Consider the following 42,962-nt stretch of genomic DNA (forward strand, 5'->3'; position numbering starts at 1 on the left):
CGCGCCGCCCCCCCCCCCCCCCGCCCGCTCCCGGGGGGGGGCCCCCGCCCCCACCCGCGGGTGGGGGGCTTATCTCCCCCCCCCCCGCCGGCGTTTGAGGCGATCTTTCAGCCCCGACGGCTACGCGGGCAGGTGGGCGCGGACCTGCGCCGCGGCCGGCTCGCCATAGGCCTTCGTGAAGCGCTCCATGAAGTGCGCACGGGCCAGGGTGTACTCCTGCGTGCCCAGCGTCTCGATGACCAGCGTCGCCAGCATGCAGCCGACCTGCGCCGCCCGCTCCAGGCCGACGCCCCAACCCAGACCCGTCAGGAAACCGGCGCGGAACGCGTCGCCGACGCCCGTCGGGTCCACCTTCGCGGTCTCCTCCGGGCAGCCGACGATGATCGGCTCGTGGCCGACCCGGTCGATGCGGACGCCGTTCGAGCCCAGCGTGGTGACGCGCGTGCCGACCTTCGCCAGGATCTCCGCGTCGGTCCAGCCGGACTTCGACTCGATGAGGCCCTTCTCGTACTCGTTCGAGAAGAGGTACGTCGCGCCCTCCATCAGGGTGCGGATGTTCTCGCCGTCCATACGGGCGATCTGCTGCGAGAAGTCCGCCGCGAAGGGGATCTCCCGCGTCCGGCACTCCTCCGTGTGGCGGAGCATCGCCTCGGGGTCGTCCGCGCCGATCAGGACGAGGTCGAGGCCGCCGACGCGGTCCGCGACCGCCTTCAGCTCGATCAGGCGGGCCTCGCTCATCGCGCCCGTGTAGAAGGAGCCGATCTGGTTGTGGTCGGCGTCCGTGGTGCAGACGAAGCGCGCGGTGTGCAGCACCTCGGAGATGCGCACGGAGTCGGTGTCGACTCCGTGCCGCTCCAGCCAGGAGCGGTACTCGTCGAAGTCGTAGCCGGCCGCGCCGACGAGGATCGGGCGGGAGCCGAGCTGGCCCATGCCGAAGCAGATGTTCGGGCCGACGCCTCCCCGGCGGACGTCGAGGTTGTCGACGAGGAAGGAGAGGGAGACCGTGTGCAGCTGATCCGCGACCAACTGGTCGGCGAAGCGGCCGGGGAAGGTCATGAGGTGGTCGGTGGCGATGGAGCCGGTGACTGCGATGCGCACGGGGTGAATGCTCCTGCTCGGGAGGGCAAGGGTGACAGTCAAAACTACCCGGTCGGCAGCGGTTGACCGACCGGCTGAAACTACCCCGTAGTAGGGCTTTCTTCACCCGCGGTGACCTGTCTACGGTGCCCACATGACCTATACCGATGGCTTCGGGTACTCCGAGACGGCTCAGAACACCGCCGACGCCCGTCCCGGTTTCGCACGGCTGCTGGGCGATTGCGCGCGGATGGCCCCGCACTGGACGGTCCCCGCGGACCCCCGTCCGGACCGGGTGGCGCCCTCCCAGATCCACGGGATCCGCGTCCCGGCGGCCTCGGCCCGGCTGATCGCCTCCACCGCCGTCTACGGGGACTGAGAGACGGGCAGGGCCCGGGGGAACCGGATCCGCGTCTGTTCCGTCACATCCGCATCACCACCGGCGGGACGGGCGAAGGAGCGATGCGGTGACCAGCGAACAACCGGGCACATCCGATACACCACAGGCCACGCGGCGGCGGCCGGCCTGGGCCGTCGGCGCGATCGCGGCCGCGGTCCTCGTCACGGGCGGCGGCACCGCGTACTGGGCCTCGACCGCTCACGGTGAGGGCCGTACGGGTTCCACCGCGGCCTCCGCGCCCCGCGCGGCTTCCGATCGGGCCGCACCCACTCCGCCCGGTCCCGGCATCGCGGTCGGCGAGCCCGATCCCTCCGGCGGCGGGGTCACCTACGCGGCGGACGTCAAGCTCCCCGACGGCCCGGCCACCGCGCCCGCCTTCGCCGCGAGCGGCGAGGTGGCCTCCGCCGACGTGGCCCGCCTGGCGGCGGCCCTCGGCCTCTCCGGCGCGCCGCGCCGGATCGGGGAGCTCTGGCAGGTCGGGGAGACCGCCGACGGTTCCGGGCCCCGGCTCACGGTGAACAGCAAGGCCCCCGGCACCTGGACCTTCTCCCGCTTCCAGGTGGGCGGCGCCGGGGACGACTGCGTGCGCGGCAAGGACACCTGCGGCCCGGCCACCCTCCCCGAGGACCCGGGCAAGGATCAGGGCAAGGACCAGGTAGCCGGGAAGCCCCTCTCCGAGGAGGCAGCCAAGGCCGCCGCGGCGCCCGTACTGGCGGCCGTCGGCCAGAGCGGCGCCAAGCTGGACGCCCGGCTCGTCCAGGGCTCGGTGCGCGTGGTGAGCGCCGACCCGGTGGTGGGCGGGCTCCCCACGCAGGGCTGGTCCACCAAGGTCGGCGTCGGGGCGGACTCCCGGGTGGTGTCGGGCAGCGGCGAGCTGACGGCCCCCGTACGGGCCGCCGAGCAGCCGGTGATCGGCGCCGTGGAGGCGCTGGCCCGGCTGAACAAGAGGTCCGCGGGCGCTTCGGACGGCACGGGCCCCGGCCCCAGCGGCTGCGCCACGAGCGTCCCGCTGGCTCCGGACACCGCGGTCGGCGCGACGGACACGCCGCCGTGCAACCCGGAGCCCCGCCCGATGAAGCCTCCGCGCACGGAGTCGGTACGGGGCGCCGTGCTCGGGCTGGTTCCGGGGACGGTCGACGGGGGCCGGGGCCTGGTTCCGGCCTGGCTGTTCGAGGTGGCGGGCAAGGCCGGTGGTCCGGGCCGCACGGTGGCCCAGCCGGCGGCCCTGGCCGAGGACACCGGGCCGGGCACGGCGACTCCCGCGCCTCCGGCCGGGAAGACGCTCACGGTGCCCGGGTTCTCGTACTCCGAGGCCGACCGGACCCTGACCGTGAACTTCTGGGGCGGGGTGTGCAGCACGTACGCCCTGGAGGTCCGGGAGCAGCCCGAGTCGGTCATGGTGAAGATCACCGACACGCCGAACAAGCCGGGTCAGGCCTGCATCATGCTCGCGCAGGAGATGACGCTGACGGCCAGGCTCCAGCAGCCGCTCGGCGACCGGAAGGTGATCGACGCCACGACGGGCAAGCCGATCCCCCGCGCGTAGGAGGCGGCAGCGCATGCGAGAGGGGCCCGGCGGTCGTATCCGACCCGCCGGGCCCCTCTCGTCGTCCTACAGGCTTAGCTGAAGGAGTCGCCGCAGGCGCAGGAGCCCGTGGCGTTGGGGTTGTCGATCGTGAAGCCCTGCTTCTCGATGGTGTCGACGAAGTCGATGGACGCGCCGTGGAGGTACGGGGAGCTCATCCGGTCGGTGACGACCTTGACGCCGTCGAAGTCCTTCACGACGTCGCCGTCGAGGGAGCGCTCGTCGAAGAAGAGCTGGTAGCGCAGGCCCGAGCAGCCGCCGGGCTGAACGGCGACGCGCAGCGCCAGGTCCTCGCGGCCTTCCTGCTCAAGCAGGGTCCTGACCTTCTCGGCGGCGGCGTCGGACAGGAGGATGCCGTCGCTCACAGTGGTCTTTTCGTCCTGTACGGACATCTGCATTCACTCCCGAAGTGGGCGGCTCCCCACTCCAAGGCGGGGAAACGTCGGACTCTTGCCGTCGGTGGCAACGAGCGGGACCGCGGTTTCATTCCGGGACCCGACGCTTGTTTCAGAAATTCCATGCTCGCACACCGCGCGAGGAGGCGAGCCGTACCGGGGCAGGCCGGGGGCGGGCGAATGCGTCACATCGACACTATCGGCATCGTCAAAGTGACGTGAAGCAGCTATGATAGATAGCGTCAAATAGACGAGAAGTCGAAGCCGATGGCTTCAGAAGTCCCTTGTCGCAGAACAGAAAGGGTGCGTGTCGTGACCACCGCCCAGCCTTTGGACAACCAGCCTTTGGACGTCCAGCCGACGCCCCTCGCCCTGCTGCTGCTCGGCCGCGAAGCCGACCCCAAGAGCGAACGCGGGGTGGAGTGCCCCGGCGACCTGCCGTCGCCGTCGGACCCGGACCTGGTGGCGCGCGCCCGCGCGGCCAAGGAGAAGCTCGGGGACAAGGTCTTCATCCTCGGCCACCACTACCAGCGCGACGAGGTCATCGAGTTCGCCGACGTCACCGGCGACTCGTTCAAGCTCGCCAAGGACGCGGCCGCCAAGCCGGAGGCCGAGTACATCGTCTTCTGCGGCGTCCACTTCATGGCGGAGTCCGCGGACATCCTCACCTCGGACGACCAGAAGGTCGTCCTGCCCGACCTCGCCGCGGGCTGCTCGATGGCCGACATGGCCACCGCCGAGCAGGTCGCGGAGTGCTGGGACGTGCTGACCGAGGCCGGTATCGCCGGCACCACGGTGCCCGTCTCGTACATGAACTCCTCGGCCGACATCAAGGCCTTCACCGGCAAGCACGGCGGCACGATCTGTACGTCGTCCAACGCCAAGAAGGCCCTGGAGTGGGCGTTCGAGCAGGGCGAGAAGGTGCTCTTCCTGCCGGACCAACACCTGGGCCGCAACACGGCCGTCCGCGACATGGGCATGTCCCTGGACGACTGCGTGCTCTACAACCCGCACAAGCCGAACGGCGGCCTGACCGTCGAGCAGCTCCGGAACGCCAAGATGATCCTGTGGCGCGGTCACTGCTCCGTACACGGCCGCTTCTCGGTGGACTCCGTCAACGACGTGCGCGCCCGCATCCCCGGCGTCAACGTCCTGGTCCACCCCGAGTGCAAGCACGAGGTGGTGGCGGCCGCGGACTACGTCGGCTCCACGGAGTACATCATCAAGGCGCTGGAGGCGGCCCCGGCCGGCTCCAAGTGGGCCATCGGCACCGAGCTGAACCTCGTACAGCGCCTGGCCAACCGTTTCGCCGCGGAGGACAAGGAGGTCGTCTTCCTCGACAAGACGGTCTGCTTCTGCTCGACGATGAACCGCATCGACCTCCCCCACCTGGTGTGGACCCTGGAGTCCCTGGCCGAGGGCAACCTCGTGAACCAGATCCAGGTCGACAAGGAGACCGAGAGCTTCGCCAAGCTGGCCCTGGAGCGCATGCTCGCGCTGTAGCGGGCTGTCGCGGCTGGAGCGGCTGGAGCGGCTGGAGCCTCTCGGGCCGCGCGAAGCCCCGTACACGCCCGAAGGGCCGCCCCTCCAGACGGAGGAGCGGCCCTTCGGCGTTGGACGGGGCCCTACCGGGGTCAGACCTTGACCGGGGTCTCGTCCGTCGAGTCCGCCGGGGTGGACGGGGACGGGACCACGGTCAGGCGGGCCGTCTTCTTCACGCGGCGGCGCTCCTTGAAGAGCTCGAACATCGTGTAGAGCGTCGGCACCAGGAGCAGCGTCAGCAGGGTGGAGCTGATCAGGCCGCCGATGACGACCACCGCGAGCGGCTGCGAGATGAAGCCGCCCTCGCCCGTGACGCCCAGCGCCATCGGGAGCAGCGCGAAGATCGTCGCCAGTGCCGTCATCAGGATCGGGCGCAGCCGGTGGCGGCCGCCCTCGATGACCGCCTCGACCACGCCGAGGCCCTGGGCGCGGTACTGGTTGACCAGGTCGATCAGGACGATCGCGTTGGTCACGACGATGCCGATGAGCATCAGCATGCCGATCATCGCCGGAACGCCCAGCGGGGTGCCGGTGACCAGGAGCAGGCCGAGGGCGCCGGTGGCCGCGAAGGGGATGGAGACCAGCAGGATCAACGGCTGGACGAGCGAGCGGAACGTCGCCACCAGCAGCATGAAGACGATCGCGATGGCCGCCAGCATGGCCAGGCCCAGGTCTCCGAAGGCCTTGCTCTGGTCCTGTCCGACGCCGCCGATGGTGGCGGTGGCGCCCGCGGGCAGGTCCAGGGCCTTGATCTTCGTCTGGAGCGCGCTGCTCACCGCGCCGGTGTTGTCGCCGACCGGCTTCGCGGTGATGGTGGCGGCGCGGGCGCCGTCGATCCGGGTCATCGCGACCGGGCCGGCGACCTCCTTGACCTCGGCGATGTCGCCGAGCTTGACCGGACCGACCGGCAGCGCCTGCAGCTGGGCCAGGGTGGTGGCCGGCTGCGCGGACTTGATGACGATGTCCCGCTCGGTGTCGTCCAGTACGGCCTTGCCCGCCGGGTTGCCCCGTACGGCCTGGGCGACGATCCCGCCGAGCGCGGCCTGGCTGATGCCGAGTTCCGCGGCCTTGGGGGTGGCGGTGACCGAGATCCGGGGCACGGACTGGGACAGGTCGCTCTGGACGTCGGTGACGTCCTTGAGGGTGGCCACCTCGCCGCGGACCTGCTCGGCGGCCTTGGCCAGGACGCCCGCGTCACCGGCCTTGACCACGACGCTGAGGTTCTGGCTGCCGAAGCCGCCGCCCGCCGAGATGCTGGTGTCGCCGATGCCGTCGAGGCCCTTGAGGGTGCTCTGGATGCGCTTCTTGACCGCGTCGGAATCCTTCGAGTTCTTCAGGGTGACCTGGTACGAGGCCTGGTTGGAGCCCGTACCACCGCCGAAGGCGGCCATGAACCCGGAGGAGCCGACGGTGACCTGGTAGTCCTTGGCCCCCTCGGTCTGCGCCAGGGCCTTCTCCACCTTGTGGCTCGCCTCGTCGGCGGCGGCCAGCGAGGTGCCGGGGGCCAGCTGCTGCTTGACGGTCAGGACTTCCTGGGCGCCCTGGTCGAAGAAGTTCGTCTTGAGCAGCGGGGTCATGCCCAGCGTCGCGACGAGCACCACCACGGCCACGACCAGGGTGGTGATCCTGCGGCGGGTGACCAGGCCCAGCGCCCGTACGTAGAACCGCTGGAGCTTGCTGCGCGACTCCTTCTCCTCGGCCTCGCGGCGCGCCTTCTCGGCGCTCGCCGCGTCCCCGGCGCTCACGCCCTTGGGGGCGCGCAGGAACCAGTACGAGAGCACCGGCACCACGGTCAGGGAGACGATCAGCGAGGCCAGCAGGGACGCGGCGACGGTGATGGAGAACGGACCGAAGAACTCGCCGACCATGCCGCCGACGAAGGCGATCGGCAGGAAGACGGCGACGGTGGTGAGGGTGGAGGAGGTGACCGCGCCGGCCACCTCCTTGACCGCGGTGATGATCGCGGTCTCGCGCTCCTCGCCGTAGCCGAGGTGGCGCTTGATGTTCTCCAGGACCACGATCGAGTCGTCGACGACCCGGCCGATGGCGATGGTGAGCGCGCCCAGCGTCAGCATGTTGAGGGAGAGGTCGCGGGTCCACAGCACGATCAGCGCGAGGACCACGGACAGCGGGATGGAGACCGCGGTGACCAGCGTCGAGCGCAGCGAGCCGAGGAAGACCAGGATCACGATCACCGCGAAGACCAGGCCGAGCAGGCCCTCGGTGGTCAGGCCCGAGATGGACTTGGCGACGGCCGGGCCCTGGTCGCTGACCACGGTCAGCGCGGCGCCGGAGCCGAGGGTGGAACGCAGCTCGGGCAGCTTGTCCTTGACGGCGTCCGAGATGGCGACGGCGCTGCCGTCCTTGTCCATGGTCAGGACGAGGGAGAGGCTGGGCTTGCCGTTGGTGCGGGTGATGGAGACGGCCTTGGCGGGCTCCTGCTTCACGCTCGCCACGTCACCGAGGCGGACGGCCGGCTTGCCGGGTCCGGCGGTGAGGCGCAGGTCTTCGAGCTGGGCGAGCGAGGTGTAGCCCGAACCGACGCGTACGGTGCGGTTCTTGCCCGCCTCGTCGAAGGAGCCGGCGGGGACGGTGGCGCCGCCCGCCTGGAGGCCCTGGGCGAGGGCCTGTCCGTCGATGCCGGCGGCGGCGAGCTTGCCTGCGTCCGGGGTGACCGTGACCTGGAGGTCCTGGACTCCGTTGACGGTGACCTGGCGGACGCCCGCGATGTCCTGGAGGACGGGGACGACCGACTTGTTCAGCTGGTCGGCGAGGGCCTGCTGGTCCTTGTCGGAGGTGACGGCGAGGACCACGGTCGGCATGTCGTCGGTGGAGCCGGCGACCACCTGCGGGTCCACCTCGGAGGGCAGCCGGACGCGGGCCCGGTTGACGGCCTGCTGGACGTCGGCGACGAGCTGCTTGGTGCCGGTGTCGCCGTAGTCGAAGGTCGCCATGATGAGGGCGTTGCCCTCGCTGGCGGTGGAGGTGATGCCGGTGATTCCGTCGACGCCCTTGAGGGTGGCCTCGATCGGTTCGACGACCTGCTTCTCCACCACGTCGGGCGAGGCGCCCTGGTACGGCGCGAGCACCGACACCATCGGCAGGTCGATGGAGGGCAGCAGCTGCTGCTTGAGCTGCGGGATGGCTATGGCACCGAAGAGGAGCGCGACGAGCGACACGAGGCCGATCAGCGCCCTTTGGGCCAGGCTGAAGCGGGACAGCCGGAACATGGGTATGAGGATCTCTCTGCAGTGACGAGGCGAAGGCTCCTCAGTTTTTCGTGCGCGCGGGCGCGCGGGCGTCGGCCCCAGGTCCCGTCCTGGCCCGTGGCATACCGCGTCCGCAGTAGCCGGAGCTACTGCGCCTACTCGGCCCGGGGCCTGACTAGTCCCGATTCGTAGGCGATGACCACCAATTGGGCACGGTCGCGGGCGCCGAGTTTGGCCATGGCCCGGTTCACGTGCGTCTTGACGGTGAGCGGGCTGACCTCCAGCCGCCCGGCGATCTCGTCGTTGGACAGGCCCGCCGCCACGAGTACGAGGACCTCGCGCTCCCGTCCGGTCAGCGCGGCGAGCCGCTGCGCGTGCGCCGCGGCGGTGGCGGAGGTGTGGGTCTCGTCGCCGCCGCCCTGGGCGAGGAAGGTGGCGATGAGCCCCTTGGTCGCGGCCGGGGAGAGCAGCGCGTCACCGGCGGCGGCGACGCGGATGGCGTTGAGGAGTTCCTCGGGCTCGGCGCCCTTGCCGAGGAAGCCGGAGGCGCCCGCCCGCAGGGCCGCGGCGACGTACTCGTCCACCTCGAAGGTCGTCAGCATCACCACGCGGACCCCGGCCAGTTCGGGATCGGCGCTGATCAGCCGGGTGGCGGCGAGGCCGTCGGTGCCGGGCATCCGGATGTCCATGAGGACCACGTCGGGGCGGGCGGCGCGCGCCAGCTCGAAGGCCTGCGCCCCGTCGGAGGCCTCCCCGACGACCCGCATGTCGGGCTCCGAGTCGACGAGCACCTTGAACGCGCTGCGCAGCAGCGCCTGGTCGTCGGCGAGCAGCACCCTGATGGGTGCCGGAGCCTGGTCCGGGGCCTGGTCCGGGGTCTGCGTCTGGGCCTGGGCATGCGTCTGGGGCGGGGTCTGTTCCACGACCCGACCCTACGTCGCCCCGCGCGGCGGGATCGCGTGCGGGGGCGGCGTCACCCCAGGGCTCACCCCGGGCTCACCCCGGGCTCACCCCAGGGCCAGGACCACCAGGACCGCCGTCGCCGACACCTCGGCCAGGGCTCCGAACACGTCCCCCGTGACCCCGTCGAACCGCCGGACACAGCGGCGGAGCAAGGCCTCGGCCACGAGCAGGCCGGCCAGGACCGCCGCCGCGTGCTGCGCGGCGGAGCCCAGGCCCAGCGGCAGCGTGGCCGCGGCCGCCAGGACGATGGTGAGCGCGGCGATGGCGGCGGCCGAGGCGCGCGGGACCACCCCGGCGACCGCGGCGCCCAGCCCGCCGGGTCGGGCCGGCGGGATGCCCGCGCGGGAGGCCAGGGTCATGGCGAGCCGGGCGGTGACGGCGGCGAGCACGGTGGCGAGGGCGCCGCGGATCCAGCTGTCGGCGTACGCGTTGGACAGGGCGGCGACCTGTACCAGCAGCACGAAGAGCAGCGCCACCACCCCGAAGGGGCCGATGTCGGACTGCTTCATGATCCGCAGCGCGGCCTCGGCCGGCTTGGCGCTGCCCAGTCCGTCCACGGTGTCGGCGAGGCCGTCCAGGTGCAGGGCGCGGGTCAGGGCCGCCGGTACGGCGACGGAGACGGCGGCGGCGAGCAGCGGACCGCCGCCGGACAGCAGCAGCAGTACGCCGGGCACGGCGGCCAGGACGCCCACGACCAGTCCGGCGAGCGGGGCGCAGACCATGCCGGTGCGGGCGGCGGGGCGGTCCCAGCGGGTGATGCGGGCGGGCAGGACGGTGAGCGTGCCGAAGGCGAACCGCACTCCGTCGAGCAGCGAGGCCCGCTCCGGGGGCGGTGGGGGCGGTGAGGGCGGCGTCTGGGGCGGGCCGTCGTACGAATCTGTCATCGGCGCGAACGCTACCCGCTCGCCGAGAACGGTAAGTTACCCATTACGGCCCAAATCGGGAGGTGGTGGCATGGGTCACTGGTGGTATCGAAACATTATGGAGCCGGGGAAGCTCCCCCTGCTCCTCGCCCTGGTCTCCTTCGTCCTGTCCTTCCTGGTGACCCGCGTGATCACCCGGCTGATCCGGGCGGGGCGGGGGCCGTTCAAGAACGTCACTCCGGGCGGGCTGCACATCCACCACGTCGTACCGGGCGTGGTCCTGGTGATCATCGGCGGGTTCGGCGCGGTCGGCAGCGGCCGGCACGGTTTCGGGGCGGGGCTGTCGGCCGTCATCTTCGGGCTGGGCGCGGGGCTGGTGCTGGACGAGTTCGCGCTGATCCTGCACCTGGACGACGTCTACTGGAGCGAAGAGGGCCGCAAGAGCGTGGAGATCGTGGTCCTGACGGCCGCGATCGTGGCGCTGGTGCTGGGCGGGTTCCTGCCCTTCGGGGTCAACGACCTCACCACCGAGGAGAAACAGAGCCGCGGGCTGGTCGTCATCAACACGGCGACCAACTTCTTCCTCGCCCTGATCGCCCTGTGGAAGGGCAAACCGCGCACGGCGTTCTTCGGCACGGTCATCCCCTTCGTGGCGCTGGTCGGCTCGATCCGCCTCGCCCGGCCCGGTTCCCCGTACGCGAAGAGGTTCTACGCCAACCGCCCGAGGGCACGTGCCAAGGCCGGGCTCCGCGCCTTCCACCACGACCGCCGGTGGGCGGTTCCGCGCCGCAAGTTCGAGAACTTCATCGGCGGGACCCCGGACCCGGAGCACGCGCCCGACCCCGGCGCGAAGCCGCACTGAACGGCGGAAGGGCCCGCTCCCCGAGGGGGGCGGGCCCTTCCGTCACTTCCGTCAGCCACGTCCGTCAGCCGCTGGCGTCAGCCCGGGATCAGGCCGTCGTCGCTGAGCATCTCCCTGACCTCGTCCAGCGTCGCGTCCGGCGCGGGCAGGATCAGCTCGGACGGCTCCAGCGCGTCGTCCGGGAGCGGCTCGCCGAGCCGCCGCACCTCGTCGAGCAGCGCTCCCAGCGTGCGCCGGAAGCCCTCCTCGTCGCCGGACTCCATCTCCGCGAGCAGTTCGTCGTCCAGCTCGTTGAGCTTGGTGAAGTGGCTGTCCGCCAGCTTCACCTGACCTTCCCCCATGATGCGGACAATCATGACGGGCCCCGTCCTACTGCTTGTCGAACCGGTGGGGGGTCTGCGACGGCTGGCCGGTGCCCGGAGCGCCGCCCTCGATGGCCTGCTGCTGGGCGGAGGGTCCGCCCGCCAGCTCGGCCTTCATCCGCTGGATCTCCAGCTCCACGTCCGTACCGCCCGAGAGGCGGTCCAGCTCGGCCTGGATGTCGTCCTTGGAGCCGAGGCCGCTCTGGTCGTCGAGCGCGCCGGAGGCCAGCAGCTCGTCGATCGCGCCGGCGCGGGCCTGCAGCTGGGCCGTCTTGTCCTCGGCCCGCTGGATGGCGAGGCCGACGTCGCTCATCTCCTCGGAGATGCCGGAGAAGGACTCGGCGATCCGGGTCTGCGCCTGGGCGGCCGTGTACGTGGCCTTGATGGTCTCCTTCTTCGTGCGGAAGGCGTCCACCTTGGCCTGGAGGCGCTGCGCGGCCAGCGTCAGCTTCTCCTCCTCGCCCTGGAGGGTCTGGTGCTGCACCTCCAGGTCGCTGACCTGCTGCTGGAGGGAGGCCCGGCGGGACAGGGCCTCGCGGGCCAGGTCCTCGCGGCCCAGGGCGAGGGCCTTGCGGCCCTGGTCCTCCAGCTTGCTGGACTGGCCCTGGAGCTGGTTCAGCTGCAGCTCCAGCCGCTTGCGCGAGGTCGCCACGTCGGCGACTCCGCGGCGCACCTTCTGAAGCAGTTCGAGCTGCTTCTGGTACGAGTAGTCGAGGGTCTCGCGCGGGTCCTCGGCCCGGTCAAGGGCCTTGTTCGCCTTCGCGCGGAAGATCATCCCCATACGCTTCATGACACCGCTCATGGGCTTCGCGCGCCCCCTTCTAGACGGACTGTGCTCCAGGTCACCAACAAGACCCAGAGTACGGGCCCTGCATCTATTACCGCACTGTTCGAGTACGGATGGGCTCCTCCTCCAGGACGACTGCTCCGCCGCCGTGTCAGGCGTAAGGAGTAGGTGCTCCCCTCACAGGTGCTCAACAGGAAGGACGCCCGCCGTTGCCGGATCGTTCCCGGCCGGGATGGGGCCCGTGCCCACAACCACGTACGCTTGGGTTTTGTGTTTGGTAGCCGATCCTCCAAGGAAGAGAAGGCCGCCGCCACCGACAAGGTGAGCGCCGACCTCTCGCAGCCCCGTGACCCGCAGGCCCCGAAGGGCCGCCCTACGCCGAAGCGTGCTGTGGCCCAGTCGCAGCGCAAGGCCGTGGTGGCCTCGACCGGCAACCGCAAGGAGGATGCCAAGCGAGCCCGTGAACGCCGCAGGGTCGAGATGACCAAGCAGCGCGAGGCCCTCGCGAATGGCGACGAGCGTTATCTGCCCACCCGCGACAAGGGCCCCGTACGCCGCTACGTGCGCGACTTCGTGGACTCCCGCTTCTCCGTGGCCGAGATGTTCCTGCCGCTGGCAGTGGTCATCCTGGTGCTCACCATGGTGCGGGTGCCGTCCATCCAGAACATCGCGCTGATGCTGTGGCTCGGCGTGATCGCGCTGATCATCGTCGACTCCGTCGGCCTGTTCATCCGCCTGCGCAAGGCGCTGAACACGAAGTTCCCCGACGAGCCCAAGCGCGGCGCCGTCGCGTACGGCCTCATGCGCACCCTCCAGATGCGCCGGCTGCGCCTGCCCAAGCCGCAGGTCAAGCGCGGGGAACGGCCCTGAGCGGATTCTCGGACGGAGCCCGGCTCTGGCTTGAGGGCCTGGGCGGGCTCCGCAACGCCGTCCGCCAGGAGCTCGTCGGCCGCCAGGTCGACGAGCAGATAGCGCACCGCTTCCCCGTGGGGCAGCGGCTGCGCGTCCTCGACGTGGGCATGGGTCAGGGCACCCAGGCGCTGCGCCTGGCCCGCGCCGGACACATGGTGACCGGCCTGGAGCAGGACCCGGCCATGCTGGCCGTCGCCCAGGAGGCGCTGGCCGCCGAGCCCGCCGGGATCCAGGACCGCGTCCGCCTCATGGAGGGCGACGGCCGGGAGACCGGGGCGCACTTCCTGCCGGGCAGCTTCGACGTGGTGCTCTGCCACGGCGTGCTGATGTACGTGCCCGAACCGGACGCCATGCTCGCCGGGCTCGCCCGCATGCTGGCCCCCGGCGGACTGCTGTCCCTGCTGGTGCGCAACGGCGACGCGCTCGCCATGCGGCCCGGCCTCGGCGGCGATTGGACGGCCGCGCTCGACGCCTTCGACACCACCGACTACACGAACCGGCTGGGCCTGGACGTGCGCGCCGACCGGCTGGCCGTGCTGACGGCCACCCTGTCCGGGATCGGCGCCCCGCTGCAGACCTGGTACGGCGTACGGGTCTTCACCGACGGCACCGAGGCCGGGGAACGGCTCCCCGACGACTCGGAACTGGAGCGGCTGCTCGCCGCCGAGGACCGCGCCGGGCGGACCGACCCGTACCGCGGGGTCGCCGCGCTGCTGCACCTGTGCGGCGTACGGGGCTGAGCCCCCGCAGACGGCCGACATGCCCGGAGCCCGGGTCCGCTCGCGGACCCGGGCTCCGTCGCATCCGCTGCCGGCCCGGCCGGATCAGAGCCGGATCAGAGCCGGATCAGAGCTCGGCCGCCTCGCGCAGGCTCATCGTGTACAGCTGGACGCCGCTGTCGTCCGACAGCTTCACCTGCTCGGTGCCGCCCTCCAGCAGGTCCTTCCAGTACTCGCCGATCCACGACTCGGCGTCCCCCTGCGTGGTGAACTCCTCCGGAACCACCGACGGGCTCGTCTCACTGCCGTCCGCCGCCTCGAACCGCCACGTCCACGCCATGTCCGCCTCCGTTGCTCGTCCGCTGAGCGCTGATCGCACGCTTCTCGTCTTGAGTGTGCCCAGAGACTAGCCGGGCGCGCACCACTCTCGGCGACGCGGGAGGATCATCCTGTGGAACTCACTCTGCTCGGCACCGGCACCCCCGAGGGACTGCCCCGCCCCGGCTGTCCCTGCGCCGCCTGCGCGCTCTCCGTCGGGCCCCGGGCGCGCGCCGCCACGGCCGTGCTCGTCGACGGGGCGCTGCTGCTCGACCTGACCCCGGGAGCCGTCCTCGCGGGCGCGCGCGCGGGGCATTCACTGACCGGCGTACGGCAGGTCCTGCTGACCCACCCGCACGACGGCCCGGCCGTGGAGCTCCCGCCGGGGCTGCCCGCCGCCGGGCGGGTGCCGGACGGGCGGGAGCTCGCGGTGATCTCCGGGCACCGGGTGCTGGCGGTGGCCATGGACGCGCCGGGCACCGGGTACGAGGTGACCGGCCCGGACGGGGCCCGGCTGCTGTACCTGCCGCCGGGCGGGGCCCCGGCCGGAAGCAACGGGACGAGCGCGCGGCGCCCGTACGACGTGGTCCTCGCGGACGTGCTCGGCCGCCCGGAGGCGCTGGCCCGGCTGCGGGCGAGCGGTGCGGTGGGCCCGGCGACGGACGTGATCGCGGTCCACCTGGACCACGACACCCCGCCCGGCCCGGAGCTGGAGCGCCGCTGCGCGGCCCTGGGCGCCCGGGCAGTGGCGGACGGCACGACGGTGGCGACCGGCGAGTACCGGGCGCTGCCCCGGGTGCCGCGCCGGACCCTGGTCCTGGGCGGAGCCCGGTCGGGGAAGTCCTACGAGGCGGAGCGCCGGCTGACCGGCTTCCCGGAGGTCGTCTACGTGGCCACGGGCGGCACCCGGGAGGGCGACGCGGAGTGGGCGGCGCGGGTCGGCCTGCACCGGGAGCGGCGGCCTTCGTCCTGGCGGACGGTGGAGACCTGCGAGCTGGCCGGGCTGCTGGCCGAGGACGGGCCGCCACTGCTGGTCGACTGCCTGTCGCTGTGGCTGACGGACGCGATGGACCGGGTGTCGGCCTGGGACGACGCGGCCTGGGCCGAGGGCGGCCGCAAGGAGCTGGAGGAGCGGATGGGCGAGCTGGTGGCGGCGGTCCGCGCGGCCCGCCGCCCGGTGGTGCTCGTCAGCAACGAGGTCGGCTCCGGGGTGGTCCCCGCGACGGCTTCGGGGCGGCGGTTCCGGGACGAGCTGGGGCGGCTGAACGCGGGGGTCGCGGGCGAGTGCGAGCACGTCCTGCTGGTGGTCGCGGGCCAGCCGGTGGTCCTCAAGGGCTGACTCCCGCTCAAGACGGGCCGCAGGCCCCGTACCGGAAGGGCCGGCGGGGCTGAGTATGCGGGGGCTCGGCTGTACTCTCTGGCAGATGACCACGCTGAATCTCGACGACTTCTCCGATCTGATCGAACGCCCCGACGGGGGCGTACGGCGTGATGCCGAGGAACGCCGTGAGCGGCTGGCCGTACCGGTCGGGGCGCTGGGGCGGCTCGACGAGCTCGCCGAGTGGCTCGCGGCCGCGCAGGGGCAGGTGCCGGTCAAGCCGATCGAGCGGCCGCGCGTCGTGCTGTTCGCGGCCGACCACGGGATCGCCTCCCGGGGGGTGTCCGTACGGCCCGCAGGCAGCGCCCACGAGCTGGTGCGGGCCGTGCTCGACGGCAAGAGCCCGGTGGCCATCCTCGCCGCGCGGCTCGGCGCCTCCGTGCGGATCGTCGACGCGGGCCTGGACTGCGATCCCGATCTGCTGCCTCAGGAGATCACCAAGCACCGCGTCCGGCGCGGCAGCGGGCGGATCGACGTCGAGGACGCGCTGACGGCCGAGGAGGCTTCGGCCGCGCTGCGCCTCGGCATGCAGATCGCCGACGAGGAAGCCGACTCCGGGACCGATCTGATCGTGCTCGGAGATCTGAGCGTCGGCGGGACCACCGTCGCCGCGACGCTCGTCGCCGCCCTGTGCGGCACCGACGCCTCCGTGGTCACCGGCCGCGGCGGCGTACCCGTGGACGACCTGACCTGGATGCGCAAGTGCGCGGCGATCCGCGACTCGCTGCGACGCGCCCGGCCCGTCCTCGGGGATCAGGTCGCGCTGCTCGCCGCCGTCGGCGGCGCGGACTTCGCCGCGATCACCGGTTTCCTGCTCCAGTGCGCGGTGCGCCGCACCCCCGTCATCCTCGACGGGGTCGTCTCGGCGGCCTGTGGACTGGTGGCCCAGCGGGCCGCCTTCCGCGCCCCGGACTGGTGGCTGGCCGGTCAGGCCAGCGGGGAACCGGGCCAGGCCAAGGCCCTGGACCGGATGGCACTCAACCCGGTACTGGACCACGGCGTCACTGTGGGAGAAGGAACCGGGGCATTGCTCGCTCTTCCCCTCGTCCAGGCGGCCGCCGCACTCGCGGCCGAACTCCCTGAGCGAGTACAGGAACCGACGGAATGAGTCACCGGGGCCCGCGGTCCTGACCAGGCCGCGGTCCTACGGACCGCCGATCACGGACCGCGACGCCCCATATCATCGCTTTTTATGGGAGAGGTCCGTTTGACCAGCGCAGAGACCGAACGGAAGACCGACCGGGGAACCGGTACGGACCCGAACGGCAACGGGAAAACAGGGGGCGGCCGGGAATCCGGCCGGGAGAACGGCAAGGAGACCGGCAAGGAGACCGGCCGGGAGAGCGGCAGGGGAAGCGCCCGGTCGCGGCGCAGCGCCGGGTTCGCGGTGTGGTACCTGCGCGCCGTCACCTTCGTCAATCTGCTCAGCGCGGTGTGGCTGTCGCTCGGCCAGGACCTGCGCCGGCACAGCACCGCCGATTTCTACACCCCGTACCTGCTCACGGCGGGCTTCGCCTCCGCGGCCTTCTCGCTGCTGCTCACGGTCACCATGGGCCGCCGCAAACGCGCCGCGTGGATCTTGAACCTGGTCCTCAGCGGACTGCTGCTGCTGGCGTTCACCATGGCCGCCGTCGCCTCCTTCACCCCTTGCTCGGGCGGTGACTACGAGTTCTGCTACCCGGAATTCCGCGGCCACGCCCAGAACTGGGTGGCCTTCGCGCTCACCGCGCTCTTCGTCGGCGCGCTGCTGCTGGGCCGCCGGGAGTTCTACGCCAAGGGCGACCGCTCCAACCCGCTGCTGGCCAGCCTCGTGGCCTCCGTGGGCCTGCTGCTGACCTCGCTGGTCGCCGCCCTGATCGTCGGCGCGACCAACACCGACCCGGACGCCGCGGACGCCACCTTCCTGGCCCGCTGGCGGTACGGCGTGATGCGCCTGGTCACCCTGGCCCCGGACGACAAGGCGTACAACTCGATCACCACCCCCGGCTGGGTGGACGTCGCCATCAACGTCATGTCCACGCTGCTGCTGCTCGCCGTGCTGTTCGCGGCCTTCCGCTCGCGGCGCGCGGTCGACCCGCTCACCGTGGAGGACGAGGACAAGCTGCGCGCGCTCCTGGCCAAGCAGGGCGACCGCGACTCCCTCGGCTACTTCTCGCTGCGCCGCGAGAAGTCCGTCATCTGGTCCCCCACCGGCAAGGCCGCCGTCACCTACCGCGTCGTCGGCGGGGTCTCGCTGGCCTCCGGCGACCCGATCGGCGACCCCGAGGCCTGGCCCGGCGCCATCGAGCCCTGGCTGGCCGAGGCCCGCGAGCACGGCTGGGTGCCCGCCGTGATGGGCGCGAGCGAGGAGGCCGGGCAGATCTACGCCCGGCACGGACTGGACGCCCTGGAGCTCGGTGACGAGGCGATCGTGGAGACCGCCGAGTTCACCCTGGAGGGCCGCGCCATGCGCACCGTCCGCCAGGCGTACAACCGCGTCAAGCGGGCCGGTTACACGGTCCGCATCCGCCGCCACGCGGACATCCCGGCCGAGGAGATGGACGTACTCCTGCTGCGCGCGGACGACTGGCGCGACGGCGCGACCGAGCGCGGCTTCTCCATGGCGCTGGGCCGGCTGGGCGACCCCGGGGACGGCCAGTGCGTGATGCTGGAGTGCTTCGACGGCGACGGCGCCCTGCGGGCCGTGCTGTCCTTCGTGCCCTGGGGACCCAAGGGCCTGTCCCTGGACCTGATGCGCCGTGACCGGGATTCCGAGAACGGCCTGATGGAGTTCATGGTCATCGAACTCCTTGAGCGTTCAAAGGAGATCGGGGTCACACAGGTCTCGCTCAACTTCGCGATGTTCCGTTCCGTCTTCGAGCGTGGGTCGAAGCTCGGCGCCGGTCCGGTGCTGCGCATGTGGCGCTCGCTGCTGAGCTTCTTCTCGCGCTGGTGGCAGATCGAGTCCCTCTACCGGGCCAACGCCAAATACCGGCCGATCTGGGAACCGCGGTTCATGCTCTTCGAGAAGAGTTCGGATCTGCTGCGGATCGGTATCGCGGCGGGCCGGGCCGAGGGGTTCCTGGAAGCCCCCGGCCTGCCGAAGTGGATGCACCGCAGACATCTGGAGAGCAAGCGTTGACCACTGCCTCACTGCGGCGGTTCGCCCGCCGCGAGTGGGGGCCCCTGTACTGGACGATCCGGGACGCGCTCGTCCACAAGAAGTGGCGGGCGCTCCCGATGACCCTCGGCGCGGTCTGCCTGACCTCGGTCTTCCAGATCGTGCAGAACACGTCATGGGGCTTCCAGCCGGTCCAGAACCTCGGGTCGGTCAAAGCCGTCGACCCGCTCTGGCTCGCCCTGCTGCGCACCCCCCTGTCGCTGTTCGTGCCCGCGCTGGACCTTCCGGTGTGGGGGGCGCTCGCCCAGATCCTGCTCGTCTTCGGGATCTCGGAGATCTGCATCGGGTGGTGGCGCACGCTGGCCATCGGCTACGTGGCCACCCTCGCCGGGACCACGTACGCGCGGATCGGGCTCTCGCTCGGCGCGGACCACCCCTTCGGCCTGCCGGACACGGACCGGATCGTCAACGACACCGGGCCCTCGGCGGCGGTGGTCGGGCTGGCCATCTACGTCTGCTGGCGCTACCGGGCGTACCTGACCGGCTCCGTGGTCATCGTGCTGATGACCGGCGAACTGCTCTTCAAGGACAATCTGGCGGGCAAGGAGCACCTGGCGGCCATCGCCTCGGTGATGGCGCTCTGCTTCGTCCGCGCGAAGTGGGGCCCCGAGCGCTCCCGCACCCCCCTGGGCGTCCGGCCGTGGGCCGATCCCCCGCCGGCGCCGCCCTCGCCACCCGCGCCGCCCGCGGTCCCGCCGCCGTCGCCGCCGGTTCCCCGGGACTGAGAGCGCCCGCGGGGCCGTACCGTATCGGGGTGACGACAGAGCTCGGGCCGTTCGCCCGCACGCGGCGGTGGATGCGGGACCATCCGCTGGCCACCGATGCCGTACTCGCGCTCGGGGCGCTCGTCTCCATGGTCGTCGGGTCCTTCGCCAGCCCCCACGGGGCCCACGGGCCGACCTTCGGCACCCGTACCCCCGCCACGTTCTCGCTGTTCCTCATGGTGCTCGGCGCGGCCGCCCTGGTGTTCCGGCGCCGGCGGCCGCGCGTCGTCCTCGCCGTCACCATCGGGCTCTCGCTGCTGGAGCTGACCAGCGGGGAGCCCCGGGCGCCCGTCGCCATGTGCGCGGTGATCGCCCTGTACACGCTGGCCTCCCGCACCGACCGGCCCACCACCTGGCGGGTCGGCGTCCTCACCATGGCCGGGCTGACGGGCGTGGCCATGCTCTCCGGCCCGCTGCCCTGGTACGCCCAGGAGAACATCGGCATCTTCGCCTGGACCGGCATGGCGGCCGCCGCCGGGGACGCGGTGCGCAGCCGCCGTGCCTTCATCGACGCGATCCGGGAGCGGGCGGAGCGCGCCGAGCGGACCCGGGACGAGGAGGCCCGGCGCCGGGTGGCCGAGGAGCGGCTGCGGATCGCCCGGGACCTCCACGACGTGGTGGCCCACCACATCGCCCTGGTCAACGTGCAGGCGGGCGTGGCCGCGCACGTCATGGACAAGCGCCCGGACCAGGCGAAGGAGGCGCTGGCCCACGTCCGCGACGCCAGCCGTTCCGCGCTGAACGAACTGAGGGCCACGGTGGGGCTGCTGCGCCAGTCCGGCGATCCCGAGGCCCCGACCGAGCCGGCTCCGGGGCTGGCGGTCCTGGACGACCTCGTGGACACCTTCCGCAACGCCGGGCTCCCGGTGAAGGTCATGGTGCAGCTGGGCCGGTCCGCCGCCGACACGGCTCCCCTGCCCGCCGCCGTGGACCTGGCGGCGTACCGGGTGATCCAGGAGGCGCTGACCAACGTGCGCAAGCACGCGGGCCCGGGGGCGCGGGCCGAGGTCAGCGTGGTCCGGGTGGGCACTTCGGTCGAGGTGACCGTGCTGGACGACGGCGGGTCCCCGGCGGACCCGGCCGCCGAGCCCGTGGACGAGGGCGGCGGCCACGGCCTGCTCGGCATGCGCGAGCGGGCCGTGGCCCTGAACGGCTCCTGCTTCGCAGGTCCCCGCTTCGGGGGCGGCTACCGGGTGCACGCGATCCTTCCCGTGGGCTGAGGCCGGGGAGCGGGAAAGCCGGTGCACTAGCGGCAGACCTCGCGCCAGACCCCCAGCTCGGACTTCTTCTGCAGCGAGCTGAGCTTGTCCTCCCGGGCCTTCGGGCACCACTGCTTGAGCGGCTTCTCGTACTCCACGTGGAAGACGGCCTTGCCCGCCTTCACGAAGGGCGCGACCCGGTCGCACTCCTCGTACTGCATGCACTGCTCGTTGACCGCGAAGTCGAACTCCCCCACCAGCTGCGGGATCTGGTCCAGGTCGTTCTTCAGCCCCACCGACAGGCCCCGGTCGTGCGCCAGCTTCGCGATCAGCCGGTTGTACTTCAGCTGGTCGTCGGCGGTGAGCGGGAAGCCGGACTTGTTCCGGTAGCCGTCCATGTTGTCGGGCTCCACCGCGTCGAAGCCCTTGTCCCGGCACATGTCGAACCGCTTGCCGATCAGCGGTTCCAGTTCGGCGAGCCGCCGGACGTCCAGCCAGCGCTCGCCCTCCCAGCCGTTGCCCTCCCCGCGCATCGACTGCGGGAAGGCGTCGGCGTCCGGCCGGAAGTCCTCCCAGGCGCCGGTGGACAGGTAGCAGATGGTCCGCCGGCCGGCCTTCTTCAGCTCGGCGACCTGCTCCTTGGTGGTGTTGAACCCGTCGACGTCGTAGACGGCGGCCTTCACCGAGGTGTCGAGCTTCCCGGTGAGCTGCCACTGCCAGCTCACCCCGGGCGCGGGCTGCCAGCGCTCCCCCGGCGCCGGGGCGGGCGAGAGGTCGTCGGGCTGGTCCTCGTCGCCCTGGCCGGGCGAGGAGGTACAGGCCGCGAGGAGCAGGAGCGGTACGAGGATCAGCAGGCGGCGCGGCGACGGGCTCTTCATCCGGCGGCCTCCAGGGCGTACGGCAGGGTCCCCCACGGGTGCGCGCCGGTCCCGGGGACCGCGCAGTGCACGGCCGCCCCCCGCTCCAGCGCCAGCTGCCCGGCCAGTTCGGCGGCCAGGGCGCCCGGCGGGACGGCGTACACCAGGTGGCAGAACCGCTGGGCGGGATGGTCGGCGGTCCACGGCGGTACGGCGGCCGCGTCCCGGTAGGCGTCCCACGGCCCCTCGAAGGTGACGAGCAGGTCGGCGAGTTCGGCGTATCCGGGGTGCGGGTGCACTCCGTGGTTGAGGACGACGGTACGGGCCCCGGCGGCCCGGGAGGCGACGGCGAGCCGTGCGTAGTGCGGCAGGAACTCCGGGTCGGCGGCGGCCTGGTCCAGGAAGACCCCGTCGGTGCCGTACCAGTCCCGGTGGCGCAGCAGGTCCTGGACGACGGCGGCGTGCGGGCGGCGCCCGTAGTCGGTGTCGGCGTACCCCAGGACGGGCACCCCGGCTTCGCGCAGCCGCCCGGCGACGGCGGCGAACCGCTCGTCGGGGGCCTCGCCCGGCCCGTTGTCGGGGTTGAGCACCACCGAGTGCAGCCGGCCCGCGGAGCGGATGAGCAGCTCCCAGTCCTCGGGCCGGTCGGCGGGGTGCTCGTAGAGGGGCACCAGCAGCATGTGGTCCTTCTTCTCGTGCGTGTCGTACGGGTTCACGTGCATCGGGTGCGTCACCGGTGGGCCGTCGCGCGGCCGAGGAGCAGGCAGACGAGCACGGCCAGCGCGAGGGCCGCGGCCCCGGCGACGGCCAGCTGCACGGCGCGCGGCTGCCCGATCCCCAGGAGCAGGGCCAGGCTCTGCGCGACGGCGGCCGAGGCGCAGACCACCGCGGCGGGCCGCACCGCCCCGAAGGACTGCAGGAGCAGCCCGGTCCACATCACGGCGCCGAGCAGGAGCAGCGTGGCGACGCGGACTCCGGTGAGCCCGGGCGCGCCGGGCCAGAGCAGGGTCCCGGCCAGGCCGAGGGCCAGGAGCACCGCGAGGTAGGAGGCGAGGCACCGGGCCAGGGTGGCGAGCATCCGGAGCCCGAACTGCCGGGGCGAGCGGGCCGCGCGCAGTCCCGCGAGGCTGCCGCTGCGGAACCGGTGGAGCAGCCATTCGGCGGGGCCCATGCTGAGGGTGAGGGCCACCGCCGAGGGGGCCGCCACGGCCTCGGCGGGGCCGCCGGCGAGCACCTCCCCCAGAGCCGCGTAGAGCACGAGGAGGCCGGTGCCCAGGCCGAAGACCCCGTAGGGGACGGAGTCCCCTAGCCGGGGGCCGCGCGGGGCGTAGTCCTCTTCGGCGCCGCGCAGCATCTGCCAGCGGACCGGGCCCCGTTCGCCGGGCCGGCGTCCGGTCCAGCCCTTGATCCGGAGCACGAGGGCCCGTACCCCGTCGGCCAGCGGCAGTTCCCGTACCGCCAGCGCGCAGGCGGCCAGCAGGGACACCACCAGCAGCAGGACCCGTACGGCAACGGGCAGGTCCGTGAAGAGGGTGGCCACCGCACCGGCGGCCATCGGCGCGAGCGCGGCGAGCAGCACCCGCTCCCGCCCGAGCACCAGCAGCACGGTGGCGGCCCCGACGTACAGGGCCTGACCTGCGGCGAAGGCGTACGAGAACGGGGGCCCGCCGGGGACCGACAGCGCGGCGGCGGTCCCGAGCAGCGCCCCGGCGGGGGCTCCGAGCAGCAGGGTCCGGCCGGCGGCGGCCCGGTCGCCGAGGCCGAGCCAGGAGTAGGCGCGGTGGGACAGGGTCTGGTCCCAGACCCAGCCGATGAGCGCCCCGGCGAGCAGGGTCAGCGTCCCGGCGGGCAGCCCCAACCGGTCCTTGGGGCCCTCCAGGAGGGGGGCCCCGAGCAGGTAGGCCAGACCGGGCAGGGCGAAGATCACCCCGCGCAGCAGACAGGCGGTGAGGGAGACCTTCCAGGGGTCGGGGACGTGCTCGGGCTCCGGGAAGGCGCGCGGCACCCGGGCGTAGAGCTCCTCGGCGAGTCCGAAGGAGTCCTGGCGGCCGTAGGTGAGCCGGATGTGCTCGTCGGTCATCCCGTCGGATTCGAGGATGGCGGCGATCTCGTCGGGGTGGACGGCCGCGGCGATGAACCCGTCCAGGCGCTGGGCGAGTTCGTCCATCGGGTCGGCGGCCGGGGAGGCGCCCCGCCGGGGGCGCGGGATGGCGGGGAGGGTGTCCCCGCCGGGGACCTTCAGCCAGAGGGATCCGCTCACCACAGGCTCCCGTCGGCGGCCAGTTCCCTGTACCAGGGGTCGGCGAGGCGCTGGGTCCACTCGTCGCCCGTGTGGACGGGTAGGACGGGCTGGCCGGCGAGCTCGCGGTAGATGTGGCGGAAGCCGTCCACGGACTGGTGGAGGGTGAACTTCTCCACCACCCGCTTGCGGGACATCCGGCCCAGTTCGGCGCGGCGTTCGTCGTCGCGGAGCAGGGCGAGGGTGGCGCGGGCCATGGTCTCGGGCTCGCGCGGCGGGACGACGAGGCCGGTGTCCCCGACGGCCTCGCGGACCCCGCCCACATCGGTGGAGACAGTGGTGCGGCCGCAGGACATGGCCTCGATGATGGAGAAGGGGAAGCCCTCGCTGATGGAGGAGAGCATCACGATGGAGCCCGCGGCATAGGCCTTGGCGACCTCGGTGATGCGGCCCTCGTAGGAGATCCCGTCGGACACCCCGAGCTCGGCGGCGAGCTTCTCCAGCTTGATCTTGTAGTCCTCGCAGCCGGCCGGGACCGGGCCGAAGAGGCGCAGCCGCAGGGCGGGCAGCTCCTCGCGCATGAACGCGTAGGCCCGGACGAGGGTTTCGAGGTCCTTGATCGGATCGATGCGGCCGCACCAGCTGAGGGTGGGCACCTCCGGTTCGGGACCGGCCTCGGGGAAGGCGTGCGGATCGACGCCGTTGTAGACCGTGCGGATCCGCTCGGAGTCGGCGCCCCCGCGCTCCTCCCAGCGGCGGTTGTACTGGTTGCACGGGGTGATCAGGTCGGCCTGCCGGTAGCCCTCGGTGTTGAGCTCGCGGTAGAAGCCGAGCATCAGCGCCTTGACGGGCCAGCGCTGTTCGGCGCTGCGGTAGCCGAGGTAGCGCTCGCGCAGGTAGATGCCGTGCTCGGTGAGGAGGAACGGCACCTTGTCGAGGTACTTGGCGGCGAGCGCCGGAAGGGTGGCCAGTCCGCTGCTGACGGCGTGGGCGACGCTGTCGGGCGGGATCCGCACGGACAGCGGGCGCAGCGCGTGTTCCAGCAGGTCGGTGGCGGTGAGCGCGTCGTGGATGGTGGGCTCGGCATCGGCGGTCACGAGGCCGGGGCGGGTCCAGACGTCCATCAGCAGGCGCAGGACCGACTCGGAGCGCAGGGCCGGGGCGAGCCGGCCGGCCCGCGCCAGCAGGGCCAGTTCGCGCAGGGACGCGGAGAAACCCCCGCGTTCGGGGTCGAGCAGGGAGAGCAGGAAGGTCTCGTAGGTCTCGGCGAAGCCGCGCTGCGCCTTGCCCCGGAGACCGGAACGGAGCCTGCGGGCCGGCGGGGGCCCCCAGAGCGGAACGGCGGTGTGGCGGTAGACGTTGCGCGGCAGTTCCCAGGTGACCGGCTCGCGTCCCGAGCCGGTCAGGGCTATGACGTTGAAGTCGACCTCCGGCATACCGCGGACCAGTTGGTCGCACCAGGTGCTGACGCCCCCGTGGACGTGCGGGTAGGTGCCTTCGGTGAGCATGGTGACATGACGCCCATGGCTCATGCGGTGTGTCCCCCCAAGGACGTGAAAGGGGCCGGCGCCCGTGGTTCGTATCGCGGAGCGCCGGCGCTAGGTGGTACGTGTGGCTGGCTCGGACGTGCCGCCCAAAAGGTCAGGGCGGGTACGCCGTTAGGGCAGGTGCAGGGTGACGGCGCTCTGCAGCAGCTCCGGGGCCGTCCAGGTGGAGCGGGTGCCGGCGTACGCGGTGCCGAAGTCCGCGGTGCCGAGCAGGAGCTGCTTCTTCGTGCCGGCGGGTGCGGTCACCGGGGCCACGACTCCGGAGGGCGCCTTGACGGTGACGTCCTTGCCGATGCGGTAGGCGGTGACCTGGTTGTTGGCGATCGCGGCGTCCCAGGCCGCACGGCGCTGGAGCTCCACGCCGGTGTCCTTCATGCTCTGGTTCACGATCGGCGCGCTGGGCGCGTAGAGCGTGCGGTAGGTGTCGAGGACCTGGTTGAGCACCGGGTAGAGGGTGCGGTCCTCGGCGAGGTTGGTCTGGTGCACGTAGTGCGGGCGCGGGTCGTTGTTCAGGACGTGGCGCAGGGCGGTCGTGGCCTCGGCCGGAACGATGTAGTTCAGGTAGCCGGTGTTGGCGTCGAGCGGGGCCGGGAGACAGGTGGAGGTGGTGGGGTTGTCCTCGCAAAGGCCGCTGCCGCCGTCGGCCCGGCTGGTGTAGATCCAGTTGTACTCGTCGGCCATCTCCGAGTTGGTGCCCGTGTTGTAGTACACGTTCATCGGGTACCGGGGGACGGTCAGCGCGGCTCCGACCGCCCGCTGCGCGGGCTCGCGGGAGTTGTCGCTGCCCGCCCACCGCACGCCGTTGTCGGCGAGAGCGCCGGCCAGGTTGGGGTTGTCCTGGGGCTGCTGCGGGAGGGTCTTGAGGCCGGAGTGCTCACCGGTGACCAGTTCGGTGCGGTCGGTGGTGATGCCCTTGGACGCGGCCCAGTTGTTGTTGTCGCGGATCTGCGCCGAGATGTCGGCGCGGCTCATCCAGTTGACGGCGCCCGCGGCGTTCTTCGTGCAGGTCCACGGGACGGTGGTGGTGTCCTGGACACAGCCGAGGAAGAGGTGGGTGTAGGTGTGGTTCATCCACCGGTACTGCGCCTTGTCGGCGAGCAACTGGGCGGTCAGTGCATCGGTGTTCCCGTTCTCCGCCTTCCACTCCTCGCCCGCGCCCGCGTTGAAGAGCAGGTCGAGCTTGAAGTTCTTCTGCGTCTGCCACTGCGCCAGGTACTGGGCGTCGGCGGCCGTCATCCGGATCGTGGACTCCGCGCCCGCGCCGCCCGGGCAGGCGTAGTCGCCGGGGGTGCAGTTGAGGTCCTTGCTCCAGCGGGCGTCCGGGGCGAAGACGTCGTCGACGTGGACCGCGAAGTAGTTGCGCTCCTGGCCCAGGTGCACGCCCTGGGTGACCCACTCGACGATGCCGCGCGCCAGCAGCCGGAACTGCTGCTGGTACTGGTTGTAGCCGAAGGTGACGACCAGTTCGCTGCGCCCGTCGTGGGTGTACTCGCCGACGAGCGAGGCCCGGCCGGAGCCGCCCGGGACGGGGGCGTCGATGAGGCTGGTGTAACCGGTCCGCGGCTTGGCCATGAACCCGTAGCTCTCCAGCACCAGCGGCGAGTTGTCCTCGAAGGGGAGCTGCCCGCCGAGGTAGCCGAAGGGGCCCGTCTTGCCGGCGGCGGTGACGGCGGCCTGGGTGCCGTCGAGGGTGCCGCCGTAGCCGCCGTTGTCGGTGTACTCCAGACCGACCTCCGGGTGCGCCCAGGTGTAGGCGTCCACCTGGCGGATCGCGTACGTCGTCTCGTACGCGGTGAGCGCGGCCATCTCGGCCGAGCCCGCGCCGAACGGGTTCTCGTTCGGCAGCACCACGCCCTGGAACTTGGCGCGCGGCCGGCCGTCGACCGTGTCGGCGAGGAACGCCGCGTTGACGACCGGGCGGCTCGCGCTGCTCAGGTCCACGCGGGTGTACGGGACTCCGGTGTCCCGCAGTTCCGCCGTGATCGCCTGGACCGAGCTGCCGCCGTCGTCGACGACGAGCACCCGGAGGTCGATGCGCGGAGTCACGGCGGCCTGAGCGGCGACTCCGGGTACTGCCACGGATGCTATGGCGGCCGCGAAGCATACGGCGGCGAGCCTGTTCATCCGGTTCTTCCTGTTGACCATGTCGGCCTTTCCCCCCGCAGGCATCCGCGGCCACGCCCCTTGGCGGTCGGCCTGGCCGGGATGCTCTGTGGAAAATCATGCGAAGGAGACCCCGCGTCCCCTTGCGAGAGTGGGCCGAGTCTTTCGGACCTCGTCAGGTCTAAGGGGCAAACCTGGAACAGAGGCCACAGATGGGTGAACCTGGGAGCCTCTTGATCGAACAACTTGCCAAACCTTCGAGTGGCGTGCGGACGAGTGCCTGCGCGTAGGCTCGTTTCCGGCGGACTTCGGGCCCGAATACGATCGCCACGGATGGCCGTCCACCCACTCGGCCCACACCTCCAAAACGGAAGCGAGACTTCACCACCGTGACTGCTCTGACTCTCAGCACTGCCGGACCGGCGACGCTGCGTGCCGACGCCCTCGTCGTCGGCGTAGCGAAGGGCCCCAAGGGCCTCATCGTCGCCGCGGGCGCCGAGGCCGTGGACAAGGCCTACGACGGTAAGCTCGCCGCCGTGCTCGACGCGCTCGGCGCCACCGGCGCCGAAGGCGAGACCACCAAGCTGCCGGCTCCGGACGGCCTCAAGGTCCCGGTCGTGCTGGCGGTCGGGCTGGGCTCCGCCCCCGAGACGGACGAGTCGTACGACGAAGAAGTACTGCGCCGCGCCGCCGGCTCCGCCGCCCGCGCGCTGCACGGCAGCAAGAAGGCCGCCTTCGCCCTTCCCCTCGACGACGCCTCCGCCGTCACGGCCGTGGCCGAGGGCGCGCTCCTGGGCGCGTACGCCTTCACCGCCTACCAGGGCGGCGAGAACAAGGTCGCCAAGAGCGGCGCCAAGAGCAGCGGCCCGAAGCAGCCGCTCGCCGAGGTGGCCCTGCTCGGCGCCAAGCCGCGCGACAAGGACCACAAGGCCGCCGCCGAGCGCGCCACGGTCGTCGCGACCGAGGTCAACATCGCCCGTGACCTGGTCAACACCCCGCCGAACGACCTGACCCCCGAGGCCTTCGCCGCGGTCGCCACCGCGACCGCCAAGGAGAACGGCATCAAGGTCCAGGTCCTGGACGAGAAGGCGCTGCTCAAGGGCGGCTACGGCGGCATCATGGGCGTCGGCAAGGGCTCCGAGAACCCGCCGCGCCTGGTGAAGCTCTCCTACACCCACCCCAAGGCGGAGAAGACCCTCGCCTTCGTCGGCAAGGGCATCACCTACGACTCCGGCGGCATCTCCCTGAAGCCGGCCGGCCACAACGAGACGATGAAGTGCGACATGGCCGGCGCCGCCGCCGTCTTCGCCTCCGTGGTCGCGGCCGCCAAGCTCGGTCTCCAGGTCAACGTCACCGGCTGGCTCGCGCTCGCCGAGAACATGCCGTCCGGCTCCGCCACCAAGCCCGGCGACGTGCTGCGCATGTACAGCGGCAAGACCGTCGAGGTCCTCAACACCGACGCCGAGGGCCGCCTGGTCCTCGGTGACGCGCTGACCAGGGCCTCCGAGGAGAACCCGGACGCGATCGTCGACGTGGCGACCCTGACCGGCGCCATGGTGCTGGCCCTGGGCGACCGCACCTTCGCGGTCATGGCCAACGACGACGCCTTCCGCACGTCGATCAACGAGATCGCCGACGAGGTCGGCGAGGCCTCCTGGCCGATGCCGCTCCCGGAGGACCTGCGCAAGTCCATGGAGTCCCCCACCGCCGACATCGCCAACATGGGTGTCCGGATGGGCGGCGGCCTGGTGGCCGGCCTCTTCCTCCAGGAGTTCGTCGGCGAGGGCATCACCTGGGCCCACCTCGACATCGCGGGTCCCGCCTTCCACGAGGGCGCCCCGTACGGCTACACCCCCAAGGGCGGCACCGGCTCGGCCGTGCGCACCCTGGTGCGGCTGGCCGAGCGTACGGCCACGGGCGACCTCGGCTGACGCACCCGATGTGATGTGCGGCACCACGCACCCCCGCGCCCTCCAGGGCCCGGGGGTGCGTGCGTTCACTCTCAACGAAATCCGTAGGTTTCTACGCTGCGGTAACGGTCGCTTCGGGCAGATCGACCTGCCACATCGTGGGCCCGGCGTCCCGCGTTCCCCCGACAAATGCGAAGATGGGTTCTCGGCAGGACAGGGCCCCCACCACAGGGCCGAAGAAAAAGCGGCCGTATACCAGCCGCCGCCCGGTCATAGAGGACCGGTGCTCGGCGCACATGCATGGAGGACGTGACGTGGCGAACGACGCCAGCACCGTTTTCGACCTAGTGATCCTCGGCGGTGGCAGTGGCGGTTACGCCGCGGCTCTGCGCGCATCCCAGCTGGGTCTGGACGTTGCCCTGATCGAGAAGAACAAGCTCGGCGGCACCTGCCTGCACAACGGCTGCATCCCCACGAAGGCTCTGCTGCACGCGGGCGAGGTCGCCGACTCGGCTCGCGAAGCCGGCCAGTTCGGTGTCAAGACCTCCTTCGAGGGCATCGACATCGCGGGTGTCCACAAGTACAAGGACGAGGTCATCTCGGGCCTGTACAAGGGCCTGCAGGGCCTGGTCGCCTCTCGCAAGGTGACCTACATCGAGGGTGAGGGCCGCCTCTCCTCGCCGACGTCCGTCGACGTGAACGGCCAGCGCATCCAGGGCCGCCACGTCCTGCTGGCGACCGGCTCCGTGCCGAAGTCGCTGCCGGGCCTGAACATCGACGGCAACCGGATCCTTTCCTCGGACCACGCGCTGGTCCTGGACCGCGTGCCCGAGTCCGCGATCATCCTGGGCGGCGGCGTCATCGGCGTCGAGTTCGCCTCGGCGTGGAAGTCCTTCGGCTCCGAGGTCACGGTCATCGAGGGCCTCAAGCACCTCGTGCCGGTCGAGGACGAGAACAGCTCGAAGCTTCTGGAGCGCGCGTTCCGCAAGCGCGGCATCAAGTTCAACCTCGGCACCTTCTTCGACAAGGCCGAGTACACCGAGAACGGCGTACGGGTGACCCTCGCCGACGGCAAGACCTTCGAAGCCGAAGTGCTGCTGGTCGCCATCGGCCGCGGCCCGGTCTCGCAGGGTCTGGGCTACGAGGAGCAGGGCGTCGCGATGGACCGCGGCTACGTCCTGGTCGACGAGTACATGCAGACCAACGTGGCGACCATCTCGGCGGTCGGCGACCTCGTCCCGACCCTCCAGCTCGCGCACGTCGGCTTCGCCGAGGGCATCCTGGTCGCCGAGCGTCTGGCCGGCCTCAAGACCGTCCCGATCGACTACGACGGTGTCCCGCGCGTCACGTACTGCCACCCCGAGGTCGCTTCCGTGGGCATCACCGAGGCCAAGGCCAAGGAGATCTACGGTGCGGACAAGGTCATCGCCGCGAAGTTCAACCTCGCGGGCAACGGCAAGAGCAAGATCCTGAAGACCGCGGGCGAGATCAAGCTCGTCCAGGTCAAGGATGGCGCAGTGGTCGGCATCCACATGGTGGGCGACCGCATGGGCGAGCAGGTCGGCGAAGCCCAGCTGATCTACAACTGGGAAGCCCTGCCGGCCGAGGTCGCGCAGCTCATCCACGCGCACCCGACGCAGAACGAGGCCCTCGGTGAGGCGCACCTCGCGCTGGCCGGCAAGCCGCTGCACAACCACGACTAATCGTCACGGGCGCGACGACCACTTCCGCACATTCGTTAGGAGCAACTGAAACCATGTCGGTTTCCGTAACCCTTCCGGCGCTCGGAGAGAGCGTTACTGAGGGCACTGTCACCCGCTGGCTGAAGGCCGAGGGCGAGCGCGTCGAGGCCGACGAGCCGCTGCTCGAGGTCTCGACCGACAAGGTCGACACCGAGATCCCGTCCCCCGTGTCGGGCATCCTGGCTTCCATCAAGGTCGCCGAGGACGAGACCGTCGAGGTCGGCGCCGAGCTGGCCATCATCGACGACGGTTCGGGCGCGCCGGTCGCGGCTGCCGCCCCGGCCGCCGCCGCTGCCGTCGCCGAGACCGTCGTCGCCGAGGTTCCGGCCGCGCCGGCTCCGGTCGCCGAGGCCCCCGCGGCCCCGGCCGCCGCTGCCCCGGCCGCCGCCGGTACCGATGTCGTGCTCCCCGCCCTGGGCGAGTCCGTCACCGAGGGCACCGTCACCCGCTGGCTGAAGCAGGTCGGCGAGTCGGTCGAGGCCGACGAGCCGCTGCTGGAGGTCTCGACCGACAAGGTCGACACCGAGATCCCCGCCCCGGTCTCCGGCGTCCTGCTGGAGATCCTGGTCGCCGAGGACGAGAACGCCGAGGTCGGCGCGCGTCTGGCCGTCATCGGCGTGGCCGGCGCAGCCCCCGCGGCCGCCCCGGTCGCCGCCGCTCCGGCCCCGGTCGTGGCTGCCGCTCCGGTCGCCGCTCCGGCTCCGGTCGTGGCCGCCCCCGCGGTCCCGGCTCCGGTGGCCGCCCCGGTCGCCGCTCCGGCTCCCGTGGCCGCTCCGGCTCCGGTCGCCCCCGTGGCCCCGGCCGCTCCCGCCGCCCCGGTTTCCGCCGGTGACGAGGGCGCGTACGTGACCCCGCTGGTGCGCAAGCTCGCCTCGGAGTCCGGCGTCAACCTGTCCGCGGTCTCCGGCACCGGTGTCGGTGGCCGTATCCGCAAGCAGGACGTCCTGGCCGCCGCCGAGGCCGCCAAGGCCGCCGCTGCCGCCCCGGCTCCGGCCGCCGCCGCTCCGGCCGCCAAGGCCGCGGTGGCTGCCGTCTCGGAGCTGCGCGGTCAGACCGTCAAGATGACCCGCATGCGCAAGGTCATCGGCGACAACATGATGAAGGCCCTGCACTCGCAGGCTCAGCTCAGCTCCGTGGTCGAGGTGGACATCACCAAGATCATGAAGCTGCGCGAGAAGGCCAAGGCCTCCTTCCTGGCCCGCGAGGGCGTCAAGCTCTCGCCGATGCCGTTCTTCGTCAAGGCCGCTGCCCAGGCGCTGAAGGCCCACGCGGTCATCAACGCCCGGATCAACGACGCCGAGGGCACCATCACCTACTTCGACTCGGAGAACATCGGCATCGCCGTGGACTCCGAGAAGGGCCTGATGACCCCGGTCATCAAGGGTGCGGGCGACCTCAACCTGGCGGGCATCTCCAAGGCCACCGCCGATCTGGCCGGCAAGGTCCGCGGCAACAAGATCACGCCGGACGAGCTGTCGGGCGCGACCTTCACCATCAGCAACACCGGTTCGCGCGGTGCGCTGTTCGACACGGTCATCGTGCCCCCGAACCAGGCCGCGATCCTGGGCATCGGTGCCACGGTGAAGCGCCCGGTGGTCATCGAGACCGCCGAGGGCACCGTCATCGGCGTCCGCGACATGACGTACCTGACCCTGTCCTACGACCACCGTCTGGTGGACGGCGCGGACGCGGCCCGGTACCTCTCGGCCGTCAAGGCGATCCTCGAAGCCGGCGAGTTCGAGGTCGAGCTCGGCCTGTAAGGCTCTCCGCGACAGCAGTCGTCACGTACGGCGCCCCCGCCCGGGCAAGTCCCGGGCGGGGGCGCCGTCGTCGTACGCTGGGCGTTCCCGGTGGACGGCTGTAACCAGCCTCACCCTGCGCCCCTGACCAGGAGCGCATCGCGACGAGCGGCTCCGCCGTATTGTCTACGCATCAGGCACCGCATGACCCTGCACACCCACCAGGAGATGAAGCCCAGATGATCACCCCACCCGTCGTGCACTCGCTGCGCGAGCAGATCCGCGAGCACATCGTGGAGGGGATCGTCAGCGGGCGCTGGAAGCCCGGCGAGCGGATCGTGGAGCGCCGGATCGCCGTGGAGCTGGAGGTCAGCCAGACGCCCGTGCGCGAGGCCCTGCGCGAGCTGGAGACGCTGCGGCTGATCGAGTCGGCGCCGAACAAGGGCGTTCGCGTACGGAACCTGTCGGCGGCGGACCTGGAGGAGATCTATCCGGTCCGGGCGGGCCTGGAGCAGATCGCGGCCGAGCTGGCCGCGCCCCGGCTGGCGGCCGACTGCACGGCCCTGGAGCCGCACGTGGCGGCCCTGTGGGAGGCCGACCGCAGCGCGGACGGCACGGCGCAGGTGCGGCACACGGTGGGCTTCCACCGGGAAATGGTCCGGGCGGCCGGGAACAGTGTGCTGCTGCACACCTGGGAGTCCCTGGGCATCGAGGTCTTCACGGCCCTGTCCATCCGGTGGCTGGGCACGGTCCAGAAGTCCTACGCCGAGGAGCACGAGGCCCTCGTAGAGGCTTTCCGGAACCAGGACCCGGACATCGGCCTGCTCGTGAAGCGGCATGTCCTCGGGTGCGCGCCGCGGGCTTGATCCCACCCCCTCCGACCTGCCCGTATTGCCCCGATTCACCCGGCACCGGGTGCCTTTTTTCATGGCACCCGGTGCCGACTTTCGTCATATGGACATTTCTTCGCCACTTTCATTTGATCGATCATCGATCAGCGCCTTACAGTCATCGCGGACCCCACCCGGGTCCAACGACCCTGTCCTGCCCGTCAGGGATTTCTTCACCACCTCTCCTTTGTCCGGAAGGCGGCGCACACCGATGTCCGACCCCGTAGGAAAGCTTCCGAGCGAGCTCGACCAGCTCCCGGACCGCGACACCGAGGAGACCGCCGAATGGGCGGCCTCCCTCGACGCAGTCGCCAAGGCCGCCGGTACGCGCCGCGCCGAATACCTGCTCCGTCGCACGCTCCAGCACGCCGAGGCCGCCGGCCTCGCGCTGCCGAAGCTGCTGGAGACGGACTACGTCAACACCATCCCCACCGCCGCGGAGCCGGAGTTCCCCGGTGACGAGGCGATGGAAGCCAGGATCACCGCCTGGAACCGCTGGAACGCGGCCGCCATGGTGACCCGCGGCTCCAAGTACGGCGTCGGCGGCCACATCGCCACCTTCGCCTCGGCGGCCTGGCTCTACGAGACCGGCTTCCAGCACTTCTTCCGCGGGAAGGAGGCCGACGGATCGGGCGACCAGCTCTACATCCAGGGCCACGCCTCCCCCGGCATCTACGCCCGCGCCTTCCTCGACGGCCGGATCTCCGAGCAGCAGCTCGACAAGTTCCGCCAGGAGTCCGGCGGCAACGGCCTGCCGTCCTACCCGCACCCGCGGCGCCTGCCGTGGCTGTGGGAGTTCCCGACGGTGTCCATGGGCCTCGGCCCGCTGTCCGCGATCTACCAGGCGCGCTTCAACCGCTACCTGCAGAACCGCAGCATCAAGGACACCGCCAACTCGCACGTCTGGGCCTTCCTGGGCGACGGCGAGATGGACGAGCCCGAGTCGACCGCCGCCCTGGCCCTGGCCTCCCGCGAGCAGCTCGACAACCTGACCTTCGTCATCAACTGCAACCTGCAGCGCCTCGACGGTCCGGTCCGCGCCAACTTCCGCGTGGTGCAGGAGCTGGAAGCCCAGTTCCGCGGCGCCGGCTGGAACGTCATCAAGTCGCTGTGGGGCTCCGCCTGGGACGAGCTGTTCCAGCTCGACACCACGGGCGCCCTGGTACGCCGCCTGCGCGAGGTACCCGACGCGCAGTTCCAGACGTACGCGACCCGCGACGTGGCCTACATCCGCCAGCACTTCTTCGGCGCCAACGCCGAGCTCGTGCAGCTGGCCGGCGTGCTCTCCGACGCGAAGATCGCCGAGTGCTTCCACACCTCCCGCGGCGGCCACGAGCCCCGCAAGGTCTACGCCGCGTACAAGGCCGCCCTGGAGCACAAGGGTGCGCCGACGGTCATCCTCGCGCAGACCGTCAAGGGCTACACGCTGGGTGCCGGGTTCGAGTCGAAGAACGCGAACCACCAGATGAAGAAGCTGACGATCGACGAGTTCAAGGACATGCGTGACCTCCTTGGCCTCCCGATCCCGGACAGCGCCTTCGCCGACGGCCAGGTCCCGTACGGCCACCCGGGCGCGAACAGCCCCGAGGTGCAGTACCTGAACGAGCGCCGCGCGGCGCTCGGCGGCCCGGCCCCGGCCCGCAAGGTCAAGCACGTGGCCCTGCCCGCCCCGGCGGACCGTTCCTTCGCCCCGCTGCTCAAGGGCTCCGGCAAGCAGGAGATGGCCACCACCATGGCCTTCGTCCGGCTCGTCAAGGACCTGATGCGGGACAAGGAGACCGGCAAGCGCTGGGTGCCGATCGTCCCCGACGAGGCCCGTACCTTCGGTATGGAGTCCCTCTTCCCGTCGGCCGGCATCTACTCGCCGCTGGGCCAGACGTACGAGCCGGTCGACCGCGACCAGCTGATGTACTACAAGGAAGCCAAGGACGGCCAGATCCTCAACGAGGGGATCACCGAGGCCGGCGCCATGGCCGACTTCATCGCCGCCTGCACGTCGTACGCGACGCACGGCGAGCCGATGATCCCGTTCTACATCTTCTACTCGATGTTCGGCTGGCAGCGCACCGCCGACCAGATGTGGCAGCTCGCCGACCAGCTCGGCAAGGGCTTCATCGTCGGCGCCACCGCCGGCCGCACCACCCTGACGGGTGAGGGCCTCCAGCACGCGGACGGCCACTCGCACCTGATCGCGTCCACGAACCCGGCGTCGCTCAACTACGACCCGGCCTTCGCGTACGAGATCGCGGTGATCGTCAAGGACGGTCTGCGCCGGATGTACGGCGAGAAGCCGGAAGACGTCTTCTACTACCTGACGGTCTACAACGAGCCGAAGCCGCAGCCCGCGATGCCGGAAGGCGTCGAGGAAGGCATCCTGCGGGGCCTCTACCGCTTCAACACGGCGGCGGACCTCGCGGAGGCGGCCCCGGCCGCCGATGCCCCGAAGATCCAGCTGATGGCCTCCGGTACGGCGATCCACTGGGCCCTCGACGCCCAGAAGCTGCTGGCCGCCGACTGGAACGTGGCCGCCGACGTCTGGTCCGCCACCTCCTGGGGTGAGCTGCGCCGCGACGCGCTGGACTGCGACGAGGCCCTGCTGCGCGGCGAGATGCGCACCCCGTACGTCACCCGTGCGCTGGAGGGTGTCACCAGCCCGGTGCTCGCCGTCTCCGACTGGATGCGTCAGGTCCCGGACCAGATCAGCCAGTGGGTCGAGCAGGACTACACCTCGCTGGGTACGGACGGCTTCGGCCTGTCCGACACCCGTGAGGGCGCCCGCCGCCACTTCGGTGTCGACGCCCAGTCGATCGTGGTGGCCGCGCTGGCCCAGCTCGCCCGCCGCGGCGAGGTACCGGCGTCGTCCATCAAGGAAGCCCGGGAGCGCTACGGCCTGTAACGGCCGATGAGAACGGCGAAGGCCGGTATCCGTCCCTTTGGGGGAATGGATACCGGCCTTCGCCGTACGCGCGGTGGCGTCGGGGTGGTCCAGCCGTGATGCTGGAGCGGTGGTGACTCCTCCTCCCGGACGAATCCGGGCGGCTTCTCACTTGGGATCGCGATCCCTCATGAAGGCCAAGCCCTGACCTCTGCCCGAGGGCAGGCACCGAATGTACAACGGCTCGGCCTCGGTTCGGGCCGCTTTCGAGAGGATCGCATGGACGAGACGGAGTTCTGGGAGATCGTCGACCGTACCCGCGAGGCCGCCGAGGGCGACCCCGAGGAACACGCCGAGCTGCTCGTGGAGCGGCTGGCGCAGTTCGATCCGGATTCCGTCCTGGACTTCGCCCGGCACTTCGAGTCGCGGTACAACCGGGCGTACACCTGGGACCTGTGGGGCGCCGCGTGGGTGCTGCTCGACGGGGCGAGCGACGACGCGTTCGACTACTTCCGGTGCTGGCTGATCGGCCAGGGGCGCGAGGTCTTCGAGGGCGGGGTGCACGACCCCGACCACCTGGCGGAGCTCCTCGGGGAGTTCGACGAGGAGATCGACGGGGACGGCGAGGAGCTGGGGTACGCGGCCGACGAGGCCTACGAGCAGCTCACCGGGGCGGTCGCCCCGGACCTGGGCATCCCGCTGCAGGCGGCGGAGCCGGAGGGCACTCCGCTGGACTTCGAGAACGAAGCCGTGCTCGCGGAGCGCTTCCCCCGGCTGTGGGACCGCTTCAGAGGCTGACGCCACTGAAGCCTAGGCGTGCGTACCGCCGTCGATGCGGATCTCCGTGCCGGTGATGAACGCACCGTCCTCGGAGCCCAGCATGGCGACGACGCCGGCGACCGTCTGCGGGCCGGCGAAGCCCTGGCCGAGGGCCGGGGCGAGCTTGGCGAACAGGCTCCAGTCGGTGTCCTCGGGCAGGCCGGGGCCGTTGCCGGTGGTCATGCCGCTCTCGATGGAGCCGGGCGCGACGGCGACGAAGCGCAGGCCCTGCTTGCTGTACTCGGCGGCCAGCGCGTGGGTCATGGACTGGATGCCGCCCTTGCTGGCCGCGTAGGCGGACATGTAGGGGTGGGCGAAGCTCGCCGAGGTGGAGCTGAAGTTGACGACGACCGGCTGGTCGCCTTCCAGCAGCGCCGGGATCGACTCGCGGATGACCAGGAACGTACCGGTCAGGTTCACCGAGATGATCTTGTTCCAGAATTCGAGCGTGGTCTCGTGGGTGTGCGAGGAGCGCAGGATGCCCGCGGCGTTGACCAGTACGTCGAGCCCGCCGAGGGCGGCCACGGCGGCGGCTATGCCGGCCTTGACGGCGGCCTCGTCGGAGATGTCGAGCACCGAGGTGGTGAGGCGGTCGGCGCGACCCTCGGCGGCGGCCTGCTCGGCGGTGGTCTTGAGACCGGCTTCGTTGACGTCCACGGCATGGACGCGGCCGCCCTCGGAAAGGATGCGGTGGACGGTGGCCTGGCCGATGCCGGAGCCGCCGCCGGTGATGAGGACGCGACGTCCTTCGTAACGGTTCATGATGACGAGCGTACTCCCGTCATGACACGTTTTGCCACCCTGTCAAAGTGTGCAATCCCTCCTTGGGCTGAGGGTATTCTTCCCCCGTGAGATCCCCTCGTCCGTACGCTCCCCAGGCCGGCCCCGGAGCCCAGTCGCTGAACGAGCGCCGCAAGGCCGCCACCCAGCTCGACATCGCCCGCGCGGCCTGCGACCTCTTCGCCGAGCACGGCCCCGACGGCACGACCGCCGAGGACATCGCCCACCGCGCGGGTGTGGCGCTGCGCACTTTCTACCGCTACTTCCGCAACAAGCAGGAGGCCGTGGCCCCGCTGCTCGCGGGCGGCGGCGACGCCTGGCGCGCCCTGCTCGCCGAGGAGGACCCCGGCACCCCGCTCGCGGAGGCCCTGGAACGCGCGGTCACCCGCTCGCTCACCGAGCCCCAGGCCATCGAGGAGGGCCTGGAGGTGACCCGCGGGCTGCTGCGCGCCGCCGCGACCGACGAGGCCCTGCGCGCCGTCTGGTACCGGGTCAACCAGGACTCCGAGGAGAACCTGGTCCCCGTGGTCTCCCGCCTCGCCGGCCCGGACGCCGATCTCCTCTCCATCCGCCTCCTCGCGGCGGCGGCCACGGACGCGATCCGCATCGCCCTGGAACTCTGGTCGGCCACGGACGCCCCACCCTCGGGCCCCGGCTCCCCCGCCGAGCTCGCGGTCCGCTGCCTGCGCGACCTCACGGGCGCAATGCCCCTGCTCCGCCCTTCCGCCTGAGCAGACCGGGACCGGGGACCGCGGGCCCTGCCCCTGGCCACCCGCCCCGCCCCCGCCCGCCGTTACGCCCGGCGCAGTGCGGAGCGGCCCGCGAAGCGCGCCGAGTCGCCCAGCTCCTCCTCGATGCGGATCAGCTGGTTGTACTTGGCCGTGCGGTCGGAGCGGGAGAGCGAGCCGGTCTTGATCTGGCCGCAGCCGGTGGCCACCGCCAGGTCGGCGATGGTGGTGTCCTCCGTCTCGCCGGAGCGGTGCGACATGACGGCCGTCCAGCCCGCTTCGTGGGCCGTGGCCACCGTGGCCAGCGCCTCGGTCAGGGTGCCGATCTGGTTGACCTTGATCAGGACCGAGTTGCCGGCGCCGGTGGCGATGCCCTCGCGCAGCAGGGTCTCACTGGTGCAGAACAGGTCGTCGCCGGTGAGCTGGCAGCGGTCGCCGACGCGGGCGGTGAGCTCGCGCCAGCCGTCCCAGTCGTTCTCCGCCATCGGGTCCTCGATGGAGAGGATCGGGTAGGAGTCGATGAGCTTGACCAGGTAGTCGACGTTCTCGGAGGGGGTGCGGCGCACTCCCTCGCCCGCGTAGTCGTACACCCCGTCGCGGAAGAACTCCGAGGACGCCGGGTCCATGATCAGGCCGATGTCCGTGCCGGGGCGGTAGCCGGTGCGCTCGATGGCGGCCATGACGAAGTCGAGCGCCTCCTCGGCGGTGCGCAGCGCGGGCGCGAAGCCGCCCTCGTCGCCGACGCCCGTGGAGTGCCCGGCGGCCAGCAGGTCGCGGCGCAGGGTGTGGAAGACCTCGCTGCCCATGCGGACGGCTTCGGCGAAGGTGTCCGCGCCCACGGGCGCGATCATGAACTCCTGGAAGTCCAGCGGATTGTCGGCGTGGGCGCCGCCGTTGACGATGTTCATCATCGGCAGCGGCAGGAGGTGCGCGCCGGCGCCGCCGAGGTAGCGGTAGAGGGGCTGGCGGTGGGCCGCCGCGGCGGCCTTGGCGGCGGCGAGGGAGACGCCGAGGATCGCGTTGGCGCCGAGCCGGGACTTCGTGGCGGTGCCGTCGAGGGCGACCAGCGCGGCGTCGAGGCCCGCCTGGTCCGCCGCGTCCCGGCCGCGCACGGACGCCGCGATCTCCCCGTTGACGTGGGCCACCGCGCGGTCGACGCCCTTGCCGTGCCAGCGCGCGGAGTCCCCGTCGCGCAGTTCCACGGCCTCCCGGGCGCCGGTGGAGGCGCCGGAGGGGACGGCCGCGCGGCCGAGGGAGCCATCCGTGAGGACGACGTCGACCTCGACCGTGGGATTGCCCCGGCTGTCGATGATCCGGCGGGCGGTGACGGTCTCGATGGCGGCATCGGGGGTGGTGACTGCCTGTGCGGACATGGGAGGTCCTTCCCGTTGTCGTATGCCGTGGCCCTGGCTGCGACAGCGCTGGCGCTGAGCCCGACAAGCCAAACCCTACAGCAATGCTGCCCAGTTTTGCTGCTCAGTTTTGCTGTACAGCACTGCTGTGCAGGTCGGCCGTACAGCAATGCTGACCAACGGGTTAAAGTGCCCTATGCCCACCCCGGAAGCCGCCGCCATCGCCACCGAACTGCGCACCGCGATGGGCAAGCTCACCCGGCGCGTCAAACACGAGGACCACATCCCGCTGGGCCAGGCCGCCGTGCTCGGCGCACTCGACCGCAACGGCGCGATGACCACCAGCGACCTCGCCGCAGATCAGCGCGTACGCCCCCAGTCGATGGCCCGGGCGGTGGGGCTACTCATGGAACAGAGCCTGATCACGCGCCGGGCGCACCCCACGGACGGCCGCAAGTCGCTGGTCGAGCTGTCGGACGCGGGCCGGGGCGCCCTCGAAGCGGAACGCGGCCGCCGGGCCGGCTGGCTCGCGCAGGCCATCGAGGCCGAACTCGACGACGAGGAGCGGGCGCTGCTGGCGCGGAGCGCCGCCCTGCTGGAGCGGCTGGCCACGCGCTAGGTCGTCCCGGGCGGACGCCGCCCGCCCGGCCCCGACCCGGAAACGACGAAGCCCCGCCTTCTCCGAGGAGAGGGCGGGGCTTCGTCAGCGCGATTTAGAGGTCGAAGTAGAGCTCGAACTCGTGCGGGTGCGGGCGCAGGGCGATCGGGGCGATCTCGTGGGTGCGCTTGTAGTCGATCCAGGTCTCGATCAGGTCGGGGGTGAAGACACCGCCGGCCAGGAGGTACTCGTGGTCCTCCTCCAGGGCCTTGAGGACGTCCTCAAGGCTGGTCGGGACCTGCGGGACGCTCGCGTGCTCGTCCGGGGAGAGCTCGTAGAGGTCCTTGTCGATCGGCTCCATCGGCTCGATCTTGTTCTTGATGCCGTCGAGGCCGGCCAGCAGGAGGGCCGCGAACGCCAGGTACGGGTTCGAGGACGGGTCCGGGGCGCGGAACTCGACGCGCTTGGCCTTCGGGTTCGAGCCCGTGATCGGGATGCGCATGGCGGCCGAGCGGTTGCGCTGCGAGTACACCATGTTGACCGGCGCCTCGAAGCCCGGGACCAGGCGGTGGTAGGAGTTCACCGTCGGGTTGGTGAACGCCAGCAGCGACGGGGCGTGCTTGAGGATGCCGCCGATGTAGTAGCGCGCCATGTCCGACAGGCCCGCGTAGCCGGCCTCGTCGTAGAACAGCGGGTCGCCGTTGGCCCACAGCGACTGGTGCACGTGCATGCCCGAGCCGTTGTCGCCGAAGATCGGCTTCGGCATGAAGGTCGCGGTCTTGCCGTTGCGCCAGGCGACGTTCTTCACGATGTACTTGAAGAGCATCAGGTCGTCGGCCGCGGCGAGCAGCGTGTTGAACTTGTAGTTGATCTCGGCCTGGCCACCGGTGCCGACCTCGTGGTGCTGACGCTCGACCTGGAGGCCCTGGGCGTCCAGTTCGAGGGAGATCTCGGCGCGCAGGTCGGCGAAGTGGTCGACCGGGGCTACGGGGAAGTAACCACCCTTGTAGCGGACCTTGTAACCACGGTTGTTCTCCTCGGAGCCCGTGTTCCAGGCGCCGGCCTCGGAGTCGATGTGGTAGAAGCCCTCGTTCGCGGAGGTCGCGAAGCGCACGCTGTCGAACACGTAGAACTCGGCCTCGGGGCCGAAGAACGCGGTGTCGGCGATGCCGGTCGAGGCGAGGTACGCCTCGGCCTTCTTCGCGATGTTGCGCGGGTCACGGCTGTAGGCCTCGCCCGTGATCGGGTCATGGATGAAGAAGTTGATGTTGAGCGTCTTGTCCTTGCGGAACGGGTCCAGGCGCGCGGTGGTGATGTCGGCGCGCAGCGCCATGTCGGACTCGTGGATCGCCTGGAAGCCGCGGATCGAGGAGCCGTCGAAGGCCAGCTCCTCGTTCGGGTCGAACGCCCGCCCCGGGATGGTGAAGTGCTGCATGACACCAGGCAGGTCGCAGAAGCGGACGTCAACGAACTTGACGTCGTTCTCCTCGATGTACTGCTTCACTTCGTCGGCGTTCTTGAACATCCAACTCCTCCTACTCCCGACCCCGGGGCAGGGGCGGGCTTTATAGCTAGTGGTGCGTCAGTGCGGTGCCGCACGCTGACCCGACCATAAGCAGACGGGGTTTCCCAAGCATGACCCATTTGTTTCGCACAAGTTAACCAGGGTCCCGGCGGAACCGCGTGAAGCGGCACAGGTACCGTGTTCGGGTGGACAAGAGGCAAGCAATCGGATCCTGGCTCTCCGGCCCCCGCGAGGCCGCCGAGGAGATGGGTGTCGACTTCGGATACCCCGGCAAGCAGCTCGGCCTGCCACAGCAGGGGCCCGGCTCCGTGGCCCGTTTCGGGCGCCGCTTCGGGGCCCTGGTCATCGACTGGCTGGCCTGCCAGCTGATCGCATACGGCCTGATCACAGGCCGCGACTGGACCGGCGCCGGCAACTGGACGCTGGCGCTCTTCGTGGTCCTGAGCATCCTGACCATCGCCACCGTGGGCTTTACCCCCGGGAAGCGGATCCTTGGCCTCCGGGTCATCTCGCAGGACGGCGGCCCCCTCGGCATCGGCCGCGTGGTGCTGCGCACCGTACTGCTCGCCCTGGTGATCCCGGCCCTGGTCTGGGACCGCGACGGCCGCGGGCTGCACGACCGCCTGAGCCGCGCCGTCCAGGTCCGGATCTGAGACAGGACGCGCAACGCGCGATACAACTACGCACGGGGGGGGGGGGGGGGCGGCGGCGGGGGGCCGGGCGGCGAGGGGGTTGGAGAAGATGAGAGAGTCGCACGCTGAGC

The 42,962-nt window shown here is 71.4% G+C and carries 36 protein-coding genes; 20 read left to right on the forward strand and 16 right to left on the reverse strand.

The features are described from left to right. Positions 1-120 precede the first annotated feature (120 nt). Complete coding sequence (locus tag ACFXDJ_RS12650; RefSeq protein ID WP_384848993.1) at positions 121-1,098, reverse strand: carbohydrate kinase family protein; 978 nt, start codon at positions 1,096-1,098, stop codon at positions 121-123. 133 nt (positions 1,099-1,231) lie between these two features. Here ACFXDJ_RS12650 and ACFXDJ_RS12655 point away from each other — a divergent pair, with 133 nt between their 5' ends. After that, positions 1,232-1,456 carry a hypothetical protein gene (locus tag ACFXDJ_RS12655; RefSeq protein ID WP_384663082.1) on the forward strand — a complete coding sequence of 75 codons (225 nt, stop codon included), beginning with the start codon at positions 1,232-1,234 and terminating at the stop codon, positions 1,454-1,456. An 88-nt stretch (positions 1,457-1,544) separates the two neighbouring features. Next, complete coding sequence (locus tag ACFXDJ_RS12660) at positions 1,545-3,023, forward strand: hypothetical protein (RefSeq protein ID WP_384663080.1); 1,479 nt, start codon at positions 1,545-1,547, stop codon at positions 3,021-3,023. A 74-nt stretch (positions 3,024-3,097) separates the two neighbouring features. On the opposite strand, the gene erpA is transcribed toward ACFXDJ_RS12660, so the two are convergent. Then, positions 3,098-3,454, reverse strand: coding sequence for an iron-sulfur cluster insertion protein ErpA (erpA, locus tag ACFXDJ_RS12665; RefSeq protein ID WP_214949940.1), 357 nt, complete (start codon positions 3,452-3,454; stop codon positions 3,098-3,100). 306 nt (positions 3,455-3,760) lie between these two features. On the opposite strand from erpA, the gene nadA reads away from it, so the two are divergent. Beyond that, complete coding sequence (gene nadA / locus ACFXDJ_RS12670) at positions 3,761-4,960, forward strand: quinolinate synthase NadA (protein WP_384663078.1); 1,200 nt, start codon at positions 3,761-3,763, stop codon at positions 4,958-4,960. A gap of 131 nt (positions 4,961-5,091) precedes the next feature. On the opposite strand, the gene ACFXDJ_RS12675 is transcribed toward nadA, so the two are convergent. The 3 genes from ACFXDJ_RS12675 to ACFXDJ_RS12685 all read right to left on the reverse strand — a co-directional run bounded on the left by ACFXDJ_RS12675 (position 5,092) and on the right by ACFXDJ_RS12685 (position 10,055). Then, the gene (locus ACFXDJ_RS12675) at positions 5,092-8,229 is read right to left on the reverse strand and encodes an efflux RND transporter permease subunit (protein ID WP_384848996.1); all 3,138 of its coding nucleotides are present in this window, start codon (positions 8,227-8,229) and stop codon (positions 5,092-5,094) included. A gap of 134 nt (positions 8,230-8,363) precedes the next feature. Next, positions 8,364-9,050 (reverse strand): response regulator, encoded by a 687-nt coding sequence (locus ACFXDJ_RS12680; protein WP_384659174.1) that lies wholly within the window; start codon positions 9,048-9,050, stop codon positions 8,364-8,366. Between the two features lie 165 nt (positions 9,051-9,215). Next, positions 9,216-10,055: an adenosylcobinamide-GDP ribazoletransferase gene (locus ACFXDJ_RS12685; protein WP_384848999.1), complete on the reverse strand. Its 840-nt coding sequence runs from the start codon at positions 10,053-10,055 to the stop codon at positions 9,216-9,218. Between the two features lie 70 nt (positions 10,056-10,125). On the opposite strand from ACFXDJ_RS12685, the gene ACFXDJ_RS12690 reads away from it, so the two are divergent. Next, on the forward strand, positions 10,126-10,896 hold the full coding sequence (locus tag ACFXDJ_RS12690; RefSeq protein WP_384659163.1) for a hypothetical protein: 771 nt from the start codon (positions 10,126-10,128) through the stop codon (positions 10,894-10,896). A 77-nt stretch (positions 10,897-10,973) separates the two neighbouring features. On the opposite strand, the gene ACFXDJ_RS12695 is transcribed toward ACFXDJ_RS12690, so the two are convergent. Together ACFXDJ_RS12695 and ACFXDJ_RS12700 are read right to left on the reverse strand one after the other, a co-directional pair. After that, the gene (locus ACFXDJ_RS12695; RefSeq protein ID WP_384659160.1) at positions 10,974-11,252 is read right to left on the reverse strand and encodes a hypothetical protein; all 279 of its coding nucleotides are present in this window, start codon (positions 11,250-11,252) and stop codon (positions 10,974-10,976) included. Positions 11,253-11,265: 13 nt separating this feature from the next. Beyond that, positions 11,266-12,060 (reverse strand): PspA/IM30 family protein, encoded by a 795-nt coding sequence (locus ACFXDJ_RS12700; RefSeq protein WP_384659158.1) that lies wholly within the window; start codon positions 12,058-12,060, stop codon positions 11,266-11,268. A 246-nt stretch (positions 12,061-12,306) separates the two neighbouring features. On the opposite strand from ACFXDJ_RS12700, the gene ACFXDJ_RS12705 reads away from it, so the two are divergent. Then, a complete protein-coding gene (locus ACFXDJ_RS12705) occupies positions 12,307-12,915 on the forward strand; it encodes a DUF3043 domain-containing protein (RefSeq protein WP_384659155.1) in 609 nt (202 codons plus the stop codon). Positions 12,916-12,953: 38 nt separating this feature from the next. Further along, entirely contained in the window at positions 12,954-13,697 is a 744-nt protein-coding gene (locus tag ACFXDJ_RS12710; protein WP_384659171.1) for a class I SAM-dependent methyltransferase, read from the forward strand. Between the two features lie 106 nt (positions 13,698-13,803). On the opposite strand, the gene ACFXDJ_RS12715 is transcribed toward ACFXDJ_RS12710, so the two are convergent. Then, complete coding sequence (locus ACFXDJ_RS12715) at positions 13,804-14,016, reverse strand: hypothetical protein (protein ID WP_384659152.1); 213 nt, start codon at positions 14,014-14,016, stop codon at positions 13,804-13,806. A gap of 111 nt (positions 14,017-14,127) precedes the next feature. Between ACFXDJ_RS12715 and ACFXDJ_RS12720 the strand changes: the two genes are divergently transcribed. The 5 genes from ACFXDJ_RS12720 (at position 14,128) to ACFXDJ_RS12740 (ending at position 20,516) form a co-directional block, all read left to right on the forward strand. Beyond that, a complete protein-coding gene (locus ACFXDJ_RS12720; RefSeq protein WP_384659149.1) occupies positions 14,128-15,333 on the forward strand; it encodes a bifunctional adenosylcobinamide kinase/adenosylcobinamide-phosphate guanylyltransferase in 1,206 nt (401 codons plus the stop codon). Positions 15,334-15,418: 85 nt separating this feature from the next. Further along, entirely contained in the window at positions 15,419-16,480 is a 1,062-nt protein-coding gene (gene cobT / locus ACFXDJ_RS12725; RefSeq protein ID WP_384659146.1) for a nicotinate-nucleotide--dimethylbenzimidazole phosphoribosyltransferase, read from the forward strand. Between the two features lie 84 nt (positions 16,481-16,564). Further along, a complete protein-coding gene (locus tag ACFXDJ_RS12730; protein WP_384849002.1) occupies positions 16,565-18,493 on the forward strand; it encodes a phosphatidylglycerol lysyltransferase domain-containing protein in 1,929 nt (642 codons plus the stop codon). Beyond that, positions 18,490-19,257 (forward strand): hypothetical protein, encoded by a 768-nt coding sequence (locus ACFXDJ_RS12735; protein ID WP_384659138.1) that lies wholly within the window; start codon positions 18,490-18,492, stop codon positions 19,255-19,257. Before ACFXDJ_RS12730 ends, ACFXDJ_RS12735 begins: the two co-directional genes overlap by 4 nt. A gap of 29 nt (positions 19,258-19,286) precedes the next feature. Beyond that, positions 19,287-20,516 carry a sensor histidine kinase gene (locus tag ACFXDJ_RS12740; RefSeq protein WP_384849007.1) on the forward strand — a complete coding sequence of 410 codons (1,230 nt, stop codon included), beginning with the start codon at positions 19,287-19,289 and terminating at the stop codon, positions 20,514-20,516. A 26-nt stretch (positions 20,517-20,542) separates the two neighbouring features. Here the strand turns inward: ACFXDJ_RS12740 and ACFXDJ_RS12745 are convergent, their stop codons facing one another. The 5 genes from ACFXDJ_RS12745 to ACFXDJ_RS12765 form a co-directional block, all read right to left on the reverse strand. Next, positions 20,543-21,373 carry an endo alpha-1,4 polygalactosaminidase gene (locus ACFXDJ_RS12745; RefSeq protein ID WP_384660038.1) on the reverse strand — a complete coding sequence of 277 codons (831 nt, stop codon included), beginning with the start codon at positions 21,371-21,373 and terminating at the stop codon, positions 20,543-20,545. Continuing rightward, a complete protein-coding gene (locus tag ACFXDJ_RS12750) occupies positions 21,370-22,032 on the reverse strand; it encodes a spherulation-specific family 4 protein (RefSeq protein ID WP_384660044.1) in 663 nt (220 codons plus the stop codon). The genes ACFXDJ_RS12745 and ACFXDJ_RS12750 overlap by 4 nt, the downstream gene beginning before the upstream one ends. A 50-nt stretch (positions 22,033-22,082) precedes the next feature. Then, positions 22,083-23,612: a hypothetical protein gene (locus ACFXDJ_RS12755; protein WP_384660036.1), complete on the reverse strand. Its 1,530-nt coding sequence runs from the start codon at positions 23,610-23,612 to the stop codon at positions 22,083-22,085. Beyond that, positions 23,609-25,123: a GT4 family glycosyltransferase PelF gene (gene pelF, locus ACFXDJ_RS12760; RefSeq protein WP_384660033.1), complete on the reverse strand. Its 1,515-nt coding sequence runs from the start codon at positions 25,121-25,123 to the stop codon at positions 23,609-23,611. The genes ACFXDJ_RS12755 and pelF overlap by 4 nt, the downstream gene beginning before the upstream one ends. 126 nt (positions 25,124-25,249) lie before the next feature. Continuing rightward, entirely contained in the window at positions 25,250-27,283 is a 2,034-nt protein-coding gene (locus tag ACFXDJ_RS12765; protein ID WP_384849010.1) for a hypothetical protein, read from the reverse strand. 347 nt (positions 27,284-27,630) lie between these two features. On the opposite strand from ACFXDJ_RS12765, the gene ACFXDJ_RS12770 reads away from it, so the two are divergent. The 6 genes from ACFXDJ_RS12770 (at position 27,631) to ACFXDJ_RS12795 (ending at position 37,195) form a co-directional block, all read left to right on the forward strand. Beyond that, complete coding sequence (locus ACFXDJ_RS12770) at positions 27,631-29,172, forward strand: leucyl aminopeptidase (RefSeq protein WP_384660028.1); 1,542 nt, start codon at positions 27,631-27,633, stop codon at positions 29,170-29,172. A gap of 293 nt (positions 29,173-29,465) precedes the next feature. Continuing rightward, entirely contained in the window at positions 29,466-30,854 is a 1,389-nt protein-coding gene (gene lpdA / locus ACFXDJ_RS12775) for a dihydrolipoyl dehydrogenase (protein ID WP_384660025.1), read from the forward strand. Between the two features lie 53 nt (positions 30,855-30,907). Then, positions 30,908-32,653, forward strand: coding sequence for a 2-oxoglutarate dehydrogenase, E2 component, dihydrolipoamide succinyltransferase (sucB, locus tag ACFXDJ_RS12780; RefSeq protein WP_384849013.1), 1,746 nt, complete (start codon positions 30,908-30,910; stop codon positions 32,651-32,653). A gap of 221 nt (positions 32,654-32,874) precedes the next feature. After that, a complete protein-coding gene (locus tag ACFXDJ_RS12785; RefSeq protein ID WP_384661172.1) occupies positions 32,875-33,498 on the forward strand; it encodes a GntR family transcriptional regulator in 624 nt (207 codons plus the stop codon). A gap of 235 nt (positions 33,499-33,733) precedes the next feature. After that, the gene (gene aceE, locus ACFXDJ_RS12790) at positions 33,734-36,418 is read left to right on the forward strand and encodes a pyruvate dehydrogenase (acetyl-transferring), homodimeric type (RefSeq protein ID WP_384661151.1); all 2,685 of its coding nucleotides are present in this window, start codon (positions 33,734-33,736) and stop codon (positions 36,416-36,418) included. Between the two features lie 258 nt (positions 36,419-36,676). After that, positions 36,677-37,195 (forward strand): DUF4240 domain-containing protein, encoded by a 519-nt coding sequence (locus ACFXDJ_RS12795; protein ID WP_384661153.1) that lies wholly within the window; start codon positions 36,677-36,679, stop codon positions 37,193-37,195. 12 nt (positions 37,196-37,207) lie between these two features. Here ACFXDJ_RS12795 and ACFXDJ_RS12800 read toward each other — a convergent pair whose 3' ends face one another. After that, positions 37,208-37,978, reverse strand: coding sequence for an SDR family NAD(P)-dependent oxidoreductase (locus ACFXDJ_RS12800; RefSeq protein WP_384661156.1), 771 nt, complete (start codon positions 37,976-37,978; stop codon positions 37,208-37,210). 86 nt (positions 37,979-38,064) lie between these two features. On the opposite strand from ACFXDJ_RS12800, the gene ACFXDJ_RS12805 reads away from it, so the two are divergent. Continuing rightward, positions 38,065-38,727: a TetR/AcrR family transcriptional regulator gene (locus tag ACFXDJ_RS12805; protein WP_384661159.1), complete on the forward strand. Its 663-nt coding sequence runs from the start codon at positions 38,065-38,067 to the stop codon at positions 38,725-38,727. 62 nt (positions 38,728-38,789) lie between these two features. Here the strand turns inward: ACFXDJ_RS12805 and eno are convergent, their stop codons facing one another. Continuing rightward, positions 38,790-40,097, reverse strand: a complete 1,308-nt coding sequence (gene eno, locus ACFXDJ_RS12810; protein ID WP_384661162.1) for a phosphopyruvate hydratase — start codon at positions 40,095-40,097, stop codon at positions 38,790-38,792. 175 nt (positions 40,098-40,272) lie between these two features. On the opposite strand from eno, the gene ACFXDJ_RS12815 reads away from it, so the two are divergent. Further along, complete coding sequence (locus ACFXDJ_RS12815) at positions 40,273-40,695, forward strand: MarR family winged helix-turn-helix transcriptional regulator (protein WP_384661165.1); 423 nt, start codon at positions 40,273-40,275, stop codon at positions 40,693-40,695. 94 nt (positions 40,696-40,789) lie between these two features. Here ACFXDJ_RS12815 and glnA read toward each other — a convergent pair whose 3' ends face one another. Then, positions 40,790-42,199 carry a type I glutamate--ammonia ligase gene (gene glnA / locus ACFXDJ_RS12820; RefSeq protein WP_384661166.1) on the reverse strand — a complete coding sequence of 470 codons (1,410 nt, stop codon included), beginning with the start codon at positions 42,197-42,199 and terminating at the stop codon, positions 40,790-40,792. Positions 42,200-42,384: 185 nt separating this feature from the next. On the opposite strand from glnA, the gene ACFXDJ_RS12825 reads away from it, so the two are divergent. Continuing rightward, positions 42,385-42,852: an RDD family protein gene (locus tag ACFXDJ_RS12825; RefSeq protein WP_384661169.1), complete on the forward strand. Its 468-nt coding sequence runs from the start codon at positions 42,385-42,387 to the stop codon at positions 42,850-42,852. Positions 42,853-42,962: the final 110 nt, after the last annotated feature.

It is taken from the genome of Streptomyces sp. NPDC059443, from assembly GCF_042750105.1.
GTDB lineage: Bacteria > Actinomycetota > Actinomycetes > Streptomycetales > Streptomycetaceae > Streptomyces.

Excerpts from the sequence above, each read along its gene's own strand:
- ACFXDJ_RS12695 (WP_384659160.1), bottom strand. The coding sequence starts at position 11,252 with ATGATTGTCCGCATCATGGGGGAAGGTCAGGTGAAGCTGGCGGACAGC.
- ACFXDJ_RS12715 (WP_384659152.1), bottom strand. The coding sequence starts at position 14,016 with ATGGCGTGGACGTGGCGGTTCGAGGCGGCGGACGGCAGTGAGACGAGC.
- ACFXDJ_RS12745 (WP_384660038.1), bottom strand. The coding sequence starts at position 21,373 with ATGAAGAGCCCGTCGCCGCGCCGCCTGCTGATCCTCGTACCGCTCCTG.
- ACFXDJ_RS12685 (WP_384848999.1), bottom strand. The coding sequence starts at position 10,055 with ATGACAGATTCGTACGACGGCCCGCCCCAGACGCCGCCCTCACCGCCC.
- ACFXDJ_RS12800 (WP_384661156.1), bottom strand. The coding sequence starts at position 37,978 with ATGAACCGTTACGAAGGACGTCGCGTCCTCATCACCGGCGGCGGCTCC.
- erpA (WP_214949940.1), bottom strand. The coding sequence starts at position 3,454 with ATGTCCGTACAGGACGAAAAGACCACTGTGAGCGACGGCATCCTCCTG.
- pelF (WP_384660033.1), bottom strand. The coding sequence starts at position 25,123 with ATGAGCCATGGGCGTCATGTCACCATGCTCACCGAAGGCACCTACCCG.
- ACFXDJ_RS12655 (WP_384663082.1), top strand. The coding sequence starts at position 1,232 with ATGACCTATACCGATGGCTTCGGGTACTCCGAGACGGCTCAGAACACC.
- glnA (WP_384661166.1), bottom strand. The coding sequence starts at position 42,199 with ATGTTCAAGAACGCCGACGAAGTGAAGCAGTACATCGAGGAGAACGAC.
- ACFXDJ_RS12700 (WP_384659158.1), bottom strand. The coding sequence starts at position 12,060 with ATGAGCGGTGTCATGAAGCGTATGGGGATGATCTTCCGCGCGAAGGCG.
- ACFXDJ_RS12750 (WP_384660044.1), bottom strand. The coding sequence starts at position 22,032 with ATGCTGCTGGTGCCCCTCTACGAGCACCCCGCCGACCGGCCCGAGGAC.
- cobT (WP_384659146.1), top strand. The coding sequence starts at position 15,419 with ATGACCACGCTGAATCTCGACGACTTCTCCGATCTGATCGAACGCCCC.
- aceE (WP_384661151.1), top strand. The coding sequence starts at position 33,734 with ATGTCCGACCCCGTAGGAAAGCTTCCGAGCGAGCTCGACCAGCTCCCG.
- eno (WP_384661162.1), bottom strand. The coding sequence starts at position 40,097 with ATGTCCGCACAGGCAGTCACCACCCCCGATGCCGCCATCGAGACCGTC.
- ACFXDJ_RS12730 (WP_384849002.1), top strand. The coding sequence starts at position 16,565 with ATGGGAGAGGTCCGTTTGACCAGCGCAGAGACCGAACGGAAGACCGAC.
- ACFXDJ_RS12795 (WP_384661153.1), top strand. The coding sequence starts at position 36,677 with ATGGACGAGACGGAGTTCTGGGAGATCGTCGACCGTACCCGCGAGGCC.
- ACFXDJ_RS12675 (WP_384848996.1), bottom strand. The coding sequence starts at position 8,229 with ATGTTCCGGCTGTCCCGCTTCAGCCTGGCCCAAAGGGCGCTGATCGGC.
- ACFXDJ_RS12815 (WP_384661165.1), top strand. The coding sequence starts at position 40,273 with ATGCCCACCCCGGAAGCCGCCGCCATCGCCACCGAACTGCGCACCGCG.
- ACFXDJ_RS12690 (WP_384659163.1), top strand. The coding sequence starts at position 10,126 with ATGGGTCACTGGTGGTATCGAAACATTATGGAGCCGGGGAAGCTCCCC.
- sucB (WP_384849013.1), top strand. The coding sequence starts at position 30,908 with ATGTCGGTTTCCGTAACCCTTCCGGCGCTCGGAGAGAGCGTTACTGAG.
- ACFXDJ_RS12765 (WP_384849010.1), bottom strand. The coding sequence starts at position 27,283 with ATGGTCAACAGGAAGAACCGGATGAACAGGCTCGCCGCCGTATGCTTC.